Source organism: Hallella colorans, from assembly GCF_003096815.1.
Lineage (GTDB): Bacteria > Bacteroidota > Bacteroidia > Bacteroidales > Bacteroidaceae > Prevotella > Prevotella colorans.
This window is the reverse complement of record NZ_QENY01000023.1, coordinates 1-50701: the sequence shown is the minus strand read 5'-3', so window position 1 is coordinate 50701 and position 50701 is coordinate 1. Positions and strand designations below refer to the sequence as shown.

General features: G+C 47.7%; 38 protein-coding genes, 5 tRNA genes, 1 rRNA gene and 1 pseudogene. 7 read left to right on the top strand and 38 right to left on the bottom strand.

The genetic code is table 11. The annotated features are described in order from the left end of the window. A pseudogene (locus tag C7379_RS10685) lies at positions 1 to 475 on the top strand (hypothetical protein); the annotation flags it as partial. 220 nt (positions 476 to 695) lie between these two features. Here C7379_RS10685 and rpoC read toward each other — a convergent pair. The 24 genes from rpoC to C7379_RS10565 all read right to left on the bottom strand — a co-directional run bounded on the left by rpoC (position 696) and on the right by C7379_RS10565 (position 28229). Then, a complete protein-coding gene (gene rpoC / locus C7379_RS10680) occupies positions 696 to 5030 on the bottom strand; it encodes a DNA-directed RNA polymerase subunit beta' (protein WP_116617298.1) in 4335 nt (1444 codons plus the stop codon). A gap of 24 nt (positions 5031 to 5054) precedes the next feature. Continuing rightward, positions 5055 to 8864: a DNA-directed RNA polymerase subunit beta gene (gene rpoB / locus C7379_RS10675; protein ID WP_116617297.1), complete on the bottom strand. Its 3810-nt coding sequence runs from the start codon at positions 8862 to 8864 to the stop codon at positions 5055 to 5057. 177 nt (positions 8865 to 9041) lie between these two features. After that, complete coding sequence (gene rplL / locus C7379_RS10670; protein ID WP_116617296.1) at positions 9042 to 9422, bottom strand: 50S ribosomal protein L7/L12; 381 nt, start codon at positions 9420 to 9422, stop codon at positions 9042 to 9044. 54 nt (positions 9423 to 9476) lie between these two features. After that, positions 9477 to 10001: a 50S ribosomal protein L10 gene (gene rplJ / locus C7379_RS10665; RefSeq protein WP_116617295.1), complete on the bottom strand. Its 525-nt coding sequence runs from the start codon at positions 9999 to 10001 to the stop codon at positions 9477 to 9479. Positions 10002 to 10019: 18 nt separating this feature from the next. Continuing rightward, the gene (rplA, locus tag C7379_RS10660; protein WP_116617294.1) at positions 10020 to 10712 is read right to left on the bottom strand and encodes a 50S ribosomal protein L1; all 693 of its coding nucleotides are present in this window, start codon (positions 10710 to 10712) and stop codon (positions 10020 to 10022) included. A 25-nt stretch (positions 10713 to 10737) separates the two neighbouring features. After that, entirely contained in the window at positions 10738 to 11178 is a 441-nt protein-coding gene (gene rplK, locus C7379_RS10655) for a 50S ribosomal protein L11 (RefSeq protein ID WP_116617293.1), read from the bottom strand. Between the two features lie 54 nt (positions 11179 to 11232). Then, a complete protein-coding gene (gene nusG / locus C7379_RS10650) occupies positions 11233 to 11781 on the bottom strand; it encodes a transcription termination/antitermination protein NusG (RefSeq protein WP_116617292.1) in 549 nt (182 codons plus the stop codon). A gap of 12 nt (positions 11782 to 11793) precedes the next feature. Beyond that, entirely contained in the window at positions 11794 to 11985 is a 192-nt protein-coding gene (gene secE / locus C7379_RS10645) for a preprotein translocase subunit SecE (protein ID WP_116617302.1), read from the bottom strand. Positions 11986 to 12013: 28 nt separating this feature from the next. Beyond that, positions 12014 to 12086, bottom strand: a tRNA-Trp gene (locus tag C7379_RS10640). A gap of 64 nt (positions 12087 to 12150) precedes the next feature. Further along, positions 12151 to 13356, bottom strand: a complete 1206-nt coding sequence (tuf, locus tag C7379_RS10635; protein WP_116617291.1) for an elongation factor Tu — start codon at positions 13354 to 13356, stop codon at positions 12151 to 12153. 67 nt (positions 13357 to 13423) lie between these two features. Beyond that, positions 13424 to 13495, bottom strand: a tRNA-Thr gene (locus C7379_RS10630). 13 nt (positions 13496 to 13508) lie between these two features. Continuing rightward, positions 13509 to 13581: transfer RNA gene (locus C7379_RS10625), tRNA-Gly, on the bottom strand. A gap of 22 nt (positions 13582 to 13603) precedes the next feature. Continuing rightward, positions 13604 to 13686, bottom strand: a tRNA-Tyr gene (locus C7379_RS10620). 40 nt (positions 13687 to 13726) lie between these two features. Next, positions 13727 to 13800: transfer RNA gene (locus tag C7379_RS10615), tRNA-Thr, on the bottom strand. A 106-nt stretch (positions 13801 to 13906) separates the two neighbouring features. Continuing rightward, positions 13907 to 14209 carry a ribosome hibernation-promoting factor, HPF/YfiA family gene (hpf, locus tag C7379_RS10610; RefSeq protein WP_116617290.1) on the bottom strand — a complete coding sequence of 101 codons (303 nt, stop codon included), beginning with the start codon at positions 14207 to 14209 and terminating at the stop codon, positions 13907 to 13909. A gap of 27 nt (positions 14210 to 14236) precedes the next feature. After that, on the bottom strand, positions 14237 to 15115 hold the full coding sequence (locus tag C7379_RS10605; RefSeq protein WP_116617289.1) for a tyrosine-type recombinase/integrase: 879 nt from the start codon (positions 15113 to 15115) through the stop codon (positions 14237 to 14239). 91 nt (positions 15116 to 15206) lie between these two features. Next, positions 15207 to 15398, bottom strand: a complete 192-nt coding sequence (gene rpsU / locus C7379_RS10600) for a 30S ribosomal protein S21 (protein WP_116617301.1) — start codon at positions 15396 to 15398, stop codon at positions 15207 to 15209. Positions 15399 to 15763: 365 nt separating this feature from the next. Further along, the gene (locus C7379_RS10595) at positions 15764 to 18100 is read right to left on the bottom strand and encodes a family 20 glycosylhydrolase (protein WP_419185314.1); all 2337 of its coding nucleotides are present in this window, start codon (positions 18098 to 18100) and stop codon (positions 15764 to 15766) included. Between the two features lie 571 nt (positions 18101 to 18671). Then, complete coding sequence (gene nhaA, locus C7379_RS10590) at positions 18672 to 19988, bottom strand: Na+/H+ antiporter NhaA (protein ID WP_116617287.1); 1317 nt, start codon at positions 19986 to 19988, stop codon at positions 18672 to 18674. A gap of 213 nt (positions 19989 to 20201) precedes the next feature. Next, positions 20202 to 22562, bottom strand: coding sequence for an ABC transporter permease (locus tag C7379_RS10585; protein ID WP_165815065.1), 2361 nt, complete (start codon positions 22560 to 22562; stop codon positions 20202 to 20204). Between the two features lie 2 nt (positions 22563 to 22564). Further along, on the bottom strand, positions 22565 to 24958 hold the full coding sequence (locus tag C7379_RS10580; RefSeq protein ID WP_116617285.1) for an ABC transporter permease: 2394 nt from the start codon (positions 24956 to 24958) through the stop codon (positions 22565 to 22567). Between the two features lie 8 nt (positions 24959 to 24966). Beyond that, positions 24967 to 25647, bottom strand: a complete 681-nt coding sequence (locus tag C7379_RS10575; protein WP_116617284.1) for an ABC transporter ATP-binding protein — start codon at positions 25645 to 25647, stop codon at positions 24967 to 24969. 18 nt (positions 25648 to 25665) lie between these two features. After that, positions 25666 to 26913, bottom strand: a complete 1248-nt coding sequence (locus tag C7379_RS10570; RefSeq protein ID WP_116617283.1) for an efflux RND transporter periplasmic adaptor subunit — start codon at positions 26911 to 26913, stop codon at positions 25666 to 25668. Then, the gene (locus C7379_RS10565) at positions 26898 to 28229 is read right to left on the bottom strand and encodes a TolC family protein (RefSeq protein ID WP_116617282.1); all 1332 of its coding nucleotides are present in this window, start codon (positions 28227 to 28229) and stop codon (positions 26898 to 26900) included. Before C7379_RS10565 ends, C7379_RS10570 begins: the two co-directional genes overlap by 16 nt. 278 nt (positions 28230 to 28507) lie before the next feature. Here C7379_RS10565 and C7379_RS10560 point away from each other — a divergent pair, with 278 nt between their 5' ends. From C7379_RS10560 to C7379_RS10550, 3 genes are read left to right on the top strand one after another with little or no spacing between them, the layout of a single operon-like run. Then, positions 28508 to 29920 carry an alpha-amylase family glycosyl hydrolase gene (locus C7379_RS10560; RefSeq protein WP_116617281.1) on the top strand — a complete coding sequence of 471 codons (1413 nt, stop codon included), beginning with the start codon at positions 28508 to 28510 and terminating at the stop codon, positions 29918 to 29920. A 57-nt stretch (positions 29921 to 29977) separates the two neighbouring features. Next, entirely contained in the window at positions 29978 to 30499 is a 522-nt protein-coding gene (locus C7379_RS10555) for a response regulator (RefSeq protein WP_116617280.1), read from the top strand. A 51-nt stretch (positions 30500 to 30550) separates the two neighbouring features. Next, a complete protein-coding gene (locus tag C7379_RS10550) occupies positions 30551 to 31405 on the top strand; it encodes a sensor histidine kinase (RefSeq protein WP_243406782.1) in 855 nt (284 codons plus the stop codon). A 121-nt stretch (positions 31406 to 31526) separates the two neighbouring features. Here the strand turns inward: C7379_RS10550 and C7379_RS10545 are convergent, their stop codons facing one another. After that, the gene (locus C7379_RS10545; protein ID WP_116617279.1) at positions 31527 to 32519 is read right to left on the bottom strand and encodes a malate dehydrogenase; all 993 of its coding nucleotides are present in this window, start codon (positions 32517 to 32519) and stop codon (positions 31527 to 31529) included. Between the two features lie 204 nt (positions 32520 to 32723). Here C7379_RS10545 and C7379_RS10540 point away from each other — a divergent pair, with 204 nt between their 5' ends. Then, entirely contained in the window at positions 32724 to 34505 is a 1782-nt protein-coding gene (locus tag C7379_RS10540) for an aminopeptidase P family protein (RefSeq protein ID WP_116617278.1), read from the top strand. Between the two features lie 128 nt (positions 34506 to 34633). Here C7379_RS10540 and C7379_RS13105 read toward each other — a convergent pair whose 3' ends face one another. Together C7379_RS13105 and C7379_RS10535 are read right to left on the bottom strand one after the other, a co-directional pair. Continuing rightward, entirely contained in the window at positions 34634 to 34765 is a 132-nt protein-coding gene (locus C7379_RS13105) for a type IIL restriction-modification enzyme MmeI (RefSeq protein ID WP_262500770.1), read from the bottom strand. A 472-nt stretch (positions 34766 to 35237) separates the two neighbouring features. Then, positions 35238 to 37334, bottom strand: coding sequence for an HD family phosphohydrolase (locus tag C7379_RS10535; protein ID WP_116617277.1), 2097 nt, complete (start codon positions 37332 to 37334; stop codon positions 35238 to 35240). 99 nt (positions 37335 to 37433) lie between these two features. On the opposite strand from C7379_RS10535, the gene gltX reads away from it, so the two are divergent. Both gltX and C7379_RS10525 read left to right on the top strand, forming a co-directional pair. After that, positions 37434 to 38960, top strand: coding sequence for a glutamate--tRNA ligase (gene gltX / locus C7379_RS10530; protein ID WP_116617276.1), 1527 nt, complete (start codon positions 37434 to 37436; stop codon positions 38958 to 38960). Positions 38961 to 39005: 45 nt separating this feature from the next. Beyond that, positions 39006 to 40226 (top strand): 3-deoxy-D-manno-octulosonic acid transferase, encoded by a 1221-nt coding sequence (locus C7379_RS10525; RefSeq protein WP_116617275.1) that lies wholly within the window; start codon positions 39006 to 39008, stop codon positions 40224 to 40226. A 120-nt stretch (positions 40227 to 40346) separates the two neighbouring features. Here C7379_RS10525 and C7379_RS10520 read toward each other — a convergent pair whose 3' ends face one another. The 11 genes from C7379_RS10520 to rrf form a co-directional block, all read right to left on the bottom strand. After that, positions 40347 to 41507 carry a MalY/PatB family protein gene (locus C7379_RS10520; RefSeq protein WP_116617274.1) on the bottom strand — a complete coding sequence of 387 codons (1161 nt, stop codon included), beginning with the start codon at positions 41505 to 41507 and terminating at the stop codon, positions 40347 to 40349. A gap of 89 nt (positions 41508 to 41596) precedes the next feature. Further along, positions 41597 to 42442 carry a DUF3737 family protein gene (locus C7379_RS10515; RefSeq protein ID WP_116617273.1) on the bottom strand — a complete coding sequence of 282 codons (846 nt, stop codon included), beginning with the start codon at positions 42440 to 42442 and terminating at the stop codon, positions 41597 to 41599. 209 nt (positions 42443 to 42651) lie between these two features. Beyond that, positions 42652 to 43290, bottom strand: coding sequence for a porin family protein (locus C7379_RS10510; protein WP_116617272.1), 639 nt, complete (start codon positions 43288 to 43290; stop codon positions 42652 to 42654). A gap of 43 nt (positions 43291 to 43333) precedes the next feature. Beyond that, positions 43334 to 44383, bottom strand: coding sequence for a type IX secretion system ring subunit PorN/GldN (gene porN, locus C7379_RS10505; RefSeq protein ID WP_116617271.1), 1050 nt, complete (start codon positions 44381 to 44383; stop codon positions 43334 to 43336). Positions 44384 to 44463: 80 nt separating this feature from the next. After that, positions 44464 to 46020: a type IX secretion system motor protein PorM/GldM gene (gene porM, locus C7379_RS10500; RefSeq protein ID WP_116617270.1), complete on the bottom strand. Its 1557-nt coding sequence runs from the start codon at positions 46018 to 46020 to the stop codon at positions 44464 to 44466. Between the two features lie 70 nt (positions 46021 to 46090). After that, positions 46091 to 46945, bottom strand: a complete 855-nt coding sequence (porL, locus tag C7379_RS10495; RefSeq protein ID WP_116617269.1) for a type IX secretion system motor protein PorL/GldL — start codon at positions 46943 to 46945, stop codon at positions 46091 to 46093. 5 nt (positions 46946 to 46950) lie between these two features. Then, positions 46951 to 48396 (bottom strand): T9SS ring complex lipoprotein PorK/GldK, encoded by a 1446-nt coding sequence (gene porK, locus C7379_RS10490; protein ID WP_116617268.1) that lies wholly within the window; start codon positions 48394 to 48396, stop codon positions 46951 to 46953. 45 nt (positions 48397 to 48441) lie between these two features. After that, complete coding sequence (locus tag C7379_RS10485; protein WP_419185313.1) at positions 48442 to 49380, bottom strand: PorP/SprF family type IX secretion system membrane protein; 939 nt, start codon at positions 49378 to 49380, stop codon at positions 48442 to 48444. An 86-nt stretch (positions 49381 to 49466) separates the two neighbouring features. Next, a complete protein-coding gene (locus tag C7379_RS10480; protein WP_036893909.1) occupies positions 49467 to 49688 on the bottom strand; it encodes a DUF2795 domain-containing protein in 222 nt (73 codons plus the stop codon). Positions 49689 to 49820: 132 nt separating this feature from the next. Then, positions 49821 to 50468 (bottom strand): hypothetical protein, encoded by a 648-nt coding sequence (locus C7379_RS10475; RefSeq protein WP_133241892.1) that lies wholly within the window; start codon positions 50466 to 50468, stop codon positions 49821 to 49823. Between the two features lie 139 nt (positions 50469 to 50607). Beyond that, positions 50608 to 50701 (bottom strand): 5S ribosomal RNA (gene rrf / locus C7379_RS10470); the annotation flags it as partial.

The window sequence follows — 50701 nt, the reverse complement described above, 5'->3', positions numbered from 1 at the left end:
AGCGCGTATCATCACCTATGTGGATATCAAGAAGGGAAAGATGCCAAAGTTGGTGTCCTTGCTTACCAACGACTTTGACATGTCCATGGAGACTATCGTAGCCATCTACCGCAGGAGGTGGCAGATAAAACAGAACTTCCCGCTTAGATACTTCTATGGCGAGAGTGCCAACGCCATCAAGATACAGATTTGGGTTACACTCATTGCCAATCTATTACTGTCACTGATGCAAAGCTCATTGCAGAGGCGGTGGAGTTTCTCAGGGCTGGCTACTATGGTGCGCATTGTACTTATGGAATACCTCAACATGAATAATTTCTTCAACATGCCGGATGCCGACATGAAACTCATGCTTGAAGCAGCGGCTGAATCGCCACCGGAGGTAACAGAAAATGAACAAGGGGGCTTGTCACTAACATGCTGTCATCCGAACTATTGTGTCTCAATGAGTTGGAATGAGGATTTCTATGTTTAGCGGACAGTAATATTTCGCAATTCTCAAGGTAAGATTACTCCTGCTCGATTAGCAAACAACCTCTTACGTATAGAGAACCTATAGATGTAACTACACACGTGGCTGGGGTGACATGGAAAGACAGCATGGCGGCAACGTCGCTTTATGGCAAAAACCAAAGAAGGTCGTAAAACTAAGAAACTTAGCTTACGACCTTCTTATGATGATTGGTGGAATGTATTTACTCCGCGTTTACCTGATCGGCATAGTCGAGCACGTTCTTCTTGTTAGCCTCCATGCGCTCGTACTCCTCCTTGGACCCTACGATGATCTTGTCCCAAGCGCGCATACCAGTGCCGGCAGGGATGAGGTGACCGCATATCACATTTTCTTTCATGCCCTCCAAAGCGTCTACCTTTCCGCGAATGGCTGCCTCGTTGAGAACCTTGGTGGTCTCTTGGAAAGAAGCGGCGCTCATGAAACTCTTCGTACCCAAAGCGGCACGCGTGATGCCCTGAAGGATTTGGGTGGAGGTGGCAGGCACGGCCTCTCTAACTTGCACGGGGCGAAGGTCTCGACGCTTAAGACTGGAGTTCTCGTCACGAAGTTTGCGAGCGGTGATGATTTGGCCTTTCTTCATATTGTCAGAATCGCCAGCGTCTATGACAACTTTCTTTCCCCAGATACGATCGTTCTCCTCGGCAAAGTCAAGTTTGTCTACAAGTTCCTGCTCCAAGAACGTGGTGTCGCCGGGATCGTCAATGCGTACCTTGCGCATCATCTGACGTACAATTATCTCGAAATGCTTATCATTGATCTTCACTCCCTGCAATCGATAAACGTTTTGCACCTCGTTGACGATATACTCTTGCACCGCCGTGGGACCCTTGATGGCAAGAATGTCATTCGGCGTAATCTCACCATCGGAGAGCGCCGTGCCAGCGCGGACAGCATCGTGCTCTTGCACCAAGATCTGACGTGACAGAGGCACGAGATACTTGCGCTGCTCACCAGTCTTGGACGTCACTATAACCTCGCGGTTTCCTCGTTTGAGCTTGCCCATGGTGACCTCGCCATCAATCTCTGAAACAACGGCAGGGTTGGAGGGGTTTCGCGCCTCGAAAAGCTCGGTAACACGTGGCAAGCCACCAGTGATACCACCCGCGCTAAACACTGAACGTGATATACGCACAAGGGTGACACCCGTGGAGATGGTCTGCCCATCTTCTATATTGGCAATGTGACCGCCTACAGGGAAGGAATACGTGCCAAGGACATCTCCATCGGAATTGAGAACGTCTACCATTGGAACCATATTGTGCTCACGCGACTCTATGATAATGCGCTCGGTCATGCCAGAGGTCTCGTCGGTCTCAGCTTTATAGGTCACGCCCTCAATGACGTTGCGGAAACGCAACGTACCAGCATATTCACTGACTATAACAGCGTTGAAGGGGTCCCACTTACAAATAATGTCGCCTTTCTTGACTGTGTCTCCGTTCTTGAAGAACAGCGAGCTACCATAAGGAACGTTGAGCACGGCAAGAACAATATCCGTGTTCTGGTCGACAAATTGCACCTCGGCCAAACGGCTTACAACCATCTGGCACTCTCTCTCGGTGTCGCCTGTCTTGTCTACGAAAGGAACTGTACGCAAGCCGTCAAATTTGAGTTTGGCATCATACTTGGACTTCATGTTGGCATTGGCCGCAGCGTTCTCGGCCACACCTCCAGAGTGGAAGGTACGAAGGGTGAGCTGCGTGCCCGGCTCGCCAATAGCCTGTGCGGCAATGACGCCCACGGCCTCGCCAATCTGGACCATACGAGAAGATGCCAAGTTGCGACCGTAACACTTTCGGCATACGCCTTTCTTGCTCTCGCAAGTAAGAACGGAGCGTATCTCGACCATCTCAACCTGCGCTGCCTCTATGGCTTTGGCCTTGTACTCGGTGATTTCCTCACCGGCCTCGACAATAACCTCGTTGGTATGAGGGTTGACAACATCGTGAACAGACACGCGACCCAAGATGCGCTCAGACAATGTGGAGATAACCTCATCTCCATCTTTAAGGGCCCGACACTCCAAACCACGAAGCGTACCACAGTCTTCCTCGTTGATAATAACATCATGGGACACGTCTACCAATCTACGGGTGAGATAACCGGCGTCGGCAGTCTTCATAGCGGTGTCGGCAAGACCTTTGCGGGCGCCGTGCGAAGCAATGAAGTACTCTTGCACGGACATACCTTCTTTCAAGTTGTTCAGGATAGGGTTTTCTATGATAGAGTTGCCCTCTGCTCCAGCTTTTTGTGGCTTGGCCATAAGACCACGCATACCGGCAAGCTGCGCAATTTGGTCCGCGGAACCACGAGCTCCGGAGTCGAGCATCATGTACACGGCATTGAACCCTTGGTCGTCTTCCGTCATGTGTTTCATCACGGCTTTCTTCAAATTATCATTGACATGGGTCCATGCGTCGATAACTTGATTGTAACGCTCCTTGTCTGTAATAAGACCCATGTCGAAATTGGCGGTTACCTCGTCAACCTCGTCTTGGCCTTTCTTGACTAACTCTTTCTTCTCCGCGGGAACAATAATGTCATCAAGGTTAAACGAGAGACCTGCCACGTATGACATGCGATAACCTAAATCTTTCACACCATCAAGGAACGCGCAAGCACGTGCCATGCCCACGGTAGTGATAACGTCGGCTATAAGACCGCGTAATGATTTCTTGGATATAATGCCATTGAAGAAACCTATCTCTTTCGGGATGATTTCATTAATGATAATACGACCAACAGTAGTCTCAACCATTCTACGAACAGGTTCTCCGTCCACGACATCGTCTACGTAGCAATTAACAAGAGCGTGTTCGTCGCATCGTCCCTCGTTGTGAGCGATAATCGCCTCTTCCGTATCATAGAATGTGAGCCCCTCACCTTTGGCACCAGGACGAGCCTTGGTGATATAATACAGACCCAACACCATGTCCTGTGACGGAACGGTGACAGGTGCGCCATTGGCTGGGTTGAGGATGTTGTGGCTCTGAAGCATGAGTATCTGAGCTTCAAGAACCGCCTCGTTGCTCAAAGGAAGGTGAACGGCCATCTGGTCACCATCAAAGTCGGCGTTGAACGGCGTACAAGCCAATGGGTGAAGCTGTATGGCCTTGCCCTCGATAAGTTTGGGTTGGAACGCCATTACCGACAGACGGTGAAGCGTAGGGGCGCGGTTTAGAAGTACGGGATGCCCCTTCATCACATTCTCAAGGATGTCCCAAATGACGGGCTCGCGACGATCCACGATTTTTTTGGCGCTCTTAACAGTCTTAACGATACCGCGCTCTATGAGTTTGCGTATAATAAACGGCTTGTAAAGCTCGGCCGCCATCAACTTGGGCAAACCACACTCGCCTATCTTAAGCTCTGGACCCACAACGATAACCGAGCGGGCGGAATAGTCAACACGTTTTCCAAGAAGATTTTGGCGGAAACGTCCCTGTTTGCCTTTCAGAGAGTCTGAAAGCGATTTAAGAGGACGGTTGGACTCACTCTTGACCGCGCTGGCCTTACGACTGTTATCAAACAAAGAGTCTACGGCCTCTTGCAACATACGCTTCTCGTTACGAAGTATCACCTCTGGAGCCTTAATCTCCATGAGTCTCTTCAAACGATTGTTGCGAATGATGACACGGCGATAAAGATCGTTCAGGTCAGAGGTAGCAAAACGGCCACCATCCAACGGAACCAACGGACGAAGTTCTGGCGGTATAACGGGGATGATCTTTAGAATCATCCATTCGGGTTTGTTGATATTCTTGGAGCCACGAAAAGCCTCAACAACCTGAAGGCGTTTTAACGCCTCTGTCTTGCGCATCTGACTTGTGTCATTGTTAGCACGGTCACGAAGTTCGTAGCTCAAAGAGTCTAAGTCAAGGTCGCGCAATAGATCAAGCACAGCCTCCGCACCCATCTTGGCAATGAACTTGTTAGGATCCTCATCGTCCAAGTAATCATTGTTAGGGTCAAGCCTGTTGTCAATTATGTCAAGATATTCATCTTCGGAAATCAAGTCAAACTGGTGAGAACCGTTGAGTTCTTCCACTCCCTCGGCATCCTTGGCGCCTGCCAATGCTCCCGGTTTGATAACTATATATTTCTCGTAATAAATGACCGAGTCTAATTTCTTTGTAGGTAGTCCCAACAAGTAACCTATCTTATTGGGCAACGAACGGAAATACCAAATATGAGCCACAGGCACAACCAGCTCAATATGCCCGCTTCGCTCACGGCGTACTTTTTTCTCGGTTACCTCTACACCACAACGATCGCAGACGATACCTTTGTAACGGATACGCTTGTATTTTCCGCAAGCACATTCGTAATCTTTTGTAGGACCAAATATCTTTTCACAAAAGAGACCGTCTCTCTCGGGTTTATACGTACGATAATTGATGGTTTCAGGCTTGGTGACCTCACCATACGAATTTTCCTTGACCTCCTCGGGCGAGGCAAGGCCAATGGTTATCTTCGTAAAATTAGTTTTTACCTTTGTATCTTTTTTGAAAGCCATATTTCTAACTTTTCAGTATTCTTATTAATCCATCTTAACGCTTAAGCCAAGACCCCGTAGCTCATGCAAGAGCACGTTCAAAGACTCTGGGATACCAGGAGTTGGCATTGGGTCACCTTTGACAATTGCCTCGTAAGATTTAGAACGTCCTGTGACATCGTCGCTCTTAATGGTAAGCATCTCTTGAAGCACATGGCTGGCCCCAAATCCCTCGAGGGCCCAAACCTCCATCTCTCCAAATCGCTGTCCACCAAATTGAGCCTTACCACCAAGCGGCTGTTGGGTGATAAGTGAGTACGGACCTATGGAACGTGCGTGCATTTTATCCTCTACCATGTGTCCCAATTTCAAGAAGTAAGTGATACCTACAGTAGCAGGTTGGTCGAAACGTTCACCAGTCTCTCCATCATATATATAGGTAGAGCACAGATTAGGCAGACCAGCCTTCTCTGTCCATTCCCTAAGGTCATCAAGCTTGGCGCCATCGAAAATGGGAGTAGCGAACTTCTTGCCTAACTTCTTTCCAGCAGCTCCCAAGATTGCCTCGAATATTTGACCAAGGTTCATACGTGAGGGAACGCCCATAGGATTAAGAACCAAGTCTACAGGCCGTCCGTCCTCGAGGAAAGGCATGTCTTCCATGCGCACGATCTTAGAGACAATACCCTTGTTACCATGACGACCAGCCAATTTATCACCAACTTGGATCTTACGCTTCTTGGCAATGTAAACCTTGGCCATTTTGAGCACGCCCGAAGGAAGCTCGTCGCCAATAGTAATCGCAAATTTACGACGGTTTTGCTCTGCGGCGAGCTGCTTGTACTTATGGATATAGTTCACTATAAGTCTTCGAATAAGGCTATTAGTATGCTCATCGTCCGTCCATCCATTACTCTGTACTCCATCATATTCGAGGTTTTTCAGTGACGCAATGGTAAATTTGCTGCCCTTGGTGATGATTTCGGCATCGGTGTAATCTTTAACGCCTTGTGATGTCTTATTCTCCGTCAGGGTCATCAACTTGTCAACAAGCATATTCTTCAACTCTTCGCCTTTTGCCTCATACTCTTCGTCTATTTTTTGAAGCAACAGTTTGTCTTTCTTCTTAGACTCACGTGTTTTCTCCGCGCGAGAGAACAACTTCTTGTCAATTACAACTCCACTCAAAGATGGGTTGGCCTTGAGCGAGGAGTCTTTCACGTCTCCGGCCTTATCTCCAAAAATGGCCCGCAACAGCTTCTCTTCTGGCGATGGATCGCTTTCACCCTTAGGCGAAATTTTACCAATCATAATATCGCCTGGCTCTATGCGACTGCCTATACGAACAACGCCATTCTCGTCCAAGTCCTTAGTGGCTTCCTCACTGACATTAGGTATATCATTCGTAAGCACCTCAACGCCACGTTTGGTCTCACGCACGTCTAAAGAATATTCATCTACATGAACCGAAGTGAGCACATCCTCGCGCACCATACGTTCAGAAATAACAACCGCGTCTTCATAGTTGTAACCTTTCCATGGCATGTAAGCAACCAAAAGGTTCCGACCCAAAGCTAATTCTCCATTCTCCGTGGCATAGCCTTCGGTGAGAATGTCACCTTTCTGGACACGCTGACCTTTCGTGCATATAGGACGAAGGTCTATTGTCATATTTTGGTTGGTTCTGCGGAATTTAGGAATGCTATATTCTTTAATAGCAGGCTCAAAACTTACAAACTCATCCTCCTCCGTGCGATCATAGAGTATTCTAATCGTCGTGGCGTCTACATATTCTACAACACCGTCACCTTCGGCCATTATCATTGTACGACTGTCTTCACATACCTGTTTTTCAAGACCGGTACCAACTATTGGCGCGTCATTGTGAAGCAAAGGAACCGCTTGGCGCATCATATTACATCCCATCAGCGCACGGTGACCATCATCATGTTCAAGGAAAGGTATCAGAGCCGCGCTTACTGACGCTATCTGCTGGGGCGAAACGTCCATTAAAGTAACTTCCTCTGGATTCACAACTGGGAAATCCGCGGCATAACGACAATGAACAAAATCACGGATGAACGTTCCGTCTGTATTCAACGGGGCATTACCTTGAGCAACATATTGTCCCTCCTCTTCTTCTGCGGTCATATAGGTGACATCGTCATTGTTCATATCCACCTTTTTATTCTCAACCTTGCGATATGGTGTTTCTATAAAACCAAGCTCATTAATTGTAGCATAAACGCAGAGTGAGGATATCAAGCCGATGTTCGGACCTTCTGGCGACTCAATAGGACAAAGACGACCGTAGTGAGTATAATGAACGTCACGCACCTCAAAGCCGGCGCGCTCACGCGAAAGACCACCAGGACCAAGAGCGGAAAGGCGGCGTTTGTGCGTAACCTCAGCAAGAGGGTTTGTCTGGTCCATGAACTGGCTCAATGGATTAGTGCCAAAGAAAGAATTGATAACACTGGAAATAGTTTTGGCATTTATCAAATCCGTAGGCGTAAATACCTCATTGTCACGAACGTTCATGCGCTCACGGATCGTCCTGCTCATACGAGCCAAGCCAATAGAAAACTGATTTGCCAACTGCTCACCTACCGTACGTACACGACGATTAGACAAGTGGTCTATGTCATCAACCACGGCGTTAGAGTGGATAAGTTTTATCAGATATTTGATAATCTCGATAATATCCTCCTTGGTAAGCACACGAGTTTCCATACTAATGTCCTCGCCAAGTTTCTTGTTAATGCGATACCGTCCAACCTCGCCTAAATCATATCTCTTGTCAGAGAAAAATAGATTTTGAAACACCTCGCGAGCGCTGGCGTCGTCAGCAGGGTCAGCATTTCTTAGTTGTCGGTAAATATAATTTACGGCCTCTCTACCAGAATTGCTCGTATCTTTCTTAAGTGTCTCAAATATAATGTCAAACTTACTGGCAACCTCAGCATTCTTGTGAACGAGTACTGTGGAAACACCACTTTCAAGTATTTCGTCGAAATTGTCAGCAGTAATTTCTGTCTCACGCTCCAATATCACCTCGTTGCGCTCCACAGTAACAACCTCGCCCGTATCCTCATCTACAAAATCCTCATTCCAGCTCTTTAAGACACGAGCAGCTAACTGACGACCAATAAGCTCCTTACGATTGCGTTTGAGAACCTTAATCTCTTCAGCTAGGTCAAATATCTGCAAAATATCCTTATCGCTCTCATAACCAATAGCACGAAGTAAGGTAGTGACAGGAAGTTTTTTCTTGCGGTCGATGTACGCATACATAACGTTATTAATATCGGTCGCAAACTCAATCCAAGAGCCCTTAAAAGGAATGATACGCGCACTATACAATACAGTGCCGTTGGCATGAACTCCTTGACCGAAGAAAACACCTGGCGAACGGTGTAGCTGAGAAACCACGACACGTTCAGCACCATTAATAATAAAGGTGCCGTTGTCTGTCATGTAAGGAATTGTACCGAGAAAAACATCTTGAATAAAAGTACCGAAATCCTCATGGTCAGGATCTGTACAATAAAGCTTCATCTTAGCTTTCAAAGGCACACTATATGTTAGCCCACGTTCCAAGCACTCACCTGTAGAGTAACGAGGCGGGTCAATATAGTAGTCTAAAAATTCAAGAACAAAATTATTGCGCGTGTCAGTAATTGGAAAATTCTCTGCAAACACTTTATATAAACCGTCATTCTTGCGTTCTTCTGGCGGTGTATCTAATTGCAAGAAGTCCCGAAACGACTTCAACTGGATGTCGAGAAAATCCGGATACGGATACGGATTATGAACGCTGACAAAATTTTCTCGATTATTAATAACGTTTGACATAAATAAAAATTAGTTATAATACCTATTAATCCTTTTGGATTTAAAGAGAAAATGTCGAGTGAGACACAAAAAGGTTAGGACTTACCGACTGGGCAAATCCTAACCATATTTAGTACGATTGCTGATAATACTGTAGCTCGTTTTAAATAAGCTAAGTATTAGTCGATTGAAAGTTAATTACTTCAAATCAACCTTAGCACCAGCTTCTTCGATAGCTTTCTTCAAGCTCTCAGCCTCTTCCTTAGACAAGCCCTCCTTGATGGTAGCGGGTGCGCTTTCTACAAGGTCCTTAGCATCCTTCAGACCAAGACCACAAGCTTCCTTAACGGCCTTAACAACCTGAAGTTTTGTAGAGCCAATATCGGTCAAAACCACATCAAATGAAGTTTTCTCCTCAGCAGCCTCACCAGCGGCAGCACCACCAGCGTTAGCGGCAACAGCAACCGCTGCAGCAGCAGGCTCAATACCATACTCGTCCTTCAGGACTGTAGCCAACTCATTAACTTCCTTAACAGTAAGGTTTACTAACTCTTCTGCGATAGCTTTAACATCTGCCATTTTATTCTAAATTTTATTATTTTCGTTAAAATTATGTTTTCGACTTTATATTCTTTACTCTGGACGTTCGCCTAAAGTCTTCAGCACGCCATGTATTGTATTACTTCCTGACTGAAGAGCAGAAATAACATTCTTTGCAGGTGATTGTAACAATGCCACAATATCTGCGATAACTTCATTTTTACTCTTCAATGCAGACAACTCATCAACCTTGTCGGTTCCAACATAGAAACCTTCCTCAGCATAAGCAGCCTTAAAAGCAGGAATTCCATCTTTTACGATTTTTTTGTCTTTCAAGAGTTTTGCAGGAACATTGGCAGTTTCACAAAACATCACTGCGGTTGTACCTTTAAGCACTCCATAAAGTTCAGAAAAATCGATCTCAGAAGCCTCGAAAGCCTTGTGAAGAAGATTATTCTTCACAACAACCATCTTAATCTTCTTCTCAAAACACTTGCGACGAAGAGAGCTTGTAGCCTCAGCATCCAACCCAGTAACATCTACCAAGTAGAAATGAGGATATTCCTTCAACTTCTCGCCAAGTTTAACAATAATAGTATCTTTTATTTCTTTCTTCATCTTACCATACTTTTAGAGTTATTCAACTGATTTAGGATCTATCTTGATCCCTTGGCTCATAGTACTCGAAATATAGATACTCTTCAGATACGTACCCTTTGTGGCAGCAGGTTTCAAACGCACTATCGTATTGATAAACTCTTTTGCATTACCATAAATCTGTTCAGCAGTCATTGAACTCTTGCCAATAGATGAATGGATAATACCAGCCTTATCAACTTTGAAATCTATCTTACCTTGCTTAACTTCGGCGACAGCTTTTGCAACGTCCATGGTTACTGTTCCACTCTTAGGGTTAGGCATCAAGCCACGAGGACCGAGAAAACGACCCAACGGACCTATTTTACCCATACAAGAAGGCATCGTAATAATGACATCGATATCAAGCCATCCACCCTTGATCTTGTCGATATATTCATCGAGACCAACATAATCAGCACCAGCCGCCTTAGCAGCCTCTTCCTGATCAGGTGTGCACAAACAGAGAACGCGAACCGTTTTTCCAGTTCCATTAGGAAGCGTCACCACGCCGCGAACCATTTGGTTTGCTTTACGAGGATCTACTCCCAAACGAACATCCATATCAATAGATGCGTCAAACTTGGTAGTCGTAACGACTTTGACCAACTCTGAAGCCTCTTTCAATGTGTATGCCTTCCCCACTTCAACCTTATCAGCTACTGATTTCTGATTTTTTGTCAGTTTACTCATTTTACTTAATTTAATTGAAGTTCAATTATTCTTCAGGGAAGTCCCCTTTTACAGTTATACCCATACTACGTGCAGTACCAGCAACGAGTCTCATAGCACTCTGTATCGTGAAGCAGTTCAGATCTGTCATCTTGTCTTGGGCAATAGCTCTCACCTGATCCCAAGTAACAGAAGCGACTTTTTTACGATTTGGCTGGCTTGATCCAGATTTTACTTTCGCAACTTCTCTGAGCTGAACAGCAGCGGGAGGAGTTTTGATCACAAAACTGAATGACTTGTCAGTATAGTATGTGATAACAACTGGTAATATCTTGCCAGCTTTATCCTGGGTGCGGGCGTTGAACTCCTTACAAAATCCCATGATATTAATACCTTTAGAACCTAAAGCAGGTCCTACGGGAGGGGAAGGATTAGCAGCGCCACCTTTAATCTGTAATTTGATTAATCCAGCAACTTCTTTAGCCATTTCTTTCTAATTAAAAAATTGAAATATATAAAGTCGCAGTTTAGTCCGTAACAACTATTCCGCAACCTTTTCAACTTGCATAAAACCAAGCTCTAATGGAGTTTTACGTCCAAAGATCTTTACCATCACCTTCAATTTATGTTTTTCAGAATTGATCTCCTCGATCACTCCCTCAAAACCTGAAAATGGACCGTCTGTCACCTTTACCGTCTCATCGAGAACATAAGGAATCGATACCTCGTTATCAATGTCTGTCTCTTCAGCGGCACCAATCATTCGATTGATTTGCGATTGAGGAACCGGATTAGGATTATCCAAACCACCAATAAAGCCTAAGCAATTAGGCATAAACCGCAATGTAGCAGCCACATCACCTATTAGCACAGCTTCTACGAAGATATAACCAGGAAGAGAGGTCTTCTCTCTCTCCACACGTTTGCCGTTACGCACAGTAGCATGTTTCTCCATAGGAATTAACACCTGAAAAACATTATCAGCAAGTAGCTTGTTGTGTTTCATTTCGGCCTCAATATAATCTTTCAATTTAGCCTCTTTTCCACTAACAACACGCAATACATACCAATTTTTTCCTGTTACAGCCATCTTCTTAATTGATTAACCTGGATAAATTACACCCATTAGGTTCTTAAACACGAGATCCATTGCGAACACCACAATAGCAATGACAAGGGAAGCAGATAATACAATCACTGCACTATGGGTAAGTTCAGCACGTGTTGGCCAAGTAGTTTTATGCGCAAGCTCATCGTAACATGCCTTGCAATAGTCTACTATTTTCTTTACTATTTTTTTAAACATATTATCTTTTTATTTGCACGGGTTGAAAGACTCGAACTCTCGACACCTGGTTTTGGAGACCAGTGCTCTACCAACTGAGCTAAACCCGTAAGAAAAAGTCTCCGTAACCGCAGTTGCGGAGACTTTTATATTATCTATGAAAAGAATAGCAATTTATGCTTCTTTTACATCGGGAAGTATCTCTGTAATCTGGCCAGAGCCTACTGTGCGGCCACCTTCACGGATAGCGAAACGGAGACCTTCATTCAATGCAACACGATATATCAAAGTTACCTCGATCTCAACGTTGTCACCAGGCATTACCATGTCTACGCCTTCTGGAAGAGTAATTTCACCAGTACAGTCCATTGTACGAAGATAGAACTGAGGACGATATTTGTTACCAAATGGGGTGTGACGTCCACCCTCTTCTTTCTTCAGCACATAAACCGAAGCCTTGAAGTGATCGTGAGGAGTGATGGCACCCGGGTGCACAACCACCATACCACGTTTAACCTCGTTTTTCTCAATACCACGAAGTAACAGACCTACATTATCACCAGCTTCACCTTCCTCAAGAATCTTGCGGAACATCTCAACACCAGTAATCGTAGATTTCTTGTCCTCGCCCAAACCGAGCAGCTGAACCTCGTCACCTATCTTGCAACGACCTGTTTCGATACGACCTGTTGCAACAGTACCACGACCAGTGATAGAGAAAACGTCCTCAACTGGCATCAGGAAAGGTTTGTCCACCATGCGCTCAGGTTCCTCAATCCAGGTGTCCACAGCATCCATCAATTCCATAATAGAATTTTGCCATTTCTCAACACCATTCAGTGCACCAAGAGCTGAGCCACAAATGATAGGAGTATCTTCCTCATAACCATAAGAAGTCAAAAGATCCTGAACATCCATCTTAACGAGGTCTATCATTTCCTCGTCAACTTCAGGGTCATCACATTTGTTCAAGAAAACAACCAATCGGGGCACATTCACCTGACGAGCGAGCAACACGTGCTCACGTGTCTGAGGCATAGGACCATCCGTAGCAGCGCATACAAGAATAGCACCATCCATCTGAGCGGCACCAGTAACCATGTTCTTCACATAGTCAGCGTGGCCCGGGCAGTCTACGTGTGCGTAGTGACGCTTTTCTGTTTCATACTCAATGTGAGAAGAGTTGATGGTAATACCACGCTCTTTCTCCTCGGGAGCATTGTCAATCTGATCGAAAGATTTAACATCCTCACCCGTACCCAAACGCTCATGCAAAGTCTTAGAAATTGCTGCGGTCAGAGTAGTTTTACCGTGGTCTACGTGACCAATTGTACCAATGTTAACATGCGGTTTCGTGCGCACGTACGTCTCTTTAGCCATAGCTTTACTTTTTTATTATAATAAATTAAATCTATCTATACATTCTTCTACTCAGGTCACTGTCTCGAGCTGTAACCGAGAGTTGAACTCGGGACCTCTTCCTTACCAAGGAAGTGCTCTACCACTGAGCTATTACAGCGAAGAAATCCATGAGCGGAAAACGGGGCTCAAACCCGCGACCCCCAGCTTGGAAGGCTAGTGCTCTATCAACTGAGCTATTTCCGCGTTTATCTCCTGATCGAAGAAGTGGGTGGTGATGGATTCGAACCACCGTAGGCAAGAGCCAGCAGATTTACAGTCTGCCCCATTTGGCCACTCTGGTAACCACCCGCAATATTTCCCTACAGTCCTATCCAAAAGTTTTCGGGAGAGCCTCTTGTCGGATTCGAACCAACGACCCCGAGATTACAAATCACGTGCTCTGGCCAACTGAGCTAAAGAGGCATATATCCCAGCAGCCGGTCTACGCGACACTCGCAAAGGATTTGTTGTAAAACGGCTGCAAAGATACTGTTTATTTTTTAATCTTCAAAACTTTTTGATGATTTTTTCAATGTCTTCTTAACTTTTCCTTGAATTTCTCAAGTTGCACTTTCAACGCGTCTACACATTGATCCACACCCTCTTCAAAGGTGTCACAAGTTTTTGCCACAAAAAGCGGACTGCCACCTGGGACAGACACCGTAATACTTGTTTCTTTATTTAATGATGTCGAGGGTTTCACAACTTTTAATTGCACATCTACCTTCTGAATATCTTCAAATGTTTTTTCCAACTTGGCGACCTTCTTTTCGATGAACGCCTGCAACTTCTCGGTAGCGTCGAAGCGAATCGACTGAATCCTAATTTCCATAGTTACCTACTATTTTAAAGGTTAAACTCATGCCCGCGGATGGGCTTCTTCATATACTCGTTTAAGTTGCTCGAACGTGGTATGCGTGTAGATCTCCGTGGTGGAGACGCTTTCATGCCCCAACAACAGTTTTATACTCTCTATACATGCACCGTGATTGAGCATCGAAGTAGCAAAAGTATGCCTAAGCACATGAGGGGACAATTTCTTCAAAGTGCAAAACCTCGCAAGATTTTTTTTCACCTCATTACGCACCTGAGCTGGCTTCATGCGCCGACCTTCTTTCGTCAGAAACAATGCCTCGTCTAACGCATTTACCTCACTATTTCTCACCGCAATGTAATGAGCAATCGTCCTACACAGCTCTTCCCCAAACGGAATAAAGCGCTGTTTGTTACCCTTGCCTGTCACTTTGAGTTGCCCAACGCTCATGTCCACAGCATCGTCATTGAGCGCAATCAATTCCGAAAGGCGCATTCCCGTCTCGTAAAACATCATGATGACCGTACGAGCACGCACGTCCTCATATCCGTTTCCCCATTCTGTGTCATCCAAAAGCCTGTCCATATCGCTCTCTTTCAAGAACTGTGGCAGCGGCTTGCGCTTTTTGGGGCCAGCAACGTGGTGTACCGGATCTTTACTCACTAATTTCCGAGCAAATGCAAAACGATAAAAGGAACGCAAAGCAGACAACCGTCTATTCACACTTGCAGCATTGTTTCCCTTATCCATCATGCTCTCCATCCAATCGCGAATGACATCCGAGTCTAACGACTCCCACGAGAGTTGATCGTTCAAATTCTTGAAAAATAATTCAAAAGCGTATAAATCCTCCGAATAACTTTTTATCGTCAGTGACGAGCGTCGCTGCTCATACCGCAGATAGTTCAAAAATTCTTCTATCATTGTCAAGTGGTGTCGCGTTTCGTTTTCACGATATTTCTGGCAACGAATATATGGAAAATTATTGGAACTACCAAAATTTTCAAGAAGTTTTTTACTCTTCTTCCTGACGAAGCTTCTGTACGTAGATGGCGCGCTCTTTCTGGAGACGTTTCAAGACAGATGGCTTATCATATTGCTGACGAGCGCGAAGCTCCCTTATAACGCCTGTCCTTTCAAACTTTCTCTTGAATTTTTTAAGAGCTCTTTCGATGTTCTCACCATCCTTAACTGGTACAATAATCATGTTGTTTTGGTTTTGATTTTTAAATGTAAAACATAACAAAATGAGGCAATGCCACAAAATGCGAGTGCAAAATTACTGCTTATTTTTCTATTATCCAAATGTTTAACTCTTTTTCTTTTAGACCGAAGAATATTCCCTTCTTTATCTGATATTTATTTGCTCAGTATATTATTATGTGACCATTTTTACAGATTAGCATCGTCACACTTATTATTTATCGATTTTTTTTCAATTTAACCAATAGTCTGTTTATTTGCGCCATCAATGGTATACAGGGTTAGTCATTCATTTTAGCTTGCATATCAACTTGTATATCACATGTCAATTCTAACTTGTCAAAAGCATTTTACATAACCCACCTACACCTAATCTTCATAAAAAAATTGGTCATTACTAACATTTATAAATTTCTTGGCGCTGTCCTTGCGCATTTGCATGTTTAGATTGTTCCACCACGATGGCCATCCTCCCGTGATATTTGCTATAAAAACAAACTTGACTGGATGAAGTCCTTTGGATAATGCCACGCTGTTGTCATGACGCGACAGCGCTTTCACTTCACCAGTGTTGTCTATCAACAGTTTGCCATCCATCCACACTTGGTCCACCCTTGACGAAACATAATACACTCCATCCTCAGGCACATTGACATAACCTTCGGCAATTGCGGCATAACATTTTTCGCCACGCAATACGAGGTAATCATCATCCTGCTTTATCTTCATGTCCTCCAGAGCGCTGATTACAGATATCTCCCATGTAGTCTCAGACCATTCCAACTCATTCAAATTTTGGAAATATCCCATCGTACGTTTCATTTTTAAACCGGGTTTTACATTTTTCACATCAACAGCCGGCGTGTATTTTTTTCTTACCACTTGTACGTTTCTCACCTTACTCATTTTACCATACGGCGTAATCGTAGCAATGCTGATCACGCAATCATGGCTCACTCTGATAGGTTCGGTATATGTGGTTGAGTTTGCGGTAGGAGCAGTACCATCCAATGTATATACCATTCGCATTGGGCGCGAAGTCTTGAATGTCACCGTTGTATCTTTTGTAATCACAACCCTGTCGCACGATCCATAAGGTTGCTCAGGTAGTGGTATGTGATAATTCACCTGACGATTGTCAAGACGCACGCAAAAGGCATCTACTCTTTTGCAGAAATCTTCAAAGTTTTTTTTCTCCAATGGCGACCATCCCACCTCTGCCGCTGCCAGAACACGCGGATACATCATATATTCCATTTTGGCGTTAGAATACATGTACTCTGCCCAATAATTACACTGCACACCTATTATGTGCTTATCGAGTCCCGCTTTTTTTATAACATCTGGTACCGGGTCAAAACTATAGGTCAGCTCAAGCGATCTTGTCGGACTGGGTATAGTTATAGGCTCCACTTTGCTATCTCCCTGATAATGATCAAGATACATGCCATTAGAACCCGGACTCATAATGACATCATGGCCTAATTGGGCTGCTTCGACACCGCCTTTTATGCCACGCCACGACATCACCGTTACGTTTCCACTTATCCCTCCTTCCAAAACTTCGTCCCATCCAATGGGTGTCTTGCCATGTTTTTCTAACATTTTCGCCACGCGTTTCACCACGTAGCTCTGAAGTTTATCCTCGGACGTGCGTTTCTCATCCCCCTGAAGTCCCTCGTCTTTGATACGCTTTTGACAAGCCGGGCAAGTCTTCCACATCTTTTTGGGGCACTCGTCACCACCTATATGAAAATATTTCCCGGGAAACAAAGGCGCTAATTCTCGAAATATTTCCTCCAAAAATTCAAACATATCCTCCTTACCGGGACACATTACGATATCTTCTATACCCCAAACGATACGTGGCGTGGTCTTAATACCGGTACACGACAATTCTGGATAAGCGGCGATTGCCGCCATGAAATGTCCAGGAAGGTCTATCTCAGGAATGACCGTGACAAAGCGTTGCGCCGCGTAATCAACAATCTCTCGCAACTGATCCTGCGTATAATAATAGTTTCCGTATGTTGTGCCGTCTGCTTCATGGCGTGTGCTACCAATAGTAGTGAGCTTAGGGTATTTCTTAATTTCCACCCGCCATCCCTGGTCGTCCGTAAGGTGGAGATGCAGTGTGTTCATCTTCAAAGCGGCTATCACGTCTATCTGCTTCTTGACATTTTCCACAGTGATAAAATGACGACAAGGGTCAAGCATGAGTCCACGATAACCAAACCGTGGATAATCCTCTACGTCGCAACATTGAGCCACCCATGCCACGCCGTCTACCTTGTAGTCGCTTTCTATCTCCGCTGGCAACAGTTGTAGCAATGTTTGCACGCCGTGGAAGGCTCCTTGGCCGGTTTTAGCATTGATCAAAATACGCTTGGGCCCAACTTTCAGTTTATAACCCTCGGCGTCAATTTGCATACGTGGGTCTATATTTATATTGATGACACCTTTCTTATTAGATACTGTCACTACGTACCCGGTCGAGGTTTTTATTTTTTTTGCAAGGTAGTCGCCCACTATCCGGCTCTCGCCAGAGTTGCAACCTATACTCACACGCGATGGCAAACGAAACTCCCCGCGTTGCAGAGACAGTTTGACGGGCATGGGAATAATGTTGACAACAGCAGCATGTAAAGCACATGGAACCATACTTAAAATAGTTGCCAAAAACAATACAGAAATCATTTCTTTCATCTTTTTCATCAGTGCGTATTTTTTAGGGTATAAAGATTGCGGTCAAAGACTATATCACGTTGCAGGCCACAGGCCACATGCGTCATGTTTCTTCGGTCAACATCCAAACTATGTTATAAAATATGACAAGTGGAGTTCCGATTTCGCTCAATATTAACCGCACATGCAAATATAAGAAAAAAAACGGGAAATCCTCACCACCACATCCTTTTTTATCGTTGGATAGGCACAAAGCATCAAGCGTTCATGGCAGCAACATGAAAAGATAATCATACGATGGCTTGCTACAAGTGCCTCAATTATCACCTACTTATATATCAATACTGCTTTTGGCTCAATCACTTAATAATTCCCGTTCAAATACATAAAAGCAAAAAGTCACGAGAGCACGGTAAATCATAAGAACACCCTATAAATTACAGCGTTTGCCACGCACAGGCATGGGCTGAGGGTTCAATAACAGCTCGCCACCCAAAACCCGATGAAGGGCTCGTCATCGCTAATAACGAAACATGCCCATCACCATACGAAGACGCAAGATGATGGGCACGCACGCAATGAGCTCGCGACTTTATTTCCTCAAGATGAGATAACCTGTCACGCCGCCTAATATTGAAGCGGCAAAGATTCCAACCTTGGCTTGCACCTGAAACGCCATGTCATCGAATGCCAACATCGTGACAAACATCGACATGGTGAAACCGATGGATGCCAAAAAACTTAACCCAACTACTCTACGCCATGTGAGCGAGCGAGAGCGAGTCCCAAGCCCCGTCTTCTCTGTCAGCCACACGGCGGCAGCGATGCCCAACGGCTTGCCAACCAAAAGGCCCACCAACACACCAGCCGCAACATGGCTGCCGGTAATGGCACTCATGTCCATGTCGACGAAAGACACGCCGGCATTGGCCAAAGCAAACATGGGCATGACCACAAACGACACCCAAGGGTGCAACCCATGCTCCAGCCGTTGCAAGGGCGGCACGGCGTGGATGGTGTCGGCTGATACCTTGGAGAGAATATCCACTTGCCCGGGTTCCAAGGTGCGCACATCGTTGCCCTCCATGTTCTCAAACAAGCGCACATGGCGTTTGATACGCGCTATGAAAGCCGTCTCCGGTATACGCGAGTCGGCAGGTATTACCATCGCCGCAAGCACGGCTGCGATGGTGGCGTGTATACCTGACATCAGAAAGGCCAGCCATACGCCCCCAATTCCCAGCAACCCATAAAACACCACGTTTTTCACACCTAACCTATTGGCCAAAAACATCACCCCTAACACGGCAAAGCCCACGGCCAAATTGGCAAAGGAGATCTCAGAGGTGTAAAACAGCGCAATGACGAGAACGGCTCCTATATCGTCCACAATGGCAAGCGTGGTGAGAAACACCTTGGCCGATATGGGCACGCGGTCGCCAAGCATATAGACCACGGCCAAAGCAAAAGCTATGTCGGTGGCCATGGGGATGCCCCAGCCGTTGGCAGCAGGAGCGGAACCATTGAGAAGTAGGTATAAAACGGCGGGGACCACCATGCCCAACAAGGCCGCCGCCACAGGTAAGGTGACCTTGCGAATGTCGCGAAGCTCGCCGCCTATAAACTCAGACTTTAGCTCAAGGCCAACCACGAAGAAGAACATGGACATGAAGCCATCGTTTATCCAATGGGCCACGCTGAAATTGAGGAACGGCTTGCCATTAAACATAAAACCAAAGTGATAATCGAAAAAACGATTATATTCGTCACGTAGCGGCGAATTAGCCAAGGCGAGGGCCGCTATCACCGCCAAGGCAAGCACGATACCACCCGATCGCTCTTGATTGATGAACCTGACAAAGGGTATGGCGAGATGGTTTTTAAGTGCCCTCTGGTAATGTGATCGCATAAAATAAAGGGATTTTTCGCTTAGTCAATGACGCTTGTCATATAGCTGAAGCACGTGAGAAAAATAACTTATCTCTGCAAAAATACAAAAAAACAACCAGTCGGAGCATGTTTCCTGTCCACTTTTTTTAACACGAGACGCTCCTCGTCCACTGTTTTTTCCTGTCAAACAATGGCGAGAAGCGTGATAGATAGGCCTGTTTGTGTCTGTCGTCTACTCGGTGCGGATGCTTTGCACCGGATTGGTGGTGGCCACCCGCCAACTCTGTACAGCCACCGTGAGCGTCACCAGCACGGAAACCACGATGAGCGACAGTGGGAACACCCACCAGCAAATGGGTGCGTGAGAGGCAAAATTGCGCAGCCATTGGTCGGACAGATACCATGCTATGGGCACCGACACCACGAACGCCAAGATGAGCAACGGCAGGTATCGCCGGACAAACAGTAGCAACACTTGGTACACGGAGCTTCCCATAACACGGCGCAAGGCTATCTCCTTTCGGCGATATTCACTCTCAAACATGGTCAGGCTGAATACGCCCACGAGCGTGACGAGCAGGCATACCAATGCGAAGGTGCGCACTTGGGATATGAAGCGAAACTCGTCCTGATAGGTATGCTGCAGTTCTTCGTCAAGAAAACTGAACTCGTAAACTTGCGATGGGTCGAGTTTCTGCAACATGCCAGTGAGTTGACGCTTGGCCTCCCTCTTGTCAAAACCGGCCGCGATACGCACGAACAACATTCCACAGCGGTCACCCCACTCTTTGTAGTCGTCGCCCATGATGATGAACGCCACTGGCGCGGCGCTGTCATCGTGGCGCATGGAGGTAAGCTTGAAATTCTCGCAAACGCCCACCACATCGTAAGCGCCCTCTCCCCACGCGCTGGTGGAGATAGAGATAGGACTTCCCACGCGCAGCCAACCGTACTGCTTGGCCATGTTACGGTTGATGATATAAGCCCCCCGGGCGTCGGCGTCGTTGAAGTCGCGACCTTCCACTATGCGTATTCCCATGGTGCGCAAGTAGTCTTTGTCCACCGGCACGACATTGTAGTTCATGCGATGCGTGTCGTCGCCACGCCCCCACATCATAAAAAGGTCACCGTCACCAAGCTCAGACGCGCCATAGGCGGTGCTCGCCACGCATGGCAATTTGCGCAGCTCATTGGCGATGGCGGCTTTCTTGTGCATGCCTTCGCGTGACAATTGGGCGAAAAGCACCTCGTCCTTGTCAAAGCCATAGTCGGTGTTAAATATGTAATGCGACTGCGATGCCATGACACCTACATAGGCCACCAACGCGAAAGCGATAACAAACTGCACGAAGAGCATGAGTGAGCGCAACTTGCGTCCACGCAGCGTAAGCCCGAAAGCGCCCTTGAGAGCCAAGGCGGGAGCAAACGACGTGACATACCACGCGGGGAAAAGGGCCGACGCCACACCGACCATCAAGGCGCCAACAGCCGTGATAAATGCCAATGACCACCGCAATCCACTGCCCGAAATTAGGCGCATGCAGGTGGGGCTCGAGACGAAAAGCCATACCCACAACGACGCTAACAAAATGGCTATCAACGTGATTACAAGATTTTCGATGATGACGCGCCAGCGCAATGCCGCCACAGACGCACCCATAACCCTGCGCGTGTTGACGCCGCGCATGCGCATGGGAGCCTGCGCCAACGTGAAGTTGACCAGATTGAGCAGCGCCACGATGAGCACGAAGAGAGCGGCGCCATACAGCACGCCCACAAGGTTGCGACTGCCCTTGTCGGCCAATCCCACCCCGGAGAAGTAGGTGTCCGCCATCGATGTAAGCCTCAGCTTGAAGCCACTCTCCCTGTCGAAGCTACGCTCGTCTGTGATACCAAACAGTTCCATAACCTTATGCTTGAGGGCTTTCTCCACGATGGCACGATTGTCGGCGTTGTCAAGCCGCAGGTAGACAACGTAACTCCACTCCGAGCGGTCGTCCAAAAAACGGTCGCCATAGCATGTGTAAACACCATTGGGCATCATGCAGTTCTCGGGAAAGTCTTCGCACACACCCTCCACCGTATAGGTTTGGGCGCGCTGCTTGTCAACAAACTGCCGGCCCACGGCCCGCTCGGTGCCAAAAAGTCTGACGGCCTCGCTGCGGCATACGATGGCGGCAAGCTCGTTGTGCTGCCAATCCTTGTCACTGCCATACAGCATTTTCGCCCCGAAGAAGCGCAGGCCAGGCCGTCCCATGGCAAGAACGGTGGTCTCAAACTCACGATCGCCCACATTGACCGCAAACTCGTGCGAGGTTATATCAACGCTCTGCACGGCCTCCACGTGGGGCACCGTGGCAAACGCCACCTCAAAAGGGCGCATCACAAAGTCTGACCACCCACCGCCGTCCTCCTCGTTGAGAATCTCGAATCGATACGTACGTTCGTAATTGGGCAACCCATGATTGTAATAACTGTTGTAATGGGCCTGGGTCAGGAACAAGTAAGCGGCCGCGATGGCTATGCTCAACCCGAGCAGGTTGAGCGTGGCGGCCAACTTGTATCGGCGAAATAAATATAATAATGATTTCATTGTCATTCTGTTTTAATGGTTTTGACAGGATTTGTGCAAGCTGCCCTCAAGGTTTGGAGAAAGACTGAGGACAGTGCCAGGGCAAACGAAACAGCCACTGGCAGCAGCATCATCCACGGCGTAAGCGAGATGCGATATGGGAAATTTCGCAACCACTCACTCAAAACATACCATGCCAAAGGAGTGGCTATTATATAAGAGAGAAGCAGGGGCGAGAGAAAACGGCGCAACAGATTGCACAGGACCAATTCTGTAGAACATCCCATTATTTTTCGAATACCAACCTCTTTTTTGTGTTGACGTATGAAAAAGACAGACGTTCCGATATACCCCAGCGTTGAGATAAACAATGCCACTACACCAAACAGTACCACGATGAGCAACGTGTTGTTGTTGTCTTCAAAAGCTGCGTTGATATCTTCTTTAAAGTTATCAACTTTCCATTCCAAGTCTTCTTTGGTTTTATCCACTCTGGCCACAGCCTCTTTAAGCCTTTGTTCAGCTTGAAGCGAGCCATCGGTCTTTACTAAAAAAAACATGTTTTTCATGTCCGCTGGATCTAATATCCGAATGATAAAAGGCTGCGCCTCCATCAAAATATTGCAGAAATGAAAATCTTTAAATATACCCGACAACTGATGTTTGCCGTCATTCAATGTCAACACGCGATCATTGTCGCGCAGGCCAAGCAAACGCGCTCCCCTCTCATTTAGATAGTATGAGCCTTCGGAAGGGCCATAGTCTACAGAAAGTTTTAAGCCATAAATCCCAAGTGCCACACTGTCCATGTTCAATGTATAGAACGAGACGTCTTGTGTGGCATCATTATCAGGCCGATGAATTGTAATCATATTTGTGTTATTACCGGTCAAGCTGGTTCCCTCAAAACATCCCACTCGCTGAACGAAAGGCATTTTGTCCAACTCTTCACGCATGGCCTGAGTATTGTTGGCAGCCACCATGAACACATTCTCGTAATTAAATCCCAACGGAGCGTTGACCAAATGCCGCACTTGAAGATATATGACGAGTGTGGCCGTGAGCATCATGACCATAACCATACTTTGCAACATGATGAACAAACGTCCCAAAAACATCTTGGAATGATAACGAAACGAGCCTTTTATCACGTCAACAGGCTTGTACTTGGCCATTTGCAAAATGGGAAAGATGCCTGACAATATGCTTAATGCCACTATAAACACTATACAAATTGTAATTGAGAGAACGTTGATGTCATGCTGCAACATGATATGCCCTTTGAACAACATGCTCACTTTGTTTTGGAAAGCGAAAGCCAACAACAGGCCAAGCCCAAACGAAATTGACACGATAAACGCCGATTCGGCGATGAGTTGCATGGATATTTGTATCTTTTCACTACCCAACAGCATACGGGTGGCCATTTCCTTGAACCTAAATCCCATATTGGCCATGGTAAGGTTGATATAGTTTGTGACAGCGAAAAGAAAGATGGCGACAACCACCGCCAACAAGACGCCCATTCGACCACGGTCTCCCTTTTGGAGTCCGCAACCATCATTGAGTGGGCTGAACATGAGTTCTCTCAAAGGCGTTAAAGTTGTTTCCTTCCACGGGCTGAACCCCAAGGCAGGAATGTTCGTATTCATGTATTTTTTTATCATGTCACGTTTTGAGGACAAGTCGGCTCCCGGGCGTAACAGTAAAAACGACCTCGTATATCCATTGCCCGTGTAAGCGTACGCATTGGGAGAAGCCGTGAAGCCACATATTTGAGGTTGTCGACTCATGTGGACCACAATCTCGATACTGTTAGGGAAGATAGTCTTGTCAAAATCTTTCATCACTGCCGACACCGTATAGACAAGCGTACTGTCGTATGGGTTGTCGTTGGCAATGCAAATGTCTCTATCTCCCACTATCTCTATTCCTTTGCCTATCGCTTTTCCGTCAGGAAAAAGACGATGGGCAAGCGATTCTGTGATGACACAATTGTCCGAGACGCGTAGCGGTGACCGATGGTCTCCATCCACTATATCATAATCAAAGATGTTGAAAAAAGAAGAATCGACCAATAATATATTAGCTGCGTTCTGCCCATCGGCGTTACTCCCTCTGTCTATTTTCTTGCCCTCGACCATAACGTTGCCACTATGTGCCAGCACACAACAAGTGTTTTCCACCTCCGGCAATATCTTGCCCAAATCTTGCGTAGGGCCATGCCAAGTGTAAAGGTTGCTCTGATTGCCCAAAACAACTATCCTGTCAGCATTGTCATGTTGGCTGTCAACAGTGCATTGCCGCCATGTATAATCCCCAAAAAGAATGACAAACATTAACGAGACTGCTAATCCGACTATATTAATGAATGTATAAAGAGGATTGCGAAGAAGAAAGCGAAAAAATGATTTCATAGCGCTTTTTATAACATTCCATCCATACTCTCCACGATTTGTCCGTCAAACAGGTTCACCACACGGTTGGCATAGGTAGCGTCATGCCTCGAGTGGGTCACCATGACGATGGTGGTACCCTCCGCGTTGAGTTTGGACAATAATTGCATCACCTCCAAGCCGTTTTTTGAATCGAGGTTTCCCGTTGGTTCATCGGCCAAAATGAGCTTGGGGTGGCCCACCACGGCACGGGCGATGGCCACACGTTGCTGCTGTCCTCCGGACAACTGTTGCGGATAATGGCGAGCGCGTTGGGACAGGTTCACCTTGCGCAGTATCTCCAACACGCGCTCACGGCGCTCCTTCCGAGGCACGTCAAGGTACTTGAGTTGCAACTCCACGTTCTCCTCCACGGTAAGCTCGTCGATGAGATTGAAGCTCTGAAACACAAAGCCTATGCGTCCCTTGCGGTATTTCGTGCGGTTTCTCTCTCTCAAACGTCCCACTTCCTCGCCATCGAGAAAATATTGTCCCTCGGTGGGATTGTCAAGCAAGCCAAGGATATTGAGTAGCGTGGACTTGCCACATCCGCTCGGTCCCATAATGGCTACAAACTCTCCGTCGCCCACTTGCATATTCACGCCGTTCAGTGCCACGGTCTCCACTTCTTCCGTTCGGAAAATTTTTGTCAGGTTCTCAATCTTAATCATAGCAGTTTTATTTATTTGTTATTTTAATTCCAACACGTCATTGTCCTTGAAAGCCTCGTAACCACTTGTCACAACACGCTCGTTGGGCGCCAAGCCCTCTGTCACCTCGTAATACTGTGGGTTCTGCCTGCCTATGCTGATTTTACGCCGGTGTGCCTTGCCGTTGTTGTCGAGCACGAAAATCCAGTTACCGCCCGTGGTATAGAAAAACGTGCCGCGTGGAATGAGCACTGCCGGTTCGGGCTTGCCCAACTCAAGGTTGATGTAATAAGTTTGGCCGCTCCTTATGTTGTGTGGGCGCGCTCCGACAAACGCGAAGTCTATGCGAAACTTGCCGTCGCGCACCTCTGGGTACACCTTGCGCACCGTCAGTTTGAACGTCTTGCCGTCACGCTCAAAAGTGGCGGGCAGCGAGGCGCGCACACGGTCTATGTAATGCTCATCTATGAGGGCGGTGATTTTGAAGTCGCTAAGGTCGTTTATCTGCCCTACGCGCTGTCCGGGGGTGATGCTTTGCCCCAACTCCACGTCGAGCAAGCCCAGTTCTCCGTCAATGGCCGAGCGCACCTCGAGCTTGCTCTTGCGCTCACGCACGAGCAAGACATTGCGTCGCATGTTGGCGAGATTGTCCGCCATCTGCGCCATCTGCGCCTTGCGGTAAGCCGCGTCCCTACCTATGCGTTTGCGTATGAGCGCTTGTTTCCGGCATGCCAGCTCGTAATCTTCCCTGCTTTGCTCATAGGCCTCTCTACTCACCAAGTGGTCGTCATATAGCCGTTTGTTCTGTTGGTAGGCGCGCTTACCGCGCTCCACGCCCATGTCGAGCGTGGCGCGCTCGGTCTCATTGTTAAGATTGTCTTGCTGCATGGCAATCTGCGTGTTGCGCAGTAGGTTTTGCTTCTCGGCCAACTCGGCCTCGGCGTTGAGGATTTGAAGGTCAAGGTCGCTGTTGCTCAAGCGCAATATCACGTCGCCCTTGTGTACCATCGCACCCTCCTCTACCACTTTCTCACGCACTATCCCACCCTCCTCGGGCGATATTTGCACCACTTGTATGGGCGCTACTTGGCCGTTGAGACGCACATAGTCGTTAAATTGGCCCCGCGTGACGGTGCTAATGGTGAGCTGCGACGCGTCCACGCTGACAGCGCTGTCATGGTTGCCGAGAACAATCCAAGCCACGAGGGCCAACACGCCGATACCGGCGGCGATGAAAGGTAAGTGCTTGCGGCGTAGTGCCGTCTTGTGTGTTATAGGTCTGTCCATAATGCGTCTCCTTGATAATAGTTGAGTATTCGTTGTCTGTACATACAGTTCAGTTGGCTTTGCAAATATCGCGCGCGACTCCGGGCGAGGGCCACCGCCGTGGCTCGCACATCCAATGGAGAGGCTATTCCCTCCTCATACTTGCGAACGCTGACGCGCGCCGCTATGCTGTCCGCCACAACCACGCTCCGTGTTTTGGCTTGCTCGGCCCATGCGTCTTGCAGGTCAGTCCACGCCTCGGTTACAAGCCGGCGTAGCTCCGAGCGCTCATAGTCCAACCGCTCGCGGGCCTTGCGCAGGCTGTTGCGCTCCCGACGTATGCTCGACACAGTGGCCAACCGGTTGAAAAGGGGAATGGAGAGCGTGGCATAAACATATTTGCCCATGTTGTTACGCAACTGGTCTCCAAGACTCGCGCCTCCCGATTGGTGCAGGTTCTTAAAATAGGTGGTCCCCAATCCTCCACCCACACTCAACGTTGGCAACAATGCTCCACGTGCGATGGCAAGCGACTGCCGAGCCGCGGCCACACCATATTCCGCCTGTCTGAGCGTGGGGTTTACGGCTTTGGCGCGCGCGTAAATATCGGCGGCGCTGGCAATGGGTGTCGCTATAGGCTTCACGCCCAAGGTGTCGAGCGTCAACGTGGAATCGGCGGGATAGTTCATGGCTGACTTCAACGCGAGCGTGGCGTTGCTGAGCGAGTTTTGGCAACGTGTCACCTCACACTCGTCGGCGGCCAACGTGGCTTCCATTTGGGCCACATCGGCGCCGCCCTTGGTGCCCACCCGCTCCATGAGACGCGTGCGTCGCAGCAGCTCCGCGCTCTCGTCGCGCTTGTCCGTGGCGATGGCGAGCGCCCCGCGGCCGTAGCACACATTCACGTACGCTTTGTAAACTTGCATGGCGGTCTCGTCCTGCTTGGCGCGCAAGGCTTGTCTGCCCAGCAGCGTGTTCACCTTGGCCAAACGCAATGCGTGGTAGCGGCGCATGCCATCAAAGAGCGGCAGCGAGGCCGAGAGGCTGTAGTTGTTATAAAAGGTGTTCACGTTGGTATAGGTATTGGTCTCCGGGTCGATGGTGCGGCCGAAGTTAAACTGCCCACCTACGCCCGCCTCCACAGATGGCAAGAAAGCGCCCCAAGCCCTCATGCGGTCGCTCTCGTTGTCATCGAGCGCGAGCTGTTGTTGCCTCACCCCATGGCTATGGGCCACGGCATACCTCATGCAACGATCCACCGACCACACCTCATGGGCATGGACATGGACGCAAAACATCGCCAACATAGATAGAATTACACTTATTCGTTTCATCATTCAAGTTTTATACCGCAAATTTAGGAATACAAGCTCACCCGTACAAAGATTTTGTGGCGTCAAGAAGAGGTTTGTATGAATATCATACACCTGTTTGTATGAAAGTCATACACAAAGGCGCGAGAAATAAAATAATTTTAAAAGACAAAAGCGCAGCGCGCGCGGCTTTTTCGACCATGACATATAAAATTAGCCATTCCTATTTGCCAATGTTCAATGAAATAGTCTTATCTTTGCTATTGGAATAACTATACGTGACCAATCCTAACAATACAAGAATGAAGAAATTGCTCTTATTATTCGCCTTGGCCCTTCTATTATCGCGTCAGGGCTACGCGTTCAAGCCAGCGTCCAACGACGACGTGATACTGCATGCGTGGTGCTGGTCGTTCAACACCATACGCGAGAACATGGCAGCCATCGCCAAGGCGGGCTACACCATCGTGCAAACATCGCCCGCGCAGCGCTGCGTCACTGAGGTGAGCCGTGACAAGGGCGGCGGCAATCAGCTGTTCGGGCATGGCAAGTGGTATTACCAATACCAGCCCACTGACTGGAAAATAGGAAATTACCAAATGGGCACCAGAGACGATCTCATAGCCCTCTGCAAGGAGGCCAAACGCTATGGCGTGCGAGTGATAGTCGATGTGCTGCCCAACCACACCGCCATCAACGACTGCCAAGTGGAGGCCGACCTCGACGCGGCTGTCGGAGGGCACGCCAACCTTTACCACGCCAATGGGTTCACGGAGATAAAAGATTATAGCGACCGGTTGCAATGCACCACCGGCCAAATGGGAGGGCTGCCAGACGTAAACACCGAGAATCCTGATTTTCAGCATTATTATCTCACCTATGTCAATGATCTCTTGGCGTGTGGCGTGCGCGGTTTTCGCTACGACACGGCCAAACACATAGGCCTGCCGAGCGACCCGAAAGACCCCAAATCACCCCAAAACGACTTTTGGGATGTCGCGACGGGGCGCAAAGCCGTCAAGGGCCTGCGATTGGCAATCCCCGCGGACAGCCTCTTCATATACGGGGAGGTGCTGCAAGACACCAATGTAAAGGAGAAAGAATACGCTGACGCTATAGGCTGCGTGACGGCCAGCGCGCTGGGTTGGTGCATAAGGCACGCGCTGGAGGGCCACGAATGGAAGGCAAACGAAATAGCCAAATACTGCCATCCGGCAGCCCCCAGCCGATTGGTGACATGGGTCGAGTCGCACGACACGTACTGCAACGGCCACGAGAGCGCGGCGCTGACCGACGACCAAATACGCATGGGCTGGGTGTTTATCACCGCGCGGCAATTTGGCACGCCCCTCTTTTACAGTCGTCCGGACGGCAGCTCACCCCAAAACACATGGGGAAACAACATTGTGGGAAAAAAAGGCAACGACGCCTTCAGGCACCTGGAGGTGGTGGCTGTCAACATGTTCCGAAAGGCCATGCACGGGCAACCGGAGAGCGTCTCATACGCAAACGACGGTCAAGCCATCATGGTGACACGCGGAAAGAAAGGCGCGGCGATCATCAACATTTCCCATAAGCCACAAGTTGTCAACCTGAGAACCTCGCTCCGCAACGGCAAATACAAAGACAAGGTTCACCAAGACACGTTCTTCGTCAGCCGCGGCATGTTGAGAGGCACGCTCGCGCCGCTCACCTCCTATATATTATATAGGTAACGTTAATTCCCCAACCTGATCTCCCTGCAATCACAAACAATCACAAACGGATAGCGTATGGCTTCGTATGGAACAATATTGGTGGTGGATGACAATCCCGGCGTGCTCACCGCCGTGAAGATATGCCTCGATGGTGTCTTTGGCAAGACCATAGCCCTGAGCCACCCGGACGACATTTTGCCCACCTTGGCGAGCGAGCAAGTGGACGTGGTGCTGCTCGACATGAATTTCGGAATGGGTGTCAACTCCGGCAGGGAGGGGCTGGTTTGGCTCAACGCCATCATCAAGCGACATGCCAACACGCCCGTGGTGCTGATGACCGCCTACGCCGACGTGCAGTTGGCCGTGAAGGGACTGAAAGCGGGGGCGGCCGATTTCGTGACCAAGCCATGGGACAACGATGAGTTGGTGCGTACACTGAAAGATGCCGTGGACCGCAACAAACGAGTGGAACCGCTCGACAAGATAGAGGCGGAGCACGTGCGCAAGGTGGTGGAAACCTGCCACGGCAACATCAGCAAGGCGGCCGAGTTGCTGGGCATCACCCGGCAAACGCTATACGCCAAGTTGCGCAAATGAGTACAAGCTGCGCGCGCATAAGGGGATTAAGGAAAACTAACAGTTGGAAAAATGATGAACTGGGAATGGATTGTGGGGGTGATAGTTGTGACGACGCTGGCTGTTGGCACATGGTTTTTGTATCACCAAAAGCTGTTGGCGCGACGCGCCCAATTGATGCGCGAGGCCATCCTAAACCATGATTTCATGTTCCGGCTACCTACCAAAGGGCTCTTCAGGGGCGAGCGAGCATTGCAAGAGACTCTCAACGATCTCGGGCAAGACATCGCCCGGCTTGTGGCCAGACACGAGGTGGAGTCTTGGCAACGCCTCACGCGCGTCCTTACGCACGAGATTATGAACGCCACAACGCCCATCAGCAGCATCAGCCAAGCCTATCTCGCCCACCCGGGCATCAAGGGCTCGCCCTACGAGGAGGGCATCAGGGCCATCCACGACACTTGCGACGGCTTGTGCGCCTTCGTGGACAGTTACCGCAAGCTCACCCGATTGCAGGAAGCCGTGCCAACAGACATAAACCTGTTGGAGCTTCTAAACTCATTGAGAACGCTCTTCGGCAATCTCAAGTGGCATATTGGCATACCAGCGGAGACAATCGTCCACACCGATGGAAATATGCTGAGACAAGTGCTGCTCAACCTTGTCAAAAACGCCGTGGAGGCAGGAGCCGGCACAATCGACGCAAGATGGGACGGCGCCCTGTGGGTGAGCAATGACGGCGCACCCATCGCGGCCGACGTGGCCAAAGACATCTTCGTGCCTTTTTTCACCACCAAGACCACCGGAACAGGCATCGGCCTATCACTCTCGCGCCAACTCATGGTCGTATCCGGGGGCGACTTGCAACTGGCAGAACGCCCCGTAGCAGGCTATCATGTTACCTTTATAGTCAAGACATCAGCTTAGCGCATACCACGATCGTTACTTGCCAGCCATGCGGCTAGCACAAAAAACACCCGGCCAATCGCGCGTTCGCGGTTGGCCGGGCCATTTTATATCAGTCTACGGCAATGCCGTAACCCTGTCATTAGAGGTTGGCGTTGTCTTTCTTCCATTCCTCTACAGCAGGAACGATGTTGAGACTTACTATCTCGTCACGCATCTTGCAGAGGTGTTCATAAGATGCTTGCAACGAAGCCATCTCGTCATTCGTACCCTTAGGTGCCGTATAATGCACGCCATCAGTATCGATAGTGGTTGGCATGGCCATCATAACGTTCTTGAAACCTAATTTCTCGTCGTTAACATAGCAACCAGCGGGCAGGGTGAACTTCTCGCCACCCATAGCGGCCTCTGTCATCTTCACGGCGAGATAAGCGGGGCTTTGGAATGAGCTGCGGCCACGTAGCTTGATAATCTTGGATCCACCCTGCACGGTGTCGTGCTTGATTTCTTCCCAACGAGCGTCAGAAAGGCCCATCTCGGACAATGGCTTACCGTCCACCTTAACTTGCGAAGCAAACACGGCCATCTGCTCGCCGTGGCCACCATAGGTGTGAGCGCCAGTAACCTTGTCTTGCTGAACGCCAAACTCCAAGGCCAAAGCCTGCTGCAAACGGGTGGAGTCCAAACCAGCCAAAGAAGACAGCTTGTTAGGTTTCAATCCAGAGTGAATCAGCGCGGTCAGCGCGGTTACATCGGCAGGGTTGAAGATTACCACTACAAACTTAACCTCTGGGCAGTATTTTTTGATGTTCTCGCCAAACTCAGCAGCAATCTTGCAATTGCCCTTGAGCAGGTCCTCGCGCGTCATACCCTCTTTACGGGGAGCACCACCAGACGATATAATGTATTTGGCACCCGTGAAAGCTTCTGCGGGATCAACCGTATAAGTGATATTAGCACCCGGAAAAGCGCACTGTTGCATCTCGTTGAACACACCATGCACACCCGGCTCGTAAATGTCGTACAAGCAAATGTTAGGCGTTAGGCCGAGCATCAAAGCGCTCTGTACCATGTTAGAACCAATCATACCGCCGGCACCGACGATAACAAGTTTTTCGTTTGTTAAAAATTTCATAAATATTATTGTTTATTTAGTTGAAGTATTCCAAGCGTTAGGTAGCCTGTTCAGCCATTTAACATGGCATGAAGGTAGTCCTTGTTGATTAAATGCAAAGATACTAAAAAACGAGTTCATTCGGTATTTATTTTCCATTTAATTTGTTGTTTATTCTTAAAAAGCACTATCTTTGCCATGTCCATTTCGCAAATTAATCATCTTATGAAAATTCAACAACGTTTATCGGCTCTAAGAGAGGAGATGCGACGAGAAAAACTCGACGCTTTTATTTTTCCAAGTACCGACCCCCATCACAGCGAGTATGTGCCCGATCGATGGAAAGGCCGACAGTGGATTAGCGGTTTCGACGGCTCCGCCGGAACGGCCGTGGTGACCCTTCGGTCGGCGGCGTTATGGACAGACAGCCGTTATTTCTTGTCGGCGACCAAGCAATTGGAGGGCACCGAGTTTCAATTGATGAAGCTCAGAATGCCTGGCACGCCCACCATCGCCCAATGGATAGGTGACGAATTGCGAGCGTTTGGCGGCACCTCGGTGGGCGTTGACGGCATGGTCAACACGCTTGACGACACCGAGAGCCTCATCGCCGACCTTCGACGCGAGGGAGGCATCACGGTGCGCACCAACCTTGACATTCTCAATAATATATGGACAGACCGCCCAGCCATACCCACCAACAAGGTGACAGTGCACCCTATGACTTATGCCGGTGAGACCGCCAAGAGCAAACTGGCGCGTGTCAGGCAGGCGTTGCGCGAGCTTCACGCTGACGGCATGTTGGTGTCGGCGTTGGACGACGTGGCATGGACGCTCAACTTGCGAGGCACAGACGTACACTGCAACCCCGTGTTCGTGGCCTACCTGCTCATCGACAGCGACCACGCCACGCTATATTGCGACAAGGAGAAGCTCTCCGCCGACGTGACAAGTTACCTCAACGACCAAGGAGTGGCGACCGCCCAATACGCCGATGTGCGAAAAGGACTGAAAGATTATTTTGAGTACAACATTCTATTGGACCCCAAGGAGACGAGCTACACACTGGCCAAATTAGTGAATACCAAGGAAGTGGTGCGGCAAGCATCGCCCATACCGGCCATGAAAGCCGTGAAAAACGACACGGAGATAGCGGGATTTCGCCACGCCATGCTCAAGGACGGCATAGCCATGGTCAAGTTTTTGCGGTGGCTCAAGCCAGCCGTCGAGGCGGGCGGGCAGACAGAGATGTCCGTCAGCCAGAAGCTCACCGACCTGCGCGCCGAGCAACCGTTGTTTCGCGACATCAGTTTCGACACCATCGCGGGCTACGCCGAGCATGGGGCCATCGTGCACTACGAGGCCACGCCCGACACCGACGCGGCGCTGCAGCCACGGGGCTTCCTGCTGTTGGACAGTGGCGCGCAATACGAAGACGGCACCACCGATATCACCCGCACCATACCGCTCGGCCCGCTCACAGACGAAGAGCGGCGTGTCTACACGCTCGTTCTCAAGGGGCACATCCAGCTTGAGCTTTGCAAGTTTCCGTGCGGAGCCTCGGGAACCCAATTGGACATACTCACCCGGAGTGCCATGTGGCGCGAGGGCATGAACTATATGCATGGCACCGGGCACGGCGTGGGCTCCTATCTCAACGTGCACGAGGGGCCGCACCAGATACGCATGGAGTACGTGCCCGCACCGCTCAAGGCCGGCATGACGGTGACCGACGAGCCCGGGCTGTACCTTGCGGGGCGTTTCGGTGTGCGCATAGAGAACACGTTGCTCATCACACCCTACAAGGAGACAGAGTTTGGGCAGTTCTTGCAATTCGAGTCGCTCACACTTTGCCCCATAGACACCACCCCCATCGTTCGAGAGATGATGCTCGCCGAGGAGGTGGCATGGCTCAACGACTACCACCAACAGGTGCGCGACACGCTCTCGCCACACCTCGACAAGGGTGAGAGAGCATGGCTGCGCAAGGCCACCGAGGCCTTGTAACATTTATAACAAGGCATCAAGGATTACCGACAACAGGCGAGCGCGTCGCTCACCATGAACCTGCACGCCACGTATCAGGCGAGCGCCAAAAGCCCGTCCCTCAAACATTGTCATACCCCCACGTGTCGCTATACCATGCGCTCGTACAGCCTGAACAGCTCGACCACGCACTCCGCCTCTGTCATCTTGAGCCCAAAGCCATACAGACGCATCACCGCACGGTCGTTGTCTTGATGCGCTTGCAGCAGCTTTCGAGGCATAAAAAAACAGAACAAAAGGCTACTGGAAATGAGCGTATTTGCAAACGACGAAGTCTTTGGTCGAAAATACGCAAGAATGGAGGGTTTTCATTTATCGCCTATAAATCAGACTGATACGTCTGCATTTGCCGATTGACATGAAAAAAGTTTTCTTGCGCCGTCACGTTTAGGCACTATACGTGGCACGATAAAGCACTAAACAGCTTGCCAATGGCATCGTATCGCATTTGGATTGGGCACGAAACACGACACGAACAGGTACCAATGGCATGAGGATAACATCACGGAGCCATCAAGAGCCCTACTTTATGATAAAAAAAAGAAGTTGGGTACAGCTAAAACAGATGATTTGCGGAGCCCAAAATTTGTGATATTTTTCTGACAGTTTATTATAGAAAAGACACGTAGAGATGACCTCCAAGCCACGGCCGAGCCGCATGCCCGCACCCATCATCCGCACGCGACTTGACGGCTATTGGGCCACGCCGTCATCCCTATTGACTATTCGGGACGGGTATTTCACGCGGGTATGGTAGATGGCCTTGAGCTTATCTATGAGCACGAGCTTGGCCGTGGCGATATCGTAAAACGTGATTTTGCACTCCCTGAAACAGCCGTCGGCAACCAATTGGTCTATAAGTTTGTTGACCAACGCGGCCAACGTCTCCTCGCTGTACTCGCGCAACGAGTGCGAGGCGGCCTCACAGGTGTCGGCCATCATGAGAATAGCCTGCTCGAGAGTGTATGGGTTGGGGCCGGGATAGGTGAACAGTTCCTTGTCGACCACCTCGTCGGGATGCTCGTTTTGATACTTCACATAGAAATACCTGGCAACGTTGCGCCCATGATGTGTACGTATAAAGTCGATAATGGCGACGGGGAGGTTAGACTCCTCGGCTATCTTGACACCATTGGCCACGTGCTCAATGATGACCCGCGCGCTCTCCTTGTCGGTTAGATTGTCATGCGGATTGACACCTCCCTGCTGGTTCTCGGTAAAGAACGCGGGATTGACCATCTTGCCAATGTCATGGTAAAGGGCACCGGTACGCACAAGGGTGCTGTTGCCTCCCACCTTGTTGGCTATCTCGGCGGCAAGGTTTCCAACGGTGATGGAGTGCTGGAACGTGCCAGGAGCCACCTCGCTAAGATTGCGCAACAACCCCTTGTTGGTGTTGGAAAGCTCTATGAGGGTAATGTTTGAGATAAACCCGAAGGTCTTCTCCACAAGGTACATCATGGGGTAAGCGGGTAGGACAAGTACGCCATTGATAAGGAAATGGTAGAGCATGTTGGTGTCCATGTTGAAGTCGTCGCCACTCTGCGCAAGCTTGATGGCCATGTAGGTGGCGCTCATGGCAAGGGCAACGAAAAGCGCTGTCTTGAAAACCTGCGCGCGCGAGGACATCTCTCGCAGCGAGAAGATGGCCACCAATCCCGACACTATCTGTATGATGATGAAATCAAACTGGTAGCGCACGGCGATGGCGGATATGAGAACCGTGATCGTATGCGTTAAAAATGCCGTGCGAGCATCCATGAAAACCCTGACGAAGATGGGGATGAGGGCGAAGGGTATGATGTACACACTGAGATTGAAATAGACATGTTTCATCATGAGCGACACCAATATGGGGTACAACACAATGAAAGAATAGAGCATGGCAATGCTACGCGGCTTGTTGAAATAATCTTTGCGAAAGAGCACTAAATAGCAAGTGAAGCAAGCCACCAAGATGAAAACGTAGATGAAATTTCCTATGAAGATATTGGTGAGTTGTGATTTGGAGGCGCTACGCCGCTCCATCTCTCTCTCCCACGAGGACAGCACGCGATAGTTGTAATCGTTGACCATATCGCCCACGCCAATGATTTTCTGTCCGCTCATCATCATGCCACTCGCTGGCGACACGCCACTGAGCAAATCGTTCTTGGCCGTCTCCGTGCGCTCCTTGTCGAAAAAGAGGTTAGGCTCTATATAATCGGTGAGATCGAGCTTTTGCAAAGCGGCGCGCTCGGGTGCAAGCGTCTTGTCGTTGAGCAAACTCTCGTAGGCCGACATCGTGGAGTAGAGACAGCTGATGACCAAGCTCTCTGTGCTCTTGCCAAAGATAACACGCACCAACTTGGCCGTGTCACCGCGCATAATCTGGTCATAATTGGGTTTCTCCATGATACCAGATTGATACAACCGGTGCAGCCTGTCAATCACCACATTGCGGTAAGCGGCGGGCAAACCGGGCATGCCGTTCTTGAAATCTTGCTTGAACTTGGCCAAAACCTCTCCTTCCACATTGTGGTCGTAAATGAAATAAGGCTGAAACTGGCTGAGCAACGAGTCTTTTTCATAGTTGATAGCCTCATCTGTCTTGTAAATAGGAAAATCGTATTTGGCTATGACGGTGCCATAACGCCACGGCTCACCCACCTCGTAAGCGTACTGCTTACCCTCTCGACGTGGCAAAAACCAGACGATAAGAGCCGTGGTAAGAAAGACAAGGGCTACACGTATGGCATTTTTGCGCCAATGTCGTTGCTCCTTTTTATAATGGGTTTCAATGATACTCATGTACGCTTCATTTATTGTATTGTTCTGCGAAAATACTAAATTAATACGGCATAATCGAAAAAATATATTAATTTTGCAAAAAATTATAAGATTTATATCATGTCAGCAAGAAGAGTACGGGTTCGTTTCGCACCCAGCCCAACAGGCCCTTTACACATTGGCGGCGTGCGCACCGCGCTTTTTAACTATCTCTTTGCGCGCCAGCACGGCGGCGATTTGATACTCCGCATAGAAGACACCGACTCCAACCGATTTGTAAGCGGAGCGGAGGAATATATCATTAAGGCTTTCGAATGGTTAGGAATAACATTTGACGAGGGTGTGGGCATAGGTGGCAACTACGGTCCCTACCGCCAAAGTGAGCGCCGGGAGATATATCGGAAATATGTTGATCAGTTGGTGGAGGAAGGCAAGGCATACTATGCTTTTGACACGCCCGAGGAACTGGAGCGCAAGCGTAAGGAAGTGCCTAACTTCCAATACGACGCCACCACGCGCATGGAGATGCGAAACTCGCTGGTGATGGATCGCACGGAATGGGAGCAGCTTATCGTGGATGGCACGCAATATACCGTGCGTTTCAAGGTTGAGGTAGGACAAGACATTGTGGTGGACGACCTGATACGCGGCAAGATACACGTGAAAAGTGACATATTAGACGACAAGGTGCTCTACAAAAGCGCGGACGAACTGCCCACCTACCACTTGGCAAATATCGTGGACGACCACTTGATGGAGGTGAGCCACGTAATTCGCGGCGAGGAATGGCTGCCGTCGGCGCCATTGCACGTACTGCTTTACGAGGCGTTGGGATGGAGAGATAGCATGCCAAGTTTCGCGCACTTGCCGCTACTGCTGAAGCCAGAGGGCAAAGGCAAACTGTCCAAACGCGACGGCGACCGGTTGGGATTTCCGGTATTCCCATTGGAATGGCATGATCCCAAGACTGGCGACGTGAGTGCGGGTTATCGCGAAAGTGGCTATTTCCCGGAGGCCGTGATCAATTTCTTGGCGCTGTTGGGATGGAACCCAGGCACAGAGCAAGAAATATTCTCCATGGAAGAGCTGGTGAACACTTTCGACATTGAGAAATGCTCGAAAAGCGGTGCCCGTTTCGACTACCAAAAAGGCGTATGGTTTAACCATGAGTACATCTTGCGCAAGAGCGACGATGAAATCGCACGCGACTTCGCGGCTATCGTGGCTGGCAACGGCGTGGAGGAAACGTTTGAACGAGTGAAAGAGGTGGTGCACATGATGAAAGACCGGGTGAACTTTGTAAAAGAACTGTGGCCGCTATGCTCCTTCTTCTTCATCGCACCAACTTCTTACGATGAGAAAACCGTGAAAAAACGCTGGAAACCCTACTCAACGCAGCAAATGACAGAGCTGATTGAGGTGCTGAAGGGTATAGACGACTTCTCCGTGGAGGGGCAAGAACCCGTCGTGGAACAATGGATAGCTGACAATGGATACAAGATGGGCGACATCATGAACGCTTTCAGATTGACATTGGTGGGTGTGGGTAAAGGACCTGGCATGTTTGACATATCCGCTTTTTTAGGAAAAGAAGAAACTATCAAACGATTGAGAAAAGCCATTGAGGTACTTCCCTCGGGCGAGTAACATAGATTCGGCCGAGTGTCGAGACATGGAACGCTAACTTAAAACATGTATCAAATCTTTATTTGGTTATACCAAATCGGTGTATGGGTGGGCAGCCTGTTCAGTGAGAAAATAAGGAAAATGTGGGTGGGCGAGCATGACGCTTACCACATTTTGGAGGAAAAGGTAGACCCATCGGCACGATACGTATGGTTTCACGCCGCGTCGTTAGGCGAGTTTGAGCAGGGCAGGCCGCTCATAGAGCATATCAGGAAAGAGTGGCCAGAATACAAAGTGCTTCTGACCTTTTTCTCACCCTCTGGCTACGAGGTAAGGAAAGATTATAAAGGAGCGGACATTTGCTGCTACCTGCCCATAGACACCATAAGCAACGCACGGCGTTTTTTGCGGATGGTGAGGCCTGAAATGGCGTTTTTCATAAAATACGAGTTCTGGTACAACTACCTGCACATATTGAAACACAGAGGCGTGCCAACGTATAGCGTATCGAGTATTTTCCGCCCTGACCAAATATTTTTTAAATGGTATGGCAGGAGTTATCGAAAGGTGCTGTACTGTTTTAGCCATTTTTTCGTGCAAAACGAGAAGAGCCGAGAACTATTGAGACAGCTGAATATTGGCTGCGTGAGCGTGGTGGGCGACACACGTTTTGACCGAGTGCTACAGATTAAAGAGGCCAGCAAAAGACTGCCCATCGTGGAGGCTTTTGTAGAGGGAACGCAAGGCGTTTTTGTGGCCGGGTCGTCGTGGGAGCCTGACGAGGATGTTTTCATACCCTATTTTAACCAACACAAGGAATGGAAGCTGATCATCGCGCCTCATGTGGTGAGCGAAGACCACCTGCGGAGCATCGAGGAAAAACTGAACCGAAAAACCATACGATATTCCACAGCCTCGGCTGAAAGCGCAAGTGCGGCCGAATGTTTGATCGTGGACTGCTTCGGATTGCTCTCGAGCATATACCACTACGGCACCGTGGCCTACGTGGGGGGTGGATTTGGCGCTGGCATCCATAACGTGCTGGAAGCGGCCGTATGGGGCATCCCGGTTATTTTTGGCCCTGAGAACAAGCATTTTCAGGAAGCACAAGAGTTGATCGAGGCACAAGGCGGATTAGAGATAACAGACCTGCGAACATTTGACACGGTGATGAGCAGGCTCATGCGCGACACAGATTTTCGCGCTCGGAGCGGCAGACAAGCACAAGAATACGTGAAAGGAAAGGCTGGCGCGATGAGACGCATCATGGAAAGCATAAATGTGTGAAGCGGCAAGACAAAAAGAAAAAAACCAATGCCGACGCGATTAGCCAATCGCGTCGGCATTGGTTTTTTCATGAAAGCGTCGACCCATTGACAGACATGGGACCAAGCGCTTGTGGAACGCTTATATCGCGGACAGTGTCGTAACCACACGAGACATGGCCGCGCGCAGCAAATCGCGAGGACAAGCAAGGTTGACACGGAGATAATCGCGCCCTGCACGCTTGCCATAGAGCATGCCACTGCAAAGGAACACCTTGCCATCTTTTAATAAAAGACGAGTCGCCTCATCGCCATTGATACCCAACGAGCGGATGGAAACCCATGCCAAATAGGTGCCCTCAAGCCGAACGACATCCACAGAGGGAAGGTGCTCGGCAAGGTATGATTTGAGGAACTGGTAATTACCGTGTATATACGGTATAAGCTCGTCCAACCATCGCTCACTCTCATTGTAGGCAGCCTTTAAGGCGATGGGGCCAAAGGGATTGACATCACATACTTCGTAAATATTGATGACACGATCCACGCGCCGGCGCACATCTGCGTCGGGGCATACGATATTGGCTATTTGCAAGCCGGCGATATTGAAGCTCTTGGACGGCGAGTTGAGAGTAACACTGTTGGTGAGGTTGGTATCATTGACTGCGGCAAAGGGCGTATAGGTGTAACCCGGCATGACAAGCTCGCAATGTATCTCGTCGCTGATGACGCGCACGCCGTGACGACGGCAGATTTGACCCATACGTCTCAACTCTTCGGCTGTCCATACTCGGCCGGCTGGATTGTGGGGGTTGCAAAGCAAGAATACCGTGACTTTCTCGTCGGCGCATTTCGACTCGAAATCGTCCCAATCAATAACGTATGTATCATCATGGCGCACAAGCTCATTCTCCACAATGTCGCACCCTTGATTGCGAATGGACGAGAAGAAACAATTATACACTGGAGTTTGCACGAGCACTCGCTCACCCGGCAGCGTGAGCGCCTTGAGGCAACAACTGATGGCGGGCACAACTCCCGTGGTGTAGCGTATCCATTCGCGCTGGATAGACCAATCGTGCCGACGGCCAAACCATGAGATGATGGCATCGTAGTAAGTGTGGTCTACATTGGCGTATCCAAATATGCCATGAGACACTCGATCGACGAGCGCTTGCTGTATGGCAGGAGCGACTGGAAAATCCATATCGGCTACCCATAATGGAAGAACGTCGGCGGGTATGGTATCCCACTTTAATGAGCCGGTATGACGGCGATTGACAGGGGTATCGAAATTGAACATTGGAACAAGTGTTTAGGATATGAGAAAATGGATATATGGCACAACGAATGGTATTCTAACACAAAGAAAATAACGTCGGAAAATAAACGCTACCGACGTGTCTCGATAACACAATCATGGCCTTTAGCAAACTCGTCATAAGTAACAGACCCCATAGCGTCGGCCACTATACGGCCAGAAACTGGATTCTTGACATTGGTGATAGCACCCCTTATGTCGGCGTTGATATTGGTGCAGTCTTCAAAAGCACGGTCGCAAGCGGAATCGAAAGTGCAATCTTCGAGCACGACGTTGTCCATATAACACAAAGGTTGCTCGCCACTGATGTGACAACGCACAAATTTGATATTGGAAGAATGCCATGCGAGATATTCGCCATCGAGAACAGAATCGTACACTACCACATTTTTACACTCCCAAAACGAATCTTTGGTAATGATCTTGGCATGATGGATCTCAACGTTCTCACAGTACTGGAACACATATTTGGCATCGCTCACAAGTCCGTCTACGAAAATATCGCGACAAAACATGAAAGGATATGTACCTTGATGAAGCTCCACATTCTTTATGGACAGGCCATCTATTTTCCAGAAAGTTTCATCGGCATCGTTGATTTTAACATTCTCCAAGCTAAGCTTTTTCATCTCTCGGAAGAACTTGGGTCCATCAATAACGCAATCTTTCATCACCATGTCATCGCTGTACCATATAGCAGATCGACTGCCCTCGGCAAAATAACAGTTGGTGATGACGCTATGATTGACATGCCACCACGGATATTTGCCATAGAAACGAGAATTGTTGCAAGTGAGGTTCTCGCAGCACTTTATGCCCGACTCTCCATCTGTTATCTCAATATTATCAATAGAAGCGTTTTTTAATCCGAAGAGGGGACGCTCCCCTCCAAACTTATTGTCTTTTATAATCTTCATGTTGCTTATTGTAAATCAAATGAATAGCTACAAAGATAATGCCAAAATGTGTTATCCGCAAACTAAACATGAACCGTAACGTTTAATTTAAGTCTTTTTACAATAAAAGAAAAAAAAGGCATGGCTAAGGCTGTCACTTGTGCCTAACCATGCCATTTTAAATAAGTTTATATACGAAAAAAATCTTGCAAACAGTAGTCTAACTACAATTAAAAGAAATAAGTAGCAGAGAGCTGCCAAGTGTTAGTATGGCCTGTATCAATGGCATCAGCTACTTGTTGATCAAGCTTGTGCATCTTTATCTCACCAGTTTTGCCTATAGCGACATTATAATTGCCCGTAATCTGTAAGTGATCGAAAAGCGTAAAACCAGCTCCAAGATTGATATTGGTAGTCGACTTCTTGAGTTGGAAAACGTTTTTATAGGTTTTGGCATCAGTCCACTCGAAATTACTATCGCCTACATTGAAAGCAAATTCAGGTCCAGCGAAAACAAAAACATTAGCCAAACTGCTAAGTCCCCAACCATAACGTAAATTGATGGGCAAAACAACAGAACGCTGTTTCACCGTGGTTTCACCGTTGGCGGCCGACCCACTGGCTATCTCGGTGGTGCGCTGGTCAAACAACGCGGAAGCGTCAAGGCCAAGGCCGACAATTGGCAATGTGAACTTGACAGTAGGGCCAATGAAAAACCCTGTGCGATTTTTGCTGCTGAACGTAGATTCACTAAAACTGATCTTGGACACATTGACACCGCCTTTAACACCAAACTTTACTTGTGCGTTAGCCTGATTAGAAAACAATAAAGCAATGAGAAAGAACAATGTAATTGAAAGTTTTTTCATAAAAATGTTATATTTTAAAATGTATGAATATTATAGACACATATTAATGTCTCTGCCGACGAACTGTGACACGTGCAGAGGTTCCCTTAGAAACGGAAGAAGAAGTACTATCTTTTTTCTTAAACGAACTTCGGCTACTTCCAGACCGATGTTTTTTTCGAACAGATTTGAGCGTTTTTTGGTCTAATTTCGCAATGGAGTCGAGCGAATCTTTAACAGCGGGATCACCCCAAATACGTTGCTCGAACTCTTTAATCTCGTTATCAATACGCAGCTGTTCACGCGATAACTTGACGGAATCGCCACCGACCTCCTGCGCAAGTGTTTGTCCGAGCATATTGGTTGTTTTATAAATTTTTCCTTTGTAAGCATTGATCGTGAAATAATCATCAAGACTCATGGTGGCGGCATTGTTGAGATTGCTGGTCATAATGGTCTGTTTGGCCAAGAAAGGAGCCAAATCTTCATACTTGACCCAAAAGAGTGGGTATTTTGTAGTGCCATCGCCAAAATCGTCTTCACGGTACATCACGGGGCAGATGGCTTGCACCTGTTTGTGGAACGTGGCCGTGGACTGGTCATAATAAGCGCTCTCCTTGATAAAATAGCCTTTGACCTCTGCCGATGGTATATCACTGTCGCTAATATGAACGCCACGATCCGTGCGCTCGTAAAAAATGTGATAGTCGTCCAAGAACTTCAAAGGGTTAATGCGTAGCGACTCATCAAAACGCTCATTGCCAGTATTGACATCATAGGCGTAAGCGGCAATACCACCGTGACGGGGTCCGGCCATGATGAGTTTGAACATATAGGTGAAAAGGTTCATCTGCGTACCCAAAGGCTCCACAGGATAATAAAGACCGGCATTGGAATCGTCTTTGAGGTCAAGTTCACGGTAAACATCACGTCGCCAAACTACCGACTCGTTCATCTTGGGCTCTGTGGGAAATGATATCTGAGCACGAACGGTCATATTATTTCTATTGGACTGTCGTGCCTCGACGACTTGTTGCTCGCGACGTGCACGCGGTTGCGCTATAGCAACAGTGGCAACAAAAACAATGATCAACGTTAAAAATATTTTTCTCATGATCTATATAGCCTTCTAACAAATGAATTTTATTTATCAACCAACACTAAAGCAAATGCCCACGTAAGGAAATAATGTTTCTATCTAAGCTTAATCTCCATAGCTCCGGGCAACGTTCTGGCAATGCCATCGGGGCCAATAGCCTTGACTTCGGTGATATAGAAGCGTCGGCCACGTGACAATCTACGGAACTGACTAACCATACGATCGGTGAAACTATCACCCGCGGAAGCCATCTGAACGGCATTGCCCATATTATCATAGAACACCACGGAGAAACTTGCAACCCTGAACTGTATGTCAAGAATGCCATCATCTATAGCAGCACTGAGACGCTTGGCCTGCATAAGGGATGCCTTGGAAAGATTTCCACCCTTGTATCTATCTGTGCCCAAGGCAATATAAGGCGTGGGGTCTGGCAGTTTACGCACCTTAAACGTGAACGGGGGGAACGAACGTATCTTGCCGCCATCACGAGCCGAGACCTTGAATGTAACATCACGACCAACTGCTGACGGAACAGCGACATACCGTCCAGGGCCCAATGTGGAGAGCCGCCCACCATTCATGGATATGGAAACCGCGTTTTGGGGAACTCCCGGAACACTGACGCTAATAGGATTTTTAAATCCAGCATAGAGCACGTTCATAAGATCAGCTGCCACTGTGGCACCTCCCGGCACGGGGATAACACTGTATTTCTGCGTGAAATTTCGACGTAAAACATCTCCATTGGCATTGCGCATCAAGATATATCCTCCAAACTGGTGTTCGCCAACACCGCCTGCCGTAAAACCATACTGGCCACTGGAGGTGGCTACCCTGCTGCCATTGACATAAATCTCGGGTTGCTTGGTGGTATCTATCGCCGCCATTATAATTTGGGCCGAGAAACGCTCACCGGGATAAAGCGTGGTCTTTTCAGGCACCACAAATGCCGAAAGCTTATTGACACGAACATCTTTGATGTCTACATTTGATACCAATGTATGTAATGCCTCTCCCTCCGCATGACGCACATCGTTTTGCAATTTGGAGAGAAGCGTGACCGCAGCGGCAACTGGCATGTTCTCAAACATGTATTCTTGCCAATTTTTTCCAAGGGTATTGGCCTTTCGTGGCACGCTGGTGGACAAACTATTATTGACAAGCTGCCGCCGTTTAGGATCAGGCAAATATGTGAGTATACGTGTGCGAAATGAATTGATAGCCTTGTAAAGTTCTGCGCCTCTACCTGTGATTGGAGCCAGCATAACGGTTCCTGCGGCATCAATATTGTCATTGTTTTCAGCATCCGCAAGTGTGGCATCCTTGCCTTCGGCTTCTTGTACGATGGCTAATTTGAGTTCTTGGGCAAGATTATAGAGCGAGTCGCTCATGTTTTTCACCTCGGTAGCTTTCTCAAACCATGCCCTAACCTTCGCGGGATTGGCCGCCATCTGTTTTTTGAAATCACCATATACGGCGTCATTTTCGATGGTCGCGTTATTGGTAGTTCTGCTTAAACTTTCTTCAACAACGGCAAAACCATTGAGCACCTCTGTGGAGATGTTCAACGCGAGCATTGCCAACAAGACGATGTACATGAGGTTTATCATCTTTTGGCGAGGCGATACCGGTCTTTTCTTGATTGCCATGTATATTTTTTATTATTATCAGAGGGTCACATTTGTGGGTTCACAAAAATGACAATAAATGAGAGATGGGTTACACGCTGCTGTCATTTGATGTGGCGGAGGGATTTGTTGTAGCGGCATGCATATTGACCGTCATGGCTTCTATCATACGGGTGTAAATGTGATTGAGCTGCTCTATCTGCTGAGCCATTTTGCGACTTTGGTCGTTTATCTGATCTATCGTACCAATCTGCTGACTGGCTCCCTTGAGTTGCATCTCGTAAACCTTGCTGATGCCCGTGAGCGTGCGGTTGAGATTTTCCATCTCTTCGCTATCACGCGTGAGGCGAGCACTCTGTTGATTAACTTTTTCAAGCGTACCCACAAGTTTTTTCAATTCTTCCACGTAGTTGGCTTGAGCCTCGTTGAGAGCCTCGGCATCCTCTGCGGACATTTGTGGAACGAAATTAGGAGACATTGTCTTCTCTTCCATGAGATTAGAAGTGTCTTTCAACGAATCTTCTTGATGCGCATGGGGGGATGCTTTATGCCCACGAGCAGAAGGGCTAATCGGTAGGGAAGCATTTTCGTTAAACTTCTCAACAGGCTGTGATTGAACCATATTTTCAGATTGATGATCTTTGGAATAGCTCACAATACCTTGTGAAAGATATTCCTCTGTAAGACGAGTAGGTATCTCACGGCCATCGGCAGTTTTGTCAAACGGACGATCAAAAGCTGAAATAAAAAATACCACCACCTCTGTACCCATGCCTATAAATAACATGATATTTGCTCCCGGCAGGTGGGTGAGCTTGAAGAGAGCACCTAAAATAACTACGGAAGCACCCCAACTATAGGCATAATTGAGGAATGTTTGCCCGGGAACGGTGTCCATCCACTTTTGCAGACGGTATACCATATTGTATTTACTATAGTTAGACATGGCGTTTATTTCTTTTTTTGTTTTGTAGTGATTGAGTTGGCAAACGAACGGACGCAGCGAAAGCCAATATAGGAACGCGGTTGGTTTTGGTACTCCCATGTGCGCCAAGCTGACCTGATGAAACTCTCTGGATCTTTCCAAGAGCCACCTCGCACGCTCTTCTTTTTAAGCCTATAAGGATCCTCTATCGCCGCATTATACTTAAGTTGTGGATTAAGGTCATTCATCGCATTGACTCCAGCCTCAGTGTAGATGGTACTGGTCCATTCCGCCACATTACCTGCCATATCGTAAAGGCCATTACTATTGGGCGAATAAGCAGCTACCTTACTGGAGATAAGATTGCCATCTTTGGTATAGTTGCCACGGTCTGGCTTGAAATTGGCATAAAAACAGCCATCTCCGTTTACAACCATCTCGTGGTTCCACGGAAACTCATTTTGCTCCTTGCCACGCGCCGCATACTCCCATTCTGCCTCGGTGGGCAAGCGGTAGCGTTGAATATAACGAGCCTCGGCACCAAGCCCCTTGAGAAGGTAGTCTGTGCGCCAAGCGCAAAATGCGTTGGCTTGCTCCCAAGTTACGCCCACCACTGGATAGTCGTTATAGGCAGCATTGGAAAAATAATTACGTAGATAGGTCTCGTTATCAGAATTTTGAAAATCGTTAACCCATACTGTGGTATCAGGATAGATATTGACAATATAAGTATTAAGGAAGTCCCACGGTCCTGACAAAGGTCGATTGATAGTCTCACTGACGATGCGTCCTTCATCATCAATGTATGCCGTGTCTTTACTGATGATGACAGACTCGTTAGGATCAACGGTAACATCTGTGTTGAGATTGCGCTCTTCGGGGTTTAAGCGATTGCGCCGTAAAGCTGCCGCAGCATAATCATATACTTCAAACTTATAATTCATTTGACGATAATCGAGCAGCTTTTCTCCCGTGACGGGATTTGTGACATATAGGCTCTCTATGGCGCGCTCTTCGTCTTCGTTAGGTTTTCGAGGCAAACGCTTTTTCCAATTGAGATGTGGCGTGACAGGATCACCATTCTTATCTTCTGTTATCATGTAGGTCTCATCACCACCATAGGAAGGGTCGGCTAATCGAGTACGAAGAATACTGTCGCGTACCCACATGACAAACTGTTTATATTGCGAGTTGGTTATTTCTGTCTCATCCATCCAAAAACCATCGACGGATATGTCTCGCTGTGGCGTTTTTTTGCCCCAAAGACTATCCTTCCCGTCAAGTCCCATCTTCAAATAGCCACGATTGATACGCACCATGCCATAAGGGGTAGGCTCATTGAAAGTCTTACCCGTAACACCCACGACTTCGCCGCCTTTTCCCAAAGCAGACGCAGACTTCGCACTGAAACATGACGAAACGGCCGAAATGAGTGACATAAGGCACAAAGTTATGATTAATTTTTTTTTCATATAAGTGTTTTACCTTCTGTTTTTTGAAAAGCCCTGCTTGTTTCATTAAAGAATACGAACACTTTTGTGCAAGGCCTTGCCTTTTTTCGCAAGATTAATTTCGTGTTGATAGCCAATGAAAATCTCATGACTGCCATTTCCCGGATTAATAGCTGAAGTGTAAACCTCATAACTATAACCGACAAGCACACCATGAATGCTGCCTCCAACCAATGCTGTAACGGAATTAGATGGGCTATAACTTAATCCACCATACATGATTTTTCCATCATTTGAATAGATTAATCTTGCCGTAATATCTGATCGAAAAGTTACCATGTCTGTTCGCATCAAGAAAGAGGGCTTTATTGTTAAAAACGGATGACGTAGTTTAATATTGCCTCCACCCGTCAAATAATAAGTTCGATCTATTTGTAATTCGTGTCTTTCACCAAGACTAACCAACGGTGAGGTGAGGTGCATCACTGACATACCTACATACCAACTATGGTTGGTATAGCGCAAACCAGCACCGAGATCCAAAATATTGCCAGAAAGTTTTGTAGTAGCAAAAGCTGGATCATTTGCATCTTCAACATCAACTTTGGACCCATCAAAATTCTCACTTATCATTCCGGCTTGAATGCCAGCACTTATTTGACCAGTAAAAAGACGAAATTTTAATGCATATTGCAACGCAAATCTTTGATGAGTAAAAAGCCCTAATTTATCATTCATAAACTGCACCCCACAGCCATGATAAGTTTTCAAAGCATAGAAGGGCATGTCAACTGCAGCATACGCTGTTTGCGGGTTATGTTCAAATCCTGCTAAATCAAGTGCATAACCAGCCGTTACGTTCAGTTGGGATTGCTTCCCCACAGCGGCAGGATTATAGGCGGTCTCCATGTCGAAGTAATGACTGAACGATGGATCATACTGCGCCCGTACGTTGGTCACCCCAACAGTAAATGCTAATAATAATATCCAATGTCGAATAATCACATTGTGATAACGATTAAGATCTTAGTTTATTGTACAAAATAGGCCGTTCTTAGTAATTAAAGAACGGCCACTTGTTAACTTTGAAATTAATATTCGTCCTCATTCCATAGAAAATCATCCTTTGTAGGATAATCGGGCCAAATATCCTCGATACTTTCATAGACATCACCCTCATCTTCTATCTCCTGTAAGTTTTCCAGCACCTCAGCCGGAGCACCTGAACGTATAGCATAATCAATCAATTCTTCCTTAGTTGCAGGCCAAGGAGCATCTTCCAATTTCGAAGCCAAATCCAATGTCCAATACATAGCGATAATTATTACATGTAAGTTTTTGTGGCGCAAAAATAACCAAATAATTTGAATTTCCAAATAAATTACTATTTTATTTCACTTTAGCATAAAATAAATATAATTTTAAGAACAAATAAAAAGGCAAGATCACAGATTTACTTTATAATGTTGTTTGTACATGTTCAGATCGAAAAAAACAATTCCACAGTCATACAGGTCAAATGTTACTCCCGTTCGATTATCTGTACATATTGTTTTCCAATCTTTTAATGATTGTGGCGTGGAATAAATATCTTGAACTATTAAAATGCTACTACGAGACGCCTGACGTACAAAAATATTAAAAACGACTTGCCAATAATCCGATAAATCCATGATAAGCAAATCACAATTATTCAACACGGCAGCAACAGAAGATTGTGAGGGTATGTTCGGTATTTTATCAAAACTATATTCAAAATCATGAAAATTTGATTGGATGGAATAACTAATCGGTATTTGATCTAAAACGTTTTCAAGATTGATAAATGACAAATCACCCAAAATAGATTGAAGATTTTCTATTATAACAATGGGATGTTCCACACAAATACATATATTTTTTAAATCTGATGATTTTACTATTCTGTAATATAACAGAATGCTTTTACGTTGATTTCGTGAATACTTTGAGCCAGAAAGCTTATTGTTTTCAAATAAATAAAATCTATTTTTATCTCGAACTACATCTCGAATAAAATGATAGGCTTGAGGAGATTGTACTCCAAACCCCATTGTAGATGGTATTCGAAACATACGTATGAAATATCTTTTAATTCTCTTCCAGGCGACTTGAAAAATATTCATATATCTCTAACAAATAAAATAATAATTTATTATAATAACGATATCAAAAAAAAGCCCTCAGGACATAATATCCTGAGGGCTTTGTTGAAAAAGGCGGCTACCTACTCTCCCGCATTGCATTGCAGTACCATCGGCGCAAGCGGGCTTAACTTCTCTGTTCGGAATGGGAAGAGGTGGGACCC

Bases quoted from the DNA above. Each gene is read 5' to 3' on its own strand.
- rpoC (WP_116617298.1), bottom strand. From the start codon at position 5,030: ATGGCTTTCAAAAAAGATACAAAGGTAAAAACTAATTTTACGAAGATA.
- rpoB (WP_116617297.1), bottom strand. From the start codon at position 8,864: ATGTCAAACGTTATTAATAATCGAGAAAATTTTGTCAGCGTTCATAAT.
- rplL (WP_116617296.1), bottom strand. From the start codon at position 9,422: ATGGCAGATGTTAAAGCTATCGCAGAAGAGTTAGTAAACCTTACTGTT.
- rplJ (WP_116617295.1), bottom strand. From the start codon at position 10,001: ATGAAGAAAGAAATAAAAGATACTATTATTGTTAAACTTGGCGAGAAG.
- rplA (WP_116617294.1), bottom strand. From the start codon at position 10,712: ATGAGTAAACTGACAAAAAATCAGAAATCAGTAGCTGATAAGGTTGAA.
- rplK (WP_116617293.1), bottom strand. From the start codon at position 11,178: ATGGCTAAAGAAGTTGCTGGATTAATCAAATTACAGATTAAAGGTGGC.
- nusG (WP_116617292.1), bottom strand. From the start codon at position 11,781: ATGGCTGTAACAGGAAAAAATTGGTATGTATTGCGTGTTGTTAGTGGA.
- tuf (WP_116617291.1), bottom strand. From the start codon at position 13,356: ATGGCTAAAGAGACGTACGTGCGCACGAAACCGCATGTTAACATTGGT.
- hpf (WP_116617290.1), bottom strand. From the start codon at position 14,209: ATGGAAATTAGGATTCAGTCGATTCGCTTCGACGCTACCGAGAAGTTG.
- C7379_RS10605 (WP_116617289.1), bottom strand. From the start codon at position 15,115: ATGATAGAAGAATTTTTGAACTATCTGCGGTATGAGCAGCGACGCTCG.
- rpsU (WP_116617301.1), bottom strand. From the start codon at position 15,398: ATGATTATTGTACCAGTTAAGGATGGTGAGAACATCGAAAGAGCTCTT.
- C7379_RS10595 (WP_419185314.1), bottom strand. From the start codon at position 18,100: ATGAAAGAAATGATTTCTGTATTGTTTTTGGCAACTATTTTAAGTATG.
- nhaA (WP_116617287.1), bottom strand. From the start codon at position 19,988: ATGCGATCACATTACCAGAGGGCACTTAAAAACCATCTCGCCATACCC.
- C7379_RS10585 (WP_165815065.1), bottom strand. From the start codon at position 22,562: ATGAAATCATTATTATATTTATTTCGCCGATACAAGTTGGCCGCCACG.
- C7379_RS10580 (WP_116617285.1), bottom strand. From the start codon at position 24,958: ATGAAATCATTTTTTCGCTTTCTTCTTCGCAATCCTCTTTATACATTC.
- C7379_RS10575 (WP_116617284.1), bottom strand. From the start codon at position 25,647: ATGATTAAGATTGAGAACCTGACAAAAATTTTCCGAACGGAAGAAGTG.
- C7379_RS10570 (WP_116617283.1), bottom strand. From the start codon at position 26,913: ATGGACAGACCTATAACACACAAGACGGCACTACGCCGCAAGCACTTA.
- C7379_RS10565 (WP_116617282.1), bottom strand. From the start codon at position 28,229: ATGATGAAACGAATAAGTGTAATTCTATCTATGTTGGCGATGTTTTGC.
- C7379_RS10560 (WP_116617281.1), top strand. From the start codon at position 28,508: ATGAAGAAATTGCTCTTATTATTCGCCTTGGCCCTTCTATTATCGCGT.
- C7379_RS10555 (WP_116617280.1), top strand. From the start codon at position 29,978: ATGGCTTCGTATGGAACAATATTGGTGGTGGATGACAATCCCGGCGTG.
- C7379_RS10550 (WP_243406782.1), top strand. From the start codon at position 30,551: ATGATGAACTGGGAATGGATTGTGGGGGTGATAGTTGTGACGACGCTG.
- C7379_RS10545 (WP_116617279.1), bottom strand. From the start codon at position 32,519: ATGAAATTTTTAACAAACGAAAAACTTGTTATCGTCGGTGCCGGCGGT.
- C7379_RS10540 (WP_116617278.1), top strand. From the start codon at position 32,724: ATGAAAATTCAACAACGTTTATCGGCTCTAAGAGAGGAGATGCGACGA.
- C7379_RS13105 (WP_262500770.1), bottom strand. From the start codon at position 34,765: ATGCCTCGAAAGCTGCTGCAAGCGCATCAAGACAACGACCGTGCGGTG.
- C7379_RS10535 (WP_116617277.1), bottom strand. From the start codon at position 37,334: ATGAGTATCATTGAAACCCATTATAAAAAGGAGCAACGACATTGGCGC.
- gltX (WP_116617276.1), top strand. From the start codon at position 37,434: ATGTCAGCAAGAAGAGTACGGGTTCGTTTCGCACCCAGCCCAACAGGC.
- C7379_RS10525 (WP_116617275.1), top strand. From the start codon at position 39,006: ATGTATCAAATCTTTATTTGGTTATACCAAATCGGTGTATGGGTGGGC.
- C7379_RS10520 (WP_116617274.1), bottom strand. From the start codon at position 41,507: ATGTTCAATTTCGATACCCCTGTCAATCGCCGTCATACCGGCTCATTA.
- C7379_RS10515 (WP_116617273.1), bottom strand. From the start codon at position 42,442: ATGAAGATTATAAAAGACAATAAGTTTGGAGGGGAGCGTCCCCTCTTC.
- C7379_RS10510 (WP_116617272.1), bottom strand. From the start codon at position 43,290: ATGAAAAAACTTTCAATTACATTGTTCTTTCTCATTGCTTTATTGTTT.
- porN (WP_116617271.1), bottom strand. From the start codon at position 44,383: ATGAGAAAAATATTTTTAACGTTGATCATTGTTTTTGTTGCCACTGTT.
- porM (WP_116617270.1), bottom strand. From the start codon at position 46,020: ATGGCAATCAAGAAAAGACCGGTATCGCCTCGCCAAAAGATGATAAAC.
- porL (WP_116617269.1), bottom strand. From the start codon at position 46,945: ATGTCTAACTATAGTAAATACAATATGGTATACCGTCTGCAAAAGTGG.
- porK (WP_116617268.1), bottom strand. From the start codon at position 48,396: ATGAAAAAAAAATTAATCATAACTTTGTGCCTTATGTCACTCATTTCG.
- C7379_RS10480 (WP_036893909.1), bottom strand. From the start codon at position 49,688: ATGTATTGGACATTGGATTTGGCTTCGAAATTGGAAGATGCTCCTTGG.
- C7379_RS10475 (WP_133241892.1), bottom strand. From the start codon at position 50,468: ATGTTTCGAATACCATCTACAATGGGGTTTGGAGTACAATCTCCTCAA.